A 55898-nucleotide genomic window follows, 5' to 3' on the forward strand; every position below is an offset into this window, starting at 1 on the left:
GACCTCGATCGCCTCCGACATCAAGGGCACCTTTGGCCCTGACGCCTGGCAGGGCGTGGCGTGAGAGATGAGGACGGCGGAATCGTTTTACGGCTTGCCGATCCACCGGACTGCGCACGGTGCGGAGGACCGGGGCTGCTTCTGGCCCGGTTCGCGCATACCTGGAATGATGGCCGCCCGCGCACCGGGGGGCCCGCTCCGCACCTGCAGTCTGTGCCGGCTGGCACGTCCGCCGGCAAGGTGCTGGCTGACGCAGGCCATGCCGAAGAGGTGCACAGTATTCGGGAGGCAGTGCTGTGCCCGGTCTGTGATCGCGGGGAGCCGGCCTCGGACAGGCTCCTGGCGTTCTTCGTGCTCCGCGAGGCGCTGGCTACGTCCGAACTCGAGACCTTCCACGTCCTCGTCACTGCCTGGGTAGCGGTTGCGGGTGACCGCCAAGTCGACCAGCACCAGCTCGACGACGAATTCCAGCGCTGGTGTAACGGGGAACTCTAGACAGCGGTGTGCCGACGGGAACGCTCCCGTCGGCACACCATCATGCGGGCTGGTTACGCCTCGGCGTAGCTACAGTCCTGCAGGGCGCACGTACTGGCGGCCGTCGTCGCTGTCACCGGTCGGGGGGTTTCCACCCTGCCCGTCGTCCTCTTCGGGGTCCACCGCGAGAGTGATCAGGTCCTCAATCCGGAATCGCATCTGATTGCTTCCTTCCGTTGAGACAACCGGCCCCGGGCGGGCGCCCGGGGCCGTCTTGCGTCCCCGCAACCAGGCGGTAATTGCCGTCCACGTCATGGGAGGAGGGAGCCTCAGGTGTCCTAGGGCACGGCGTCGGATACACACCCGCCGCAGGCGCACACCGTTCCCGAGACAGGAAGGCCACGACCGGCGAGGGAACCGGGCGGCCGGAGCTCCACGAGCCGGAGGCTGGCGCCTGAACCCGCTCGGCCGCGGGCGGCTCAGGAGAGGGCAGTCGGTTTGCGAGGCGGCGGGACGGTCCGGAGCAGCTCCCACAGGGGGCGTGAGCCGGACGCCCACGCTGCGAGGGTGTGGCGGTCGACGACGTGGAGGTGCTGCTGCTTGGCGAAGGTCACGGCCGGTGCGGTGACCCGGCCGTTCGTCACGATGACCGCGATGTCGGCGCCGTGGACCTGGCGGGCGGTGCCGTTGAGAACCTGAAGTTCCGGTGTGCCGACCGCGGAGCCGGCGAGGCCGTTGCGGCGGTGTTTGCACTGGATCACCCAGCGCCGTCCGTAGGGGTCGGTGGCCTTCACATCCGCGCCCAGGTCGCCGCCGCCCCCGACGCGGACGGCGTCCGGGCAGCCGTCACGGTGCATCAGGTCCCGCACCGCGTCCTCGAACTGGGAGTGGTGCAGGGCGTCCAGCTGGGACAGCCCGTACCGCAGGCCCTGCGTGCGGACCGCTTCCCACCGTGCCTGCTGCTGCTTCTGGTAGAGCCAGCCGCCGCTGGCCAGCACCGCGAGCACGCCGATGACGATCAGGATCCACCAGTTGACCAGTAGCCAGTTGACGACGGCCACCACCAAGGCGATGGCCAGGGCCGCGGCCACGAGGAAACCGATCAGCCGGTCGTCCGCCTGCTGCCTCCGTTTGCCCGGCCTGCGGGTCCGTCGCCGTGCCGACGGCCGCCTGGTCGCCGCCGCCCGGCCTTTGCGTGCGCGGGGGCTCATCGGCCGGCCTGGGTGACGCCGCTCGCGAGCTGGCCGAGGAAGTCCATGATTCCCTGGCCCACCGGTGTTGGTGCGATGAGCACCCCCAGGGCCAGAACGATGACAACGGTGAAATTCTCGTCCAGCCGACTCCGAGAATGCGTACGCCGACGCAACCGAATGACGACGATGACCGCAAGCAGCACAGCCACATTGATCGTCAGCAACCGCCGGACCTCCCCCAGAACATGACGTTCTCTGTAGGGCGGCAGCGCCTGCCCCAACCCTCTTGTGTAGCCGGGCCTCAGTGATGTCGGAGGCAGGTTGCCGACGAATGGCACAAAGCAATCGGACCTGGCCGAATACCGCGCGGCCGGACTACCAGTCGGCGACGTGCATGGTGACGTACAGGTCTCCGGCGGAATCACGCCCGCTGAGCAATGGCTAACGCGCTGGTCCCGGTGAACAGGGCGAGTTCCCCGGTCATCGGGCCGCCTGCCGCGTACGGTGGGCCCGGCCGCCGTGCCCTGTCCGTCGTGGTGAGGACGGGCGCGGCAGTGGGGACACGGCACGGAAGGAAGAGCAGGATGACGGAGGCCACGGCGAGCGAGCTGGACGAGCAGGTACTGGGGCGCAGGTGGACAGTGCGTCTGGACGCTGCCGGTCGTGGCAGCGCGGCGGTGCGCGTCTCGTGCAGCCGTCCCTCCTGTGCCGAGCAGCGTCTGCCGTCCGCGGCCGCCGGCCGTGCGGCCGCGATCGCCCACCTCAAGGCCCACCTAGGCGCTGCCCCCGCTCCCAGGGCCGGGGCGTACTGCGCGTGCAGGGCCGACGGCTGCCACACGCATCTGCGTGACGCCGACCGGCATGCGCGTGCCGAACCCTGAACCCTGGCGGTGCGGCGGGCCGGTCGTCCTGGCCGTGGTCACCGACCGGGAAGGCCGCTGGTGGCAGGCCATGGAGTGCTGCTCGCGGTGCGCGGCCGCCACACCCGGAGCGAAGACCGTGGCCACCTCCCAAGCCCCCGATCCTCAGACCTCCGACCGCCCGACCACCCCCGCAGCCACAGCCGCGGGCGCGGGCGCGGGCGCGGGCGCGCCGCAGTTCTCCCACCGCCGCCCGACCACGGCAGGCCCGGTACCGGCTCCCCGCTCCGCGCCGGTGCGGCGCCGACCACGGCAGGTGAAGATCGCCCAACGGGTCATCCCGCACGATCTGCGGCCCGTCGCCCTGCGGGACGAGCTCGTCGAACTCGGTGACCTCTTCCGCGCCTACCAGCAGCGCAGCGAGCCCGACCTGTCACTCCTGGCCGATCTCCACACCCGCAAGGCGAGCGCCTTCACCGCGTGGGCCGACGCCACCGGCGACACCCGCCTGCGGCTGGACGCCCAGCGTGCCGAGCAGGCCGCCACCGCCGCCCGCCTCCAGCACCAGCAGCGCACCGGCCTGGGCACGAGCAGCAACGAACCAGACAGCAACGCCCCGGCCGTGGCCCGCCTGCTGACCACGCCGACGCAGTGGAAGCACGCACGGGCCGTCCTCGCTCACGCGGCCGACCACACCCCGCTGCCCGGCCCGAAAGCACGCCTGCTGATACTGATGCTGACCCTGCGCACCGCGCACACCGGCACGGGTAACCTCGTCGGCCAGGACCTCACCGGGCTGGGCCTGAGCGAGCCGGGGGACCTGGTCACGCAGCTGGCCGACTGCGGCTGGCTGCGCCTCCCCGGTACCCCTGGTGACCTGCTCGTTTCCCAGCCCGAGAACCCCACCCCCATCACCGTCCCCTCCCTGATTCCTGACGAGGACAAGCCGGGCCCGTTCACGTTCGGCAAGAAACTGCGGCCCAAGCTCAGCGGCTGGGCCCAGATAGTCGTCTCGGACAAGAAGCTCCGCAAGGCCAAGGCCCCCGCGGCCGCCCGGCTGCTCGCCCTGACACTGGCCACACAGACCAGCGCCTCGGGGCGGCTCGGCCCCGGCGGCCAGGGCATCGCCCTGGACTCGCTCGCCGCCTGGGTCCCGGTGGATCCCGGCGAGCTGCAGCACCTGGTGGACCAGCTGACCGCAGCGGACTGGCTCGCCGAAGCCGTCGTCACCGACACCCACCTCACCGGGCAGCTGACCGAACGCGTCCTCCCGCTCACCTGCCCCCTTCCCTAGTCCGATTTACTGATCGATCGGCCTGTCCCGGCTCGGCCGTCGGAGCCTCGGGTGTGTCCCGCCGGGATCCGTCAGGAGGTGGTTGCCGGGTGCGGGTCGCCGAGGTACGGGAACCGGTCCAGGGTGTCGGTGTGCGGCGTCAGACCGGTGGGCGGCGCCTCGTTCTTGGTGAGGAACGCGACGCGGATGTCGATGACGTCTTCCGCGAATGTCCGGCCATTCGGGTACGCGGCAGGCTTGGACGGGTCGAAGTGCAGCACGTCCGGCAGGAGGCCGTGCTCGTCGAGCGCGGTGATCGCCTCCTCACGCGAGTAGCCGCCGGTATGGCCCAACAGGTGGACGAACTGGTCCGTCCACCTGGCCCGGTCGTTGACCGGCTCGCTGGCGTTGTACTCCTCCTTCGTGTCGTCGGTGTTGAAGAAGCTGCTCATTGACGGGTGCCCGGCCCGGTCCGCGTGGACGAGTTCGCCGTCGCGTAGGACGCTGCACCGGCCCCAGATGTGCAGCTCGGGCTTGGGGGCCAGCTCCGCGGTCGGCAGTTCGATGGCCATGGAGAAGACGTTGGCCGTGCTGTTGGAGTCGACGCCGGTCCACGGGGACTTTCCGCCCAGATGCGGCGCGGTGAAATTCCGGTTGCCGCTGGTGTCGAACAGATTCTTGATTCCGTCGAAGTCGAAGAAAAAGGCATCACTGCGGCTACCGGCGGCCACCTTGTAGTCGCCGCTGCTGACCACGTTGGCCTGGGGGCCGAAGGAGACGGCGGCGTCCGACACGATCTTGGTGCCGACCGCCTTGGGCCTGCGGGACTCCGCACCGGTTGCCATGAAGACGCTGTAGGTCTGCGAGCCGTCGGATGCCGGCGGGCTGAAGACCCAGCTGAAGGCGCCGTCGGTCAGGTAATTGCCGTCGTTGTCAATGTTCAGGCGGTATACGGCGTCGGGGTGCATGGCATCTGCGTTGGGATTGGCGTTGAGGATGAGAACGGTCCTGCTCGGATCGCCGGGTGCCCCGAAGGCGTATAGGTCGCACAGATCGAGGCGCTGGTCGCCGAGTGGTGGCCCAAGGCTGAGGCCGGTGAAGTGGTTGGACATGTCAGGCCCTTCCATTGCTCGCCCGTCGGAAAACCGCTAGAACGCTCGAACCGGGGCGCGTGAAGTACACCCACACCTGGGCGGTGCATCCACGCTAGCCGCCACAGCAGTCCGACCATCGAGGGCGAAGGCACAGCCGTCAAACAACGCTCGGATGGGTCACCGACAGGCGGGAGGCGATCGTCTCGCGGTCCGAGAGCAAGCCTTCAGGGGGTCGCCGATCAGTTGATCAACTCACAAAAGACACACGCTCTAGCCAGACCAGACCGGTCAGGCCGACTCCCGGAACGCGGACGCGGCATCACCGGTCACCTGGCCGGCCCCCTCAGCACGCCCCCGGCGCAGCGCGGCCGCCTCGGTCGCCGCGGCTTGGCGGCGCTGGGCGCGGGCCTCCTCGATCGGGGCTAGCGCATCCTGAGGTACAGCCTCGGTCTCGGGGAAGGCACGGCGGCTGAGCTCACGCACCGCGGACATCTGCCGCTCCGCCGCCTGCTCGATGGTCGGGTCCACCCGGCGCGGCTGTGCGGCCTGCCGGTGGGCCGCGAGGGCGCGCTGGTAGCCGCCCGAGGCGTTCTCCCGGAACGGACAGGTGGAAGCGTGCCGGACCTCATCGACAGACAGTCGCCCCTGGTGCTCGGCGGTGGCCTGCTGGGCCAGGCGGGCGCGGATGTACTCCGCGGGCCGGGCCGGACGCCAGGTCAGCATCCACGAGTGGAGCTCGGCCGTGATGGTGTCGGCGTCCCAGCCACGCTCGGTGAAGGGCCGCAGCACGAACTCCAGCCTCCGCACCCGCGCGGTCTGCGTCCAGTTCACCCGTGCCCTGACCTGGTGATCTGGATCGACTGCTGGGTCTGGCGGGCGGTACGGCGGCTTCCACCGCTGTACCGGGCCTGCCGATGGGGCTGTTGCGCTCCTCGGCCGCCCCGAAAGGCGACCGCCACACGGACGGGTGGTTGAGGTGACCCAGCACGTGCTGGGGTTGCGATCCTCGGTCGCCTCGAAAGGCGACCGCCACCGCCACACCGTGGCCTCTTCGCCCTTGCCGTCGATGTTGCGATCCTCGGTCGCCTCGAAAGACGACCGCCACCACAGCTTGCCGTCATGCGCGAGCAGACCCGACACGAGTTGCGATCCTCGGCCGCCTCGAAAGGCGACCGTCACTCGACAAGGCGCTCGCTGGCGTCACGCGGTGGATTGAGTTGCGATCCTCGGTCGCCTCGAAAGGCGACCGCCACATCACCGTCATGGCCACGGCCGGGGCCAGGGTGAGGTTGCGATCCTCGGTCGCCTCGAAAGGCGACCGCCACCCCGTAGTCGGCCTCGTGGCCCTCCTTGGCCGACTGGTTGCGATCCTCGGTCGCCTCGAAAGGCGACCGCCACGCGACGTCGACCAGGGTGTCGCCGCGCTTGGAGTCGTTGCGATCCTCGGTCGCCTCGAAAGGCGACCGCCACTGCGCCTGCCCTGGACGTTCCGCGGCTCCGACCTGGAGTTGCGATCCTCGGTCGCCTCGAAAGGCGACCGCCACTGGTCCGCGGGCCGCTGCTCGCGGACGGAGCGTGGGGCGTTGCGATCCTCGGTCGCCTCGAAAGGCGACCGCCACTGGTCGTCGGCGGCCGTGCTGGTCTGGCGGCATGACGTTGCGATCCTCGGTCGCCTCGAAAGGCGACCGCCACCACGGCAGCCTCGACCGCGTGGTGCGGGTCTGCGACGTTGCGATCCTCGGTCGCCTCGAAAGGCGACCGCCACTGCCGATGAGCCCGCCTGCGCACGCCCCTGCCGCAGCGTTGCGATCCTCGGTCGCCTCGAAAGGCGACCGCCACCCCCGGCCCGGTCGATCAGCCGGGTGCACCAGCCGACGTTGCGATCCTCGGTCGCCTCGAAAGGCGACCGCCACTGCCGATGAGCCCGCCTGCGCACGCCCCTGCCGCAGCGTTGCGATCCTCGGTCGCCTCGAAAGGCGACCGCCACCCCCGGCCCGGTCGATCAGCCGGGTGCACCAGCCGACGTTGCGATCCTCGGTCGCCTCGAAAGGCGACCGCCACCCGGCGTCGTCGGGGCGGTCGGTGCGGGTGCCGACGCGGTTGCGATCCTCGGTCGCCTCGAAAGGCGACCGCCACTCTGGATGACCAGCGGAAACGGTCAATGTTGAGATCTGTTCTCCCCGAAACAGGACACCAATACGGGACCAATGCGGATATTGCCCTTGGGTGTGATCCGCGTGTCGTGTGCTCGCTTGGGGTTCCGAAGCTGCCTTCTCCTTACAGGATGAGGTCTGCTCGGTGGGGGTGGGGGGCAGCGATGCCAAGTGTGTGGACGTCTTCCGTTCCCGCGTGGGGCAGGCGATAGATACGGATGCTGTCGGTGTTGGCATCGATCAGGTCTTCGAGGTCGTACATGAGCGTCAGGAGCGTCTTGTCGTTGGTGACGATTTCGAACACGGATTTCTGCACACGTATGCCGTGGCCTTCACAGAGCTTGGCTACCCGGCGGAGTCTGCGGCGACCTTCGGGTGTGGTGGTGTCGACGTCGTAGGTGAGCAGTAGTTCCATCAGGCAGCGGTCCAGGGGAGGTACGCGGGAAGTTCGCCTCGGAGATGGCGCGCGAGGATGCGGGCCTGGACCACTGGCAGGAGGCCGGCGGGGACGTCCCGTTCTGCGAGGGAATGCTCCCAGGTCTGGGCCTTCCAGTCTTGCCAGGCGGTGATGACGATCTTGCGGCCGTCGTCGGTGAGGCGGACGGCTCCGCCGGGAGTGGTCTCGAAGTGGGCGGGCCGGAGTTGGCGGCGGTTGAGGAGGGTGAGGACGAAGCGGTCTGCGAGGACGGGACGGAATTCCTCCATAAGGTCGAGGGCGAGTGCTGGTTTGCCGGGTCGGATCCCGTGGAGGAAACCGATGTATGGGTCGAGGCCGACCTGTTCGGCGGCTCCGTGGACGAGTCCGCGCAGCAGTCCGTAGGTGTAGGAGAGCAGGGCGTTGACAGGGTCGGTGGGCGGTCGGCGGTTGCGGTGGGTGAAGGCGGGGATGCCTTCGGTGGGACGGATGGTGTCAGCGAGGGCGGCGAAGTGTGTGCGGGCGGCGTTTCCTTCGGTGCCCATGAGGCTGTCGAGGGATGTGCAGGTACTGGTGGCGGTGAGGCTTTCGGCGAGAGCGTCGGCTGCATCGCGTATGCGGGACTTTGCTGTGGGGGCGGCGTCCCGGGCGGCTCTGAGAAGAATCCAGCGGCTGTTGCGGATCTTGCCTGCGGTGATGGTGCGCGCGATGGAGAGGCGGCCTTCGGTGTCTTCGTGCGTCCGGTGTTGGGCGTGCCGGAGGAGGACGTTTCCGTGGACGGCGCCGTCGAGGCGAGCGAGGTAGCGCCCTCCCCTCGTCATCCAGGTTACGGATCTTCGGTCTTGCGCGCAGCGGCTGATCAGTTCGGTGGAGAGGTTGATGTGGCCGTAGAGGACGATGGCGTCGATGCGGCGCAGTGGGAGGATCTGGCGTCCGGGAGTGTCGGGAAGGTGGACGCGCAGGCTGTCCTGGTCCAGGCGGAGGTCGGCTCCCTGTGTTTGCACGTACAGGGTGTTGAGGAGTTCGGTGGTCACGCGTCGGTGTCCTGTGGGTCGGTGGGTGAGTAGAGGGTGGTGAGGGCTTGGCGGTAGCGGCGTGTCCCGGCGAGCAGTTTCGGCATGCAGTCGGTGGCCATGGAGCAGCGGCGGCATCGTTTGTCGGCTGCGGGGCCGGGCAGGTGGCTGTTTTCGAGGAGAGCCCGTACGGCGTGGGTGGTGTCGAGTACGCGGGCCCGCAGGGCGTCGTCGATGGTGATGAGGTGGCGTCGGCGGTCGGTTGCCGAGAAGATCGCGGCTTCGGGCACGGGTTGCTGAAACATTGCTTCGAGGCAGAGGGCCTGTGCGGCTGCTTGGATGTCGGCCGGTCCGCCGGGGATGTAGCGCCCCGATTTGTGTTCGACGGGGAGGATGCGGCCGTCGTTGTGCAGTTCCACGGTGTCGCAGATTCCGGTGAGGCCGTAGCCGTCGTGCCAGACGGGCAGGGCGTGCAGGGTGCGCACGGTTCGTCGCCCTTTGTTTCCGGGGGTGTCGACGCGCTGGTGGAGGTGGGTCCCGCGGATGGTGGCGGCGTCGTCGGTGAAGGCGTCTTCCAGGAGGATGAGGCCGCATTGGCGGGGGCAGTAGGCGTAGTGCTCCAGGGCGGAGAGGGAGACCTGGAGGAGGTCTCCCTCCCCGCCCTGTGCGGGAAGAGATGTCGTCATCAGACAGGGCGCGGGATGAGGGTGGTGAGGGTGACGCCGGGCGGGAGATTGGCGTCACGTACCTCGACGGTGCCGTAGTCGGAGAAGCTGCGTGCGCTGACGTCGTCGCGGGCCTTGACGGTGATCCGTTCGAACAGCTCGTGGGAGGGGGCGCGGCCGAAGGCGTCGTCGTGGGTGAAGACGTACAGGCCGCGCAGGGCGAGGTTGGCGCGGGCGGCGGCGCGGTCGTGTTCCAGCATGATTTCGAAGGCGCGCCAGAAGAGGGCGAGGTCGTCGGAGGTGACGCCGGTGCGGCGGGCAAGTGGGGCGCTGAAGTGGCCGGTGCCGCGGTAGAGGGCGTAGGGCACGACGTGTTTGGAGCCCATCTCGGTCTCCTTGCCCTTGTTTTTGGCGTCTTGGCCCTCTCCTCGTTCGTTCCATGCCTTGACGTCTTCTTCTTTGGTGGGGGTGACGCGGGTGATTCCGATGTCGAGGGGGGTGATGCGGTCGATGGAACGGGAGAACCCGATCTGGAGGGGGCCTTGGACGCGTCCGGCCTGCTTGTCGCGTTTGCCGGTCGTCATGACGGCGCCGAACATGCGTACGTCGAAGAAGTTGCGGCACATCCATTCCTGCGCGGACTTCTGGTCGCTCGCGGCGCCGGCGGTGTAGGCGCGCTCGTGCTGGCTGTTGAGTGCGGTGCCGGCTTCGACGTAGATCTCGTAGCCCTCGCGGGGTTCGTGGGAGTTGATGAGGGCGACGGTGTTGCGGATCTTCCGCTTGATCGCGACGTCGGTGATCAGGCCGTGGCCGCTGACCGGGTCGGTGCGGGGCAGGCCGCCGTTGTCGGGGTCGCCGTTGGCGTTGGAGTCGACGGCCTCGATGAGGAAGACGAAGTCGTGCTTGCGGGCGGGGTCCAGGTGGGCAGCGGTCATGACAGGAAGATCTCCTTGAACGGGTTCGTAATGGTGTGCGGGGTTGCCGGGTCAGGCGGAAGCGGTGTCCTGGGCGGGTGCGGCCTGAGCGGGAACAGCGGCGAGCCTGCGTTCCTTGGCGGCCTGCTTCCGTGCCAGGTCCTCGTGGCGCTGGTGGGAGTAGCCGATGATGAAGCGGCCCTGCTGGACGTCGGTGAGGTGGCCGGGAAGGTCGTCGCTCACCTTGCTGTAGATCTCGAAGAGGCGCTTCTCCAGCGCGTACCGGGCGGCGGGCTTGTCCCGGCGTAGTCGCTTGAAGTGGGCTCCGGAGTCGGCGAATAGCCGGCGCAGGGTGATGCTGGGTGCGGCGACCGCGGCACTGAAGTACTTGTCTCGCAGGGTGGTGTTGATGTCCGGGAGTGCCTCGTCCTGCACGGACTCAAGAACGGCGAAGAGCCGGCCGCAGAGGTAGGCGGGGTCGGTGCTGTCCTTGTCGAGCTGTGGCATCAGGTGCTCCTGGGGGTCGGGGGAACGGTTGAGGAGCAGGCGCAGCAGTGCCAGGCGCGGCGGATCGACGCGCTGGTCGGCGTGGACGCGTTGCAGGAGGAGTGGGAGAGCTCGGGCAGGCGGGCGGGTGCCGTGCAGGGCGCTGTGGAGCAGCTCGGCCTCCAGACCATGGGGGGCGCTGTCGGGTGCGTAGCGTTCGCCCTGCCAGCGGCCGCAGGAGAGGGCCAGCTGCCAGAGCGGGAAGTAGCGGGTCCGTCCCGTCCATCCGTCCCAGACTCCGTGGTCGGCGTACCAGGCGGCCAGGTTCGTCTTCGCCACGGGCAGGGGGACGTCGATCCAGTCGCGGACGACGAGGCGGGCGTTGTTCAGACCGAGGGACAGGCCGTAGAAGGCGTCGGTGTCCGCCCGTTCCGCAGTGGCGGGACCGGGGGTGGTGGTCATCGAGTCGATGAGGTGCTCGATGTCGGCGGCTTCCGGCTGGTCGTCGAAGAACATGGCGAGCGCGGAATCGGGTTCAGTCTGCTTCGTCCACCACAACAGCACTCCGTCGTCCCGGAAGCGGCGCCGGTGCCGGTCCGAGGCGACAAGGTGGTTCAGAACCGCCATGGCGCGGCCACCGCACCGGTGGCATACGGGAGTGTTCACCAGCTGGGTCAGGCCCTCGCGCCCCTGCGCCGCGGTGTTGATGCTGATGAGCTGGCCTTCGTTGCTGCCGCCCGCGGTCGGGATCACCCCCTTCTTCACGGGCTCCGGAATCGTCGCCAGCAACGCGCGGTACTCACCACACACCAGACACAGCCCCGCACGTTCCGCAGCACCGCCCTTACGGGCCCGCACTTCCTCGCCCCACAACCGCTGCGCCGACCCCAGCTGATGCAGCCAGCAGGTGCCGACCATGATCGCGACCGTGTCCTTCGCCTCGACCCCCTCCGGGAGGTCGAGTGCCACCGGTCCGGCGGTGAAGAACGTCCTGGCCGCACCCGCCGCTGTCTCACCGTCCGCAGACGACGCCCAGCGCAGGACAAGATCACGGTAGGCGTCATGCCGGCGCGACGCCTCGTCCCGGCCCTTCTCCGTGACACGGCCGTTCTTGTCTGCCTTCGGCGCCCCGAGCACGAACTCGGCCGTGTCCACCAGCAGGTAGGGCGGCACCTTCGTCCCCGACCGCTGTACATACGGCACCGGCATGATCAGCGCCTGGTCGCGCTGACGCCCCGACACCTTGCGGCTCAGTAACCTCGCGCTCAGACCGTCCGCGGCGATGTCCAGCACCCAGTGAATCTGCTTCTCGCGGTAGAACTCAGCGGGCAGTTCCCCGGCGATCCGGTCCCCGTACTCGGTCAATCGCTGTAACAGCACCGCTCAGCCCTCCGCTGCGTCGGCCCGCCACGCAGCCAGCGGCATCGCGACCGCGTCGTCCGGCAACGGTTCCTCCGGCACCTCCAGGACCCCGTCGACGACGGAAGCGCGGAACCACCGGTAGCGCTCCCCCTGCGGCCCGTACGCGATCGAGTGGAGCATCACGCCGAGTTCCTCGCTGAACTCCACCACCGGCTGCCGCGGATCGGGCTTGCCAAACGACGCGGTGAACTCCCGGCAGCCGAGGAACGGCTCCGAGAAGCAGGCACCCCGCTCCACCCTGCGGCGCAACTGCTCGCGGTACTTCTCCTCCGACGCGGGCGGATACTTCGCCGAACCGGCCAGAGCCCCGGGATCCACCACAATCTGCGCGTGGATCCGGTAGCGGACGTCCCTCAGGGCAAGCGTGCTGCGCTGGTCCCGGTCCGTCTCGACGTCATAGCGGTAGCGCCGGTCGGACTGGAGCTTCCGCACCTCCTGGGCACTGATCAACGACTTCACCTCGTTGCGGCGCACCCGCATCCAGCTCACCGGCCGCAGCACCTCGATCTTCCGCACCACGTAACGGAACTGGGGCTTCCAGAAGATCGCCTCCAGCACACCCCTGGCCGCGGATGGCGTCATCACCTGATAGCTGACCCGCTCGGCCTTCAGCTCCGGCCGTGTGAAGCACGCCGCCTCACCCCAGACCTCCACCACCAGATCAGGGAAAGCCCAACCCTCGTTACCGCGCCCTAACCTGCTGGATGCGGGCACCGTCGTTCTCATCCGTCGTATCCATTCCTGACAGTCCACCCCCCGCCGGACCTGTCCTTGGGCAGGTCCGGCGACGGCACACGGAACCAACGGGACATCAGGTCACTGCCTGTCCCCTATTGATGCCGCACTGTAGGCGGAGGCACTGACAATGCACCTCCGAAACAGAAAAACCACTGCTCACAAGGGCTTTGGCGTGCTACCCGCCGAGCCGGAACCTAAGGCCAACTCGGACACAGGGTGTGCCAGCCGGAAGATCAACACCACGATCCCCTCACCCCGGAGCAGGCCCAGCGGTGGGGCCTGCTCCTGGCTGTCGCCTCCGTGGCGGGGCTGATCGGCTTCTTGTCCGGCAGTCCGACAGTCGTGCTGCTGCCAGAGCAGCGGGACTGCTACACAAGATGCTGGCGCAACAACCTCCTGGGCTCCTGGGCTCCTGGAGGAACTGTGCGCCGCCCGCTACGGCCCGCCCCGCACACGACGCCAAGCACCGAGCGCAGCATCACCAACTCAAAATACGTAGCCGCCCCGGTCCTCAGGATCATCCGCGTCCAGCCCGCGAACCGGATCGTAGTACCCCCGCCACACCACAAGATCACCGATCACCGGCTCGGCCAGCCCCGCGCGCAGCGCAGCTGCGACCTCGTGCCTCGGCAAAGTTGCCATGTGCGGCTGCAGACGACGCAACGGTCCAGGCCCCGACGGGAAGCGGCCACGCAGCAGAGCGATGTCCGACTCAATGATGTCCCGCTCCTCATCCGATTCCTCCGGACGGATCACGACGACCGACTGGGCATACCTGTTGTCGATCATCTGGAACTCGTCCGCAACAGCGGGAAAGTCCCACCTCCGGCGCAGCTCCTGGATCCCCTCCCCCATCGACCGCCCATCGGTGCCCTGCAGCGCCCAGCGCTTCTCGTAATAGAGGCCCAGGACATCCAGATCATCCGGAGCCGACGTATCCGGCCCGAAGAACTCCGCGCTCGCGTCCATGGCCGCCTTGTACGACAAGTCTTTCGGGACACCGCCGTCAACCGGCCGGAACACCGCAACCCTGCCCCCCTCCAACAAACGACCGTCACGGTTACAGCGGCCCGCCGCCTGCTGCAGCGCCTCTGCCGGCGCCCACGCCCGGTACACCCGAGGGAAGTCCACGTCCACACCCGCCTCAATCAACGACGTGGACACCACGTGCACCGGACGCCCTGCCGCAAGCTCACCCCGCACATGCCTGATCACCTCACGCCGGTGCTCAGCGGTCATCCTCGTCGACAAGTGCCACACCGGAGCCGACACACGCACCCCGCCATCGCCCGCCCCCGTCAGAAGGCGGTGCAGCCGCGCCGAGTCCCGCGTCGTGTTCACGATCGTCAGAACCCGATCCCCTCCCTCAGACGCGATCTCCCCCGCGATCGACTCCCACGTCACCTCCGGCCCCAGACGCCACTCATACCGAACCCGCCGCAGCGCCTCGAACAGCCCTGTCACGTCCTTCACCAAGCCGCGACGCGGAAGCCCTTCCAACTGCGCCAGAGACCAGAACGACGGCTGCGTCGCGGACACCAGCACCACCGACGCCCCGAAGTGCTCCACCAGATCACGCAACACGCTCAAGATCGGAATCAGCAACCGGTCGGGGAGCGCCTGGACCTCGTCCAGCACGATGACCGACCCCGCCAATCGGTGCAGCTTCCGCATCACGGAAGGCTTCCGCGCGAACAAGGACTGGAACAGTTGCACCGTCGTCGTCACCACAACCGGCGCATCCCAGTTCTCAGCTGCCAGACGCGCCCAGGCCCCCGCCCCGTCCTCCTCGTCCAGCTCCACCGAACTGTGGTGCTCCAGCACAACAGGCCCGTCTTCGCTGCCCTCAGGGGGATCGAGCAGATCCCGGTACACGTCAGCGTTCTGCTGCGTGATGCTGATGTACGGAACAGCGAACACCACGCGCCCCAGGCCGTGCTCAGCCGCGTGCCGCAGCGCGAACCCACCCGCCGCGATCGTTTTCGCTCCGCCCGTCGGCACATGCAGCACATACATCCCCGGCACGCCCGCAGCCGCCGTCAACGCCTCCTCGTACACCCGCCCACGCAGCTCATCCACCGGGGACGCCGCACGCCGGGCGAGCAACCGCGCCCTCCGCCGTTCAAAACGCTTCAGCAACTCCCCCATGTCCGCGCGCACACCAACGCGCGGCTTCCCGCCGGCGAAGTGGGCTGCGGTATCGAGGTAGTCCGCGTCGACCACACAGCTGAACACCATGCGAGTGAAAACATCCAGGGCGAGCGCCCTCCTGTGCGGCGACTCAAGCCCAGCGAGCCAGGCGGGCGGCAGAATCCGGTCGTCCCGCAAGATCTCTGGTACCACCCGGGCCACGGCCCCTGCCGCCTCCCGGGCACGATCCGCGTCCTGCCCAGCCCCCCGGAGCTCGGCCAGCACATCCTTGATCTTGTCCTGGTCAGGCAGCCCTCCGTGATGCCCTTGCACCACAGCGGCAAGCTGGCGCCCCACCGTCCGCACGGCAAGCACAGTGCCCGCTTCCTTGTGAGGAATCCCTACCGGCTTGCCCATCGGCTCGGCATGAAAGATCAATCGGTCCTGCCAGGCGCAGCACCCCTTCCCAACGTCATGAACCAGCGCCAGGTACTCAGCCACCTCACCAGCACCGAAAGCCTCGGCGAAGGCTCGGGCCAAGGCCGCTGAGCCACGCAGATGGTCCTCCAGACGGTGCCGGCACCCCGACTGCGGACTACGGCTGTGGGCGAACAACTCACGCTCCGGCATTGATCCCCCGAGGTTCGAACCGCAGACCTTAATCAGAAACCGCCACCCTAAGATGAGCCACTGACACGACCATGGACACGTGAGACTGACGCAGGCGCGAGTACGGCCCCGCCACGAGCCGCTTTGGCACTTCGGAACCCCAAGCACACACACGACACGCCTATCACGCCGAAGAAAAATGCCCACTTTGTGCGTATATCAGCACTCCCTCCTGTCAGCATGAACCCGCCCTCTATAGTGAATCCACAGGTCATTCAGAGTGGCGGTCGCCTTCGGGGCGGCCGAGGATCGCAACACGCGCGTCCGGTACTCCTGACCAGCCAAAACGCAGGGTGGCGGTCGCCTTCGGGGCGGCCGAGGATCGCAACTTGGTCAGGTACTTGATCAGCGCCTCGTCGTCCGGGTGGCGGTCGCCTTCGGGGCGGCCGAGGATCGCAACGGACGCTTGCCGGGGATGTGCACGATCGCCTTGCCGCGTGGCGGTCGCCTTCGGGGCGGCCGAGGATCGCAACTTGCCATTGGCGAGGATGGAGATGCCCCACACAGGTGGCGGTCGCCTTCGGGGCGGCCGAGGATCGCAACCGTTCCAGCGCTGCCTGCAGTTCGGCGGCGGCATCAGGTGGCGGTCGCCTTCGGGGCGGCCGAGGATCGCAACTGCGTCTACAGGCGGGTCTGGCCGTCCGCGCCCCTCGCGTGGCGGTCGCCTTCGGGGCGGCCGAGGATCGCAACTCCGTCTGAGTTGCCGTCGATTCCGTTGGATTCCCAGTGGCGGTCGCCTTCGGGGCGGCCGAGGATCGCAACTGGTCGGTGTCGTGGGCACGCATGGCTGCTTCCCCCCGGTGGCGGTCGCCTTCGGGGCGGCCGAGGATCGCAACCAGACGATGATGCCGTCCGGCGCGGCCGACCTCGTCGTGGCGGTCGCCTTCGGGGCGGCCGAGGATCGCAACTCCACTCGGCTGACCATTTGCGTGGACACCCCCACGTGGCGGTCGCCTTCGGGGCGGCCGAGGATCGCAACAGTTCTGTGGCGGAGACGCCCTTGTAGGACGCCTGCGTGGCGGTCGCCTTCGGGGCGGCCGAGGATCGCAACGTCGGCAGCCGGCACCCAGGAGGCGTGCGCTTCGGGGGTGGCGGTCGCCTTCGGGGCGGCCGAGGATCGCAACTGCAGGGCCGCGTACGCGCCTGTCATCCGTGACGGCGTGGCGGTCGCCTTCGGGGCGGCCGAGGATCGCAACGACTCCACCAAGGAAGCCCTCTCCGCCGCGGATGAGTGGCGGTCGCCCTCGGGGCGGCCGAGGATCGCAACACTTCACCAGCGGTGAGTAGCCGATCGGCAGTCCGGCGTGGCGGTCGCCCTCGGGGCGGCCGAGGATCGCAACCACCGGGTGCACACCGGGCAGGCGTCGTTCATCGACGGGTGGCGGTCGCCCTTCGGGGCGGCCGAGGATCGCAACATCTCTAGCAGGGCGTGGCCTACCGTGGAGCAGAGGGTGGCGGTCGCCCTTCGGGGCGGCCGAGGATCGCAACTATCCTGTACGTGGTGACCTCGGGCCTGTAGGAAGTGGCGGTCGCCCTTCGGGGCGGCCGAGGATCGCAACCTCCGCCAGGCGGCCATCCCCATTCAAGCGCTCCTGGTGGCGGTCGCCCTTCGGGGCGGCCGAGGATCGCAACTACGGGCCCTGGATTCAGGTGGCGGATCCTGCCGGCGTGGCGGTCGCCCTTCGGGGCGGCCGAGGATCGCAACCGAGCTGACCGCAGTGGCGCCCAAGTAGCGGTCGCTCTCCGGGGCGGCCGAGGATCGCAACATCGCGGAGATGACCGATGCAGCCTGGATACAGCGGTGGCGGTCGCCCTTCGGGCCGGCCGAGGATCGCAACCCCTTGTTCGTGGGAGGAACCCGCCGCCCGTCAGGTGGTGGGGGTCGTCCTTCGGGGCGGCCGAGGATCGCAGCGGTTTCCGGCTCGCACACGGGGCCGACTCGATCTCTGGTGGCGGTCACTCTTCGGGGGACCGAGGATCGCACCCAGGCATACCATCAGGTGCCAGCCCCAGGTGCCGGGGTGGTGGTCGCCCTCCGGGCGGCCGATCGCAACGGCCTGACGGTCGCGGAGCTGATCTCTGGCTACGCAGGTGGCGGTCGCCTTCAGGGCGGCCGAGGATCGCAACGAAATGATCCGCGCGAGCGTGACGGACCTCGACCCGGGTGGCGGCCGCCCTTCGGGACGGCCGAGGATCGCAACCTCGACTGGGACGTCCCATTCGTGGCGAGCAGCGTCCCGAGTGGCGACCGCGCGGCCGAGGGTCGCAACTCCTGGTCGTTACCACCGATCACCTGGAGCTGATGTGTGGCGGTCATCCTTCGGGATGGCCGAAGGTCGCAACTGGCACCACGGCGGACACAAGGTCGCGTACGCAGCGGGGGTGGCGGTCGCCCTTCGGGGCGACCGAGGATCGCAACGAGTACCGGCCCGGCCGTGTCGTCTGCGTGTGGCGGGTGGCGGTCGCCCTTGGGGGCGACCGAGGATCGCAACGTCGTCTCGCTCATCCGCCGGACGCTACCGGCCGCCGTGGCGGTCGCCCTTCGGCGCGGCCGAGGATCGCAACGCAAGGCGGCCGGTGTCCGCGTCGAACCCCACAGCCTGGACGTGACCAGCAAGCTCGGGCGCAGCCGCGGCAAGGATGGCCTCCCACTGGGCGAGGACGCTGCCGCCGGCGGCCGGGGCGGCCATGCCGCGCTCGGTCATCATCATGCCGATCGCCGTGCCGAGGGCGAGCGGGTCACGGCCGTCCCGCCGTATCACCGGCCCGGTCCGCCGCTTCGGCTTCTTGCAGACGGCGCCGTTCTTCTTCGCCGCCTCCCGGGCGGCGACCAGGGCCTGGCGGGCGAGGTCGACGCCGCTGAGCTGCGGGGTCCCGGTCATCACGCCACCTCTCCGGCGAGCTCCTGGACCCGGTGACGCAGGCACACTCTGCGGGTCGGCAGGGTCTCGCGGGTGCACGGCACGGCTCCGTCCTGGCCCGAGCAGATCGGCTGCTCGGCCGCTGCCGCCGCCATCGGGAGCGCGGGGGCGTCGCTGGCCGCCAGGGCGGCGCTCCCCTCGCGGCACGGCTTGCACAGGCCGTCGCCAAGGGCGGGGCCCGTCAGCATGATCCGCACGCCGCAGACACCGCAGACACCGCGCGTCGGGCCCTCCGGCACGCGCTGCACCGGGATGGGGGCGGGCCGGTCGATCGCGTCGTCCAGCTCGCAGTCGGCGCAGTGCCCCGAGGGGCCGGGGCGGGTGCCGTGCACGGGGCACAAGCCCTGGGCGATGCGCTGGGCTCGCTGCCGGGCGGCGAACTTGTCGGCGACGACTTCCTCGCACACCGCGCACCGCTGGCCGTTCGACCAGCGCACGCCGGACTCGCAGTCCAGGTGCCCGCAGCCCCAGCGCGGCAGCGCCACCCCGAGCAGCCACCCACCCGGGTCACGGATCTCCGAGGCCATCACCTTGGCGAACCGGGCGGTCAGCCGGTGGTGCAGCCGCTCCGCGTCCATCCCGCCTGCCAGCTGGCGGCCGACCTCCCGGGCGATCTTCCGCTCCACGAACGGGTTGTTCAGCTGCTCCAGCAGCCAGTGCACCGGCTCCAGCACCGCGTAGATCTCCGGCTTCATGGTCAGCTGCGGTCCGGTGTACGCCGACCGCGCCGACCCCCCGCCGCTGCTGCTGCGCTTTTCGGTCTTCGGCTTCGAGGAGGAGGACGTCTTTCCATCCGCGCGAAGCGCGAGACCACTGCCAGCGGCCGTGCGCGTCGGCTCGCCGCCGACCGGGTTTTCCACAGGCCCAGCGCCCTTACCTACCGGTACCTCGCCTACGGCGGGTGAGGAAAGCGCGCCCTCGTCATCAGGTGAGTCAGTCCTAGGTGATTCCTTATACGCGAGGGATCCCTCATCAACCGGGGAACCCGATCCCTCACCAACTTGGGAACTGGACGCCCCCTCAGAACCACTGTCCACAGCAATCTCCGGGGACCCACCGGCCACCGGGCAGGCACCAGCCGGGCGGGCCTCCGGGGCGATGTCGTGCGCGATGTACAGATTCCGGCCCTGCGCCCCAACACGCCGCTGCACGGTCACCCACCGGACCGCCTCCACCTCGTCCACGACCGCCGACGCCGCCGTCACCGTCAGCGCCTGGCCGGCCTTCTTGCCCGAGTAGTGCCGCAGACCGGACGCCAGCTCCGCCTCGGTCAGCGCGATCCCCCGCGCCTGCGCATAGGCGATGAGCGCGTACGCCCGCAGCTGCCGGGGCGTGAGGTCCTCCGCGGCCGCCACCGGCACCCACACGAACGCCTCCGCCGGGTTCATCGGCCGCACCGTCCGCACCGCGGACTCGCCCGTCCCGCCCGAATGCGTCCGGCGCCGCGAGCGCAGCTCAACCACACCATCCGGTCCCGGACGACGCAGCCGCGTCATCCCGCGCTCCACCGACGCCACCGACAGCCCCAGGTACGAGGCGATCGTCGCCGCCTTCGCCTGGCATCCCTCCGGTCGCGAGGCCAGCGCCTTCACCTTCACGTACGCCGTCAGCGCCACATCCGCGTAGAACGGCGACCACACCAAACGCATCGGCACCCGCACCCGCTGCGTCCGCACCCGCACCCGCACCGGCGCCGACTGCTGCCGACCGGAACGCGGCAACCCGGCCACAGCCCCGTCGACGGACTTGTCGACGACCTCCGACAACTGGTGCTCCACCACGGCGGCCGACGCCGCCACGGCACTCACCGGCCCACCCGAATCAGGACGTGATCCATATCCATCCCGGCACCCTGGACCAGGTCACCTGTAGACAGAGACCGGCCAGCCCCGAACACCCGTGGCGCTCCCGCCCACAGGAAGCGGCGGGCACGAATGTTGACGGCTCCCGAGGGCCGGACAGGAAGCCGTTCTACCGGAAAATCGATTTCCGGCGTAACGCGGCAAAGCGTCTGATAGTGGGCGACGCATCCCGTGTGACGGGACACTTCGAACGCTCGAATCAGGCTGAATCGGACAAGGTCAAGCTGACAAGGGACACCGACTTGGTGCACCATGGCGAAGAACCTCCTGCTGTTCCGGAACTGCGGACGCGGGTGGGGCCCCCTCCGTGAGGAGCGGGCGACAGGGCGAAGGCCAGAGGCGGATCTCCTTTCCGTTGACGGTTTTGGCGCTGGTGTCTCGGAAGCCCCTGGCAGGGCCGCCGAGACGAACCGCGAAGCCCCCTGGCAGGGGCCCGCGGGTGTTGCATGGCCCTGATGAGGGGCCGAATTGGAAATGAGCGGCTTGATAAGCCGCGGCTCAGGACCGGCTGGAACCGGGATCTGAGCGGACCGCTCTGGTGGCTAATCCAGGCGGTAGACGGGCCGCGCGAGGCCAGAGGATTGCGAGTCCTCATTTGGCGCGCGCGGCCGATGGCCTTAGGTCATCCCGACTCCCCTCGACTCTCGAAGGCGGCGTCGGCTATCCGAAATCTGGCGAAGCCTGGTCGGATCAGCCGTCATCGGATACCTGCGCAGCGTCGGGGTACTTCTCGGCGAGCCGCTGGAGTAGTTGGGCGTATGCGTCCCGCCAGGGCCTCCGCGGGTCGGTTTGCCCGGACTCCCAGCGCAGGATCGTTAGCGGCTTCACCTGGAGGGCATCGGCCAGCTGGCGCTGCGTCAGTCCGTCGGCGAGGCGCAGTTGCCGCCGTACGGCAGGGATGGGGAGGTCCGGCGCGCGGTCGACCAGGGCGTCAACTGCCTCGCTCAGATCCGACTTCGACATTGAGAGACCTCCCCCATCCAAGGCTGATGCCCTGAAAGATACCCCACCGTGGCGATCTTCGACACCGTCGATGCGCGTGTTCTTATGGACGACATCGCAGGCGTCCAACTGGCGAGTACCTCCCCCGGATGTTGATCTTTCTGATTCTGGCGTGGAAACGTGCAGGTGGGGCCTGTAGTGCCCTTGAACCTGAACAGATTTCGAGGACCAGCGCGAGAGGGTTCCGCTAGGGAAGCGGCGCCGTCCCGCGTGGCGGGCAGCAATCGAGTTCGCCTTCCCGCCTGGCGGGAAGGCGGTCCCGACTGGTCGTCAAGAACCCTCGAGTCAGAGCCCTGAGGCTACGGCCGCCACTCGTCCTCCAGCACGGAGTACAGCACGCTGTCCCGCCATCCACCGTTGGTGTGCACGTGGTCGCGGAGGACGCCCTCCTTCTGGAAGCCGAGTTTTTCGACAAGGGCGATCGAGGCCAGGTTCGACGGGCCGATGGCTGCGCTGACGCGGTGCAGCCCGAGCTCGGCGAACGCGTACGAAATCAGGCAGCGGGCCGCATCCGTGGCGTACCCGCGACCCCACTCCTGCGCGGCGATCGCGTAGCCGAGCTTGCCGGCCTTGACGCCTGCGAACGCGATCCGGGCGAAGCCGACGACGCGGTCCTCCCTCTTGGGCGTCACGGCCAGGTAGTACTCGGTGCGGGGTTCCTCCTGGGCGCGGGCGACCGCGCCGTCGACCATGGCGACGGCTTCGGCCCGGGAGCGGCTGTCGAAGCTCAGCCAGCTAGTGACCTTGTCGTCGCCGATGATGCTCAGGACGTCGTCTACGTCCGTCGGAGCGAACTCCCGGAGCGCGACCTGTTCGCCGGCGATACGGATCGGGTACGTCAACGGAGGGCTCCTAGCGGGGCAGCGACTTGAGCTGGGTACGGGTGAACGCCTCGATCTGCTCCTGCAGGCTCGACGCGTCCTCGGCAAGCGGGGAGTCGCGCAGAGCGCGGTGCACGCGCTGGGTCGCGTTCACGATCCCGTTGATGCGCTGCTCGGGAGCGAGGTCGAGGACCGGCGCCACGGCCTCGGTGGCGCCCTCCAGTTCGCCCATCTGAATGCGCGTGATGGCGAGCGCGCTGTGCGCGCCCGCCTGGTCGCCGAAGGCCCACTCGGGAGAGCTGCTGTCCTCGTAGGCCGCGACGGCGCGGGTCGCGTAGTCGTTCGCGATGCTGCTCTGTGAGGGTAGCCAGGACAGGGCCTCGGCCGCGTAGTAGATCTGCCGGGTTCGGCCGAAGAGGCACAGGCCGCCGAGCTCGTCGACCTCGTCCTCCTGGACGAGGTCCCAGGCGCGCTCAGCGCGTTCGATGGCCGCTCGGGTCGCATTCGCGTTGCCGAGCGCCGCGTGGGCCCGGGCCTCGTTCATGGGCAGCCAGACGCTCGAGGTGTTGACCGCGGCGAACTCGGCGCCGGACTGGGCGTAGCGGACCGACTCCCTGGTCCGGCCGGCCCAGTACGAGACCAGCGACTGGATTCCGCGGATCCAGGACCGCAGCCCGTTGTGATCAGCCTGGTCCGCGCACACGAACGCGGTTCGAGCCTGAGTGAGCGCCGCATGCGGGTCCGCGAGGTCGTGACTGGCCTTCGCGAGCAGGCCGCCCGCTACCCCGGCGAGGAAGTACAGCTCCCGGGCCTGCGAGGGGCGGCGCTGCTGTTCCAGCAGCGTGTAGATGGTGTCCTGGGTCGTGATGAGGTCCGGCAGCAGCTCCGAAAGCGGTCGCTGTGGATAGTCCGTTGCCAGATTCTGGACGTCCGCGTGGACCTGTTCCATCACGTCGGTCGTGAGGTTGGTCTGACCTGCCGTGAAGGCGAAGCTCCGGGCTCGTTGTGCAGCCATCTCGATCAGCTCCCTGTCCGCAGTGGGCCTCCCTGTCGCCAGGATCAGCCCGGTGGGTTCGTCAACCGCCGGTATGGCGCCCGCCCAAGGGGCGAGGAGCTCTTCCAGCGGCATGCCGAACATGCTTTGCAGGACACGGCGCATGACTGGGGTGGTGCTGGCCCGCTCTCCGCTGGCCAGCCGGCGCAGGTGCCGGGTGCTGAGGGTGACGTTCTCCCCCAGCCTCGTAGCGAGCTGCCCGAAGTCCCCGACGATCTCGTCGTACGTGCGCGGCTGCTGCCGCAGCAGGTACTCCAGTCTCGTCCGCGGATCTCCTTGACTGGCGCTGCCGGCCACCGGTCCTCCCCAGAGTCACGAAATCGTGCTCTGCGTTCTCAGTGTCAGTCGCGAGCGACACCAAGTCAGCAGAGCAAGGGCTCTGGTCCGGTAGCGGTCCGCTTCATGTCCGGAACCGGTCCTGGACCGGTCCGCCGCCGGACCTCGTGTGGTCATGCTCCCTCATCCCACCCTGGTGATCACCTAGTTCGCACGTCCGATCGAAGGAAGGTGGGCCCGTGATTCAGTCGAAGATGCCGCAACTCGGTCATTCAAGCGGCAGATCGTCGTATGTCAGCTCAACGCGGTCGGCGGGTGCAGTGGAGTGCGGCCAGCACGCTCTCCGGGTGACCGTCGTACACGATGTGCGGCTCATCATCGGCCGGCGGGCAGAAGCGGCCGGCGTGCCTGAGCAAGTCCTCCTCGCTGAACTCGATGCTGTTCGCATCGACCAGCGATTGCTCGTTGCGCTTCTGGATCCGGTCCCAGCGCACCTCATGCGGCACAGGCAAGTAGATGAGAACGGGCTCGCCGCCGGCCTCCATCACAGTCGCTGCCCATTGAACCCGCTCTTCCGGAGTCCAGAAGCCATGGTCGACCACAGTGTCGTGCCCGGCCGTCAGGAGTTCCTGAAGCTCAAGGGCGATGTCCTTGAGTACAGGCGCCTCCCGGACCCTGAACTGCCCGCGGGGAAAGTCCCTGCCGTAGTGGCCGTAACGGCGGAACATCTCCTCATCAGGGCACAGGCGCCGGAACCCGGCCTCCTCCAGGGCGTGGGCGAGGGTTGTCTTGCCAGAGCCCTGGAGACCGGACATGAGGATCGCGCGAGGCGCGGGGCCCAGTCGGCCGGACAAAGCGGCGGCGATACGCGTGATCTCGAATCGTCCTTCCAGCGTGAGGGTGTCGGTGTGCTTGGCTCGAAGGAGCTGGCTGAGGCGGGCTTCGAGGCAAGAGACGAGCGTGTCGTCCAGTACGGCGGCGTCGTATGTGGTCACCGCTGCACCTCTGTCGTCGTGCGACGGGTGCGGCCCGGGGCGCCCAAGTCCACGCCGTACTCAAGCAGTTCGTCGTCGCCATCCAGGAAGCGTGCGGTCAGCACAAGGATCGCCGCGACGGTGTCGGCCTCCAGCTCCAGGAGTTTGAGGTCGTGGTCGGTTGCGATGCGAGCCGTCTCCTCATCCACGCGCTTTACGACGTGCCGCCCCGTAGCGCGAGCGATCAAGTCGAGCGACAACCCGCCCTCGAGTCGCTCGCTCCACGCCAACTCGGGTACGGCCTGGGCGAATTCGGCCGGGATCCACGAGGTTGAGTGGGAGACGATGCCATGGCCGTCCCGGTAGACACGGCTGCGGCGAATCACGTCGTCACCAGGCGAAATGCCCAGCACGTGAGCGACGTCTTCGGGAGCCTCGACTATGCCGGCGGTGTGGCCGGACGACTTCTCACCGACACCCCACGACGACTGCGTCTTGCTGCTGCGGTCGTGGCGCTCCGCCCCGGAGGACAGCGAGATGGGGTGTGCCATCACCTCGGTACCGACGCCCGGGATGCCCTGCACGAGCTTCTCTTCGCGCAGCAGACGCATGGCCCGGTCGGCGGTAGCTGTGCTGACCCTCCACTTGGTCGCCAGCATCTTGATGCTGGGCAGGAGATCGCCCGGCGAGAGCTCCCCAGAACTGATCATGTCGCGGTAGTGGCCCGCGATGCGCGCGTACGGCGGCCGATTGTCGGCTCGGGGCCCTGCCATGTGCCTTCGCCTCCTTCGAATTACCTCTGGGTGCCTCACTATACCGCTTGACACCTGAGGTTACCTGATGCAACCTGATGCAAGTGGGGCCCGTCGGTGATCCTCCGGGAGCACCGAGTGAGCACCACTGCAAGACCGTCGGAGTCGGAACCTCGGCTCCTGCACCGCACGACCGCACCACCGCAGGAGCCCTTGCCCCGAAGAGGGGGAGGGCCGGGGTGATAGCGCCACCAAATCCCCCGGATCGGTTCCCTGACCGAGCGCTCCCGTGCACATCGCATCGCACCGCTGATGCGTTGTCCGTCCTCCAGGACTGCCGGCCTCCGCCGTGCGCCTGGCGGTCGGAGAGCCCACCGCGACGCACCTCTTCTCCCCCGATACGAGGAGCCCCTGATGACCACTCCCCTTGCACAGCCCGAGGCCCGCAAGCGCCGCCGCAAGACCCGCACACGGAACGTCAGCACCCTCCCGCCGATCGTCGCCTCCGACCTCAAGGTCACCCACATCGACCTGACCCCGGGCGCGGAACACCTGGTCTGCCCCGACTGCGAGACCTGGTGCCCGATCACTGGGATGCGCAGCACGCCGAAGCTGGTCCCCCACCACACCAAGCGCTACCGCAGCGCCGATCCGCGCCGCTGCCCCAGCACCAACCGCCGGGTCACCATCTCCACCAGTGCCGTCGGCGTTTGGCGCGCCGACATGGTCGAGGCGGCCCCGACCACCAGGTCCCGCCGCGCGACCAAGGTGCTCCCCAAGCCCAAGTCCACGACCGTCCCGGCGCCCGTGCACAAGCTCGCCGCCGCCCGCGAGCAGCAGGTCGCCCCCGTCGGGGCCCGGCTGCTCCCGCTGCTGGACCGGGCCCGCCGCACGGTCGCCGCGCACCGCGCCACGTGCACGACGTGCGGGGCCGGCGGCCGGTGCGGCACGGCCCGCGAACTTGAGCTCTGGCTCCGCGAGTTCGAGGCCACCGCCGTACTCTCCCGCGAGCAGCAGGCACTCCGCGACCGCCGCGCCGCCGAGCAGCAGCGCGCCACGCAGCAGGACCAGACCCGCACGCATCGGCAGTTGTCGCGGAAGGTTCTCCCGCGCGTGCACCGGGCCGACGTGCAGCGTGTCCACGACGCCCTGAAGGCGCAGCTCAAGCAACTGAGCCCGAAGTTGAACCCGTGGGAGCGCGCCGATCTGGAGAGTGCGATCACGCTGCTCGAGCACCAGCTGAAGCAGGCCAAGAAGCAGGGCAACCGGTAGCCCGGCCGCCCGCTCAAACAGCCCAACGATCCGAACCCCCAAGCCTCCTGGCCTGGGGGTTCATCACTCTTCCCGCTTCCCATACTCGTCGATGGAGGACCCACCGTGACGCTCAACCTGCTCTCCCCCACCGCCGCCCGCCGCGCCCGTCGGCCGGTGCTCCAGGCCGCCCTCGACACCAGCGTCCGCTGCGACCAGGACCGATACCGGGACCTGTTCGACCGCAACCCCAGTGCACCGCCCGCGACTTGGGCGGCGCGGCAGGCGGCCGCCCGGCAGGTCTGCGCCAGGTGCCCGGTCCGGGCGGCGTGCGAGGAGCTCGCGCTGCGGGACGGCACCGGCGACCGATCGAGCGACGGCCTGGTCCGCGGCGGCCGCACCGGACGGGAACTCGCCATCATCCGTGAGATCCGCCAGCCCGGCCGCCTCGCCGCTGCAGCTGCGGCCGACTGGCAGCACCTCCTGGCGCTCACCGCCGCGGCCCGAACCGACCACACCGCCGACACGACCTGGTCCACGGCGGCCTGACCCCGTCCTGTGCTGCACGTCGTCCCCAGCCCCGGTCAAGGGCTGGTGTCGGCGTGGGGCTACAGGACAACCCCACTGTGCGCCGCCCCGGAACGGGGCAGGCCCCCGACACGGCGCTAGAGACGCCACATGTGCCGGGGGCCAGCACGGATCCCACAAGGCTCAAGGAGCTGATCCGCATGACCATTATGGCAACTCCCCCGCGTGCCGGGTGGTACGAGGACCAGGAACAGAAGGACAACGACCTCGGCCCCATGCCCGACGAGACCGAGTTCCACCAGCTCGTCGGGTGCCTCGTCGTCGACGGCGACGACCGGGCCCGGACGGCCGGCCGCCGCGCCCGCCGGACCTTCGCCGACATGGTCCCCGGCGCGTACGACCGCCAGCCGGTCCTCCGCATGACCACCGCCGACATCGTCTTCAAGGCGAGCGAGCAGGCGAGGGGGTACGCCGCATGAGCGCCCTCGAAGACCAGCGGGCGGCGGCGGCCGCGGCGGCCGAGGCTGCCGCCAAGGCCGAGGAGGACCGCCGACAGGCCGAGGAAGCCCTTCGGCGGCACGCCCAGTCGGTGATCGGGATCGGTAAGTGAGGGGCGCCCCACGGCCCTTCCGTTCGCCCTTGCCGCTGCCTGGATCGACGGGCTGACGGCATGAGCATGGCCGATACGGCCCCAGCCGCTGTCGCCTGGCTCACCGCGAAGCCCGCCACCGCCTCCGGCCCGCACTGACGGTGGCGCGGGACGGACCACGACTTCGTGGCCCGCCCCGCGCTTCTTCTCCAGGCCGGCTGCCCGCCCTACGGGCAGCCGGCCTTTCGCACCGCCCCGGTCCGGGCACAAGCCCGACCCGATCCGAAGGAGACAAATTGAACGCCAACATCCCCGCAGCCACCGCGACCGCGGCGGTTACGTACAAGTGCGACGACTTCGTGCTCTACCGCGACCCCGAGCGGTTCTGGGCGGGCGCGCCGACCCACACGTTCGTCTGCCGGGTCGATGGGACCATCCCCTTCACCAGCGGCGAGATCCGCTACACCCTCGCCCGCCTGAACGGCGGCGGCCTGATCAAGCTGGCCCGCGCCCGGTACATGCGGCTGCTGCCGCCGGCCGACGCGATGCGCGACATCGACGCCGCCCCGCTCAACACCGACACGGTCGCGGACGACATGACCCCGGCCGCCGTCGCCTGGCTCACCGCGCAGACCGCCACCGCCTCCCGGCGCCCGGAGCTGCCGCGCGGCTGATCGGGCCGCCCTTTTCTCGCTGTACCGGCTCGCCCCGCTTTTCCTCATGCCAGGGCGGGGCGGGCCGGTGCCCCCACTACTTCAAGGAGTCTCCCCGCCGTGGCGACCGCCCGCTCGAAGTCCCCGGCCCGGCGCAAGCCGCAGGCCAAAACCCGTAAGACCACCACCAAGACCAGGCCGAAGACCAGCGCCGTTCCCGTACCGGCCGCAGCGCCCCACGACATGGTTGTCGCGCTGAAGGTTGTGCATCCGGCCGCTGATCCGGTGGTTGCCGATGCCCGGGACCGGGCCGCCGATGTGGCCGACCTCCTGCGGGAGAACGCACAGAACGAGGCACGCCGGCTCCTGGAGGCGGCCGAGGCCCATGCGGCCAGCCTGACCGACCAGGCGCACCGGCAGTCGCGGGAGGTGCGGGCCGTGGCTGAGGCCCGCGCCCGCCAGGTCCTCGCCGAAGTGGTCGAGGAGTCCGGGCGCAGGCTGACCGTAGCTGCTGCGGACGCGGACCGGACCCGCCGCGACGCGGCCGAAGAGGCGCAGCTGATCCGTCAGGAAGCCCGGCTGGACGCGAAGAAGGCGAGTGCTGCTGCCCGTGCGGTCGCGGCTCGGCACCGGGCCGAGGCGGACCGGATCGGCAGCGCGATCGAGTGGCGCGCCCAGGAACGGGCGCAGCAGGTCCGTGGTGATGCCGGGCGTGAGGCCGAGGCGCTTTTGGAGCGCGTGGCTGAGGAGGCGGCCGGTATCAGGGCCGGTGCCGAAGCGGTGCTGCAGCAGGCACGGGCTGATGCGGAGCGGGAGTTGGCCGCGGCCCGTGCTGAGGCTGGCACGGTGCAGACGCAGGCCGCCGATGCCGCTGCCCATCTCTTTGAGGAGGCTGGGCAGGAGGCAGAGCGGTTGCGTGCGGCTGGTGCCGGGGACGCGGAGCGCGTACGGGCCGAAGCAGCGGCCGGTGTTGAGCAGCAGCTGCGCGAGGCGCGGGCGGAAGCCGCCCGGCTGCGTGAGGACGCCGGCCGGGACCGTGAGGCTGCGGTCGCGGACGCGGCTCGTGCACGCAAGCTCGCCCAGGAAGACATTGCCCGGGTGCGGGCGATGGCGGCCGAGGACGCTGAGCGGCTCACCCGTACCGCCCGTGAGGAAGCCGACCGGCTCCTGGCGAAGGCGAAAGAGAAGCGGGACACGGACCTCAAGGACGCCGAGATGGCGCTTGCTCAGGCCCGGATCAGGGAAGGAGACGCGGCCGTCACGCTGAAGGCCGCCGATGACGCCCTGGCAGAAGCAGCTGTCCGGATGCGGCGCGCGACCTCACGCACCGAACAGGCCCTGGAACGCAAACGGCTCAAGCACGAGGCCCGTACAGCACGGCGGGACGAGAAAGCCGGCCGGAAGGCGAAGGCCCGTGAGCTGCGGGCCGCGCGCCGTGCCGGGCAGCCGGCCGTGACCGACCGGGTCAAGAAGTTCGTCAAGGTGAACGCGGAACGGTTGATGGTGATCGGCCCGATCACCGCGCCGATGGCGGTCGCGTGGACCGGGCAGGCCGGGTTCGCTCACGACATCCTCGGTTGGGTGGCCCCGTTCACGATCCTGTTCGCCGCCGCGTGGGAGCTGTCGACGGCGTTCGTCGGGTGGATGTACCACCAGGCCCGCCGGGGCGGCGACGCCGGAACCCTCTACCGGGTCTCCACCTGGATCTTCGCCCTCGGAGCCGCGGTCATGAACTTCTGGCACGCCTCGGGCGAACCGGTGCCCGGCAGCCGGGTGTGGGACGCGACGGCCCAGGCATGGACGGAGCAGATCACCTACTGGCACTTCACGCCGAAGGCCGTCGCGTTCGCCGCCATGAGCATTGTCGGGATGGTGCTGTGGGAGCTGTACGCGTCGCTGATCCACCGCCGCAAGCTCCGTGAGGACGGCAAGGTTGCCAAGGCCCGCCCCTCGATCGGCATGGTCCGCTGGGTCCGCTACCCGGTCCACAGCTTCACCGCGTGGTCCCTCGCGATCACCGACGCGCGCCTGACCACGCTGGACCGGGCCTGGATCGCGGCCGGTGCGCAACTCGCGGACCGCCGGGCGGTCCGGACCGGACGGGCCCTGCACCGTGTCGTCGTCCCCCGCATCGGGACCGACGATCACGGTCCGGCCGCCATCCCCACGGTCCTTACTCTCACCCGCATGGACCGGCCCGGACCGGTCGACGGCCTCGGCCCGGTCCGCCCGGTCCAGCACGACCGGTACCCGGTCCGGTCCGGTCCGGACGACCGGCACGCGGTCCACGGACCGGTCCGGTCCACGGACCGCCCGGACCGGTCCGGCGGACCGGCCCTTGCGCTGGAGTCCGGTCCGGCGGGCCGGGCGGGCGCCGACCTGCACACCGGCCCCGGTCCGGACCGGACCGCCAAGAGCGTGCCCGCTGCGCACACCGCACCGGCCACGCATGGTGTGACGGTCCGGACCGGAACCACGGACCGGACCGGACCGGTCAGCGGTCCGGCAGAGGGCGCCGACAACGCTCCGGACCGGGCGGCGGATGACGGTCCGGACCGGACCGTCATCACGCTCACGGACCTGGAACGGACCGCCCTGGACCGGCTCCGGTCCGAGGACCGGCCGCTGAACCGGTCCAACATCGCCGCTGCGGTCCGGACCGAGGGCGGGTCCATCGCCACGGACCGCGCCGGTCAGATCGCCGTCGCGCTCAAGCAGCACGCGGTCCGCTGACCGGCGGTCCGGACCGCATCACGTCCTGACCCCGCATGGTCGCCACCAGCCCCGCCCACCGGCATCCGGTGCGGGGGCCTGGTGGTGCGCCACGGCCGTCAGGCCGAACAGCCGCTCCCGGCCCGCTTTCCACGGCCCGGCCAGGAGCGGCTTTTTCATGCACCCCCAACCAGCAGTCAGGAGTGTCATCACCATGGCGTTTTTCGGTCTGATCGGCAACGACAAGGACCTCGCACAGCAGTACAGCGGACAGGAATCCGCGAGCGAGAAGGCGGCCCGCAAGCGCCGCGAGAACCACCACCGCAACGCCAAGGCGGCGGACCGGCAGGGCCAGGCATGGGAGGCGTCCGAGCGCTCCCGCCAGGACCGCGGCGGCTGGTGGCGCACCCGCTGACCCGCCCGCACCGCACCGCCTGACCCACCCGTACATCACCCCGAGGGGCCGGACCGACAACCCGGTCCGGCCCCTCCACCCAACCCCTTTCTGGAGCCCGCCCGTGCTGCTCGCCTGCCTGCGCATCCGCCGCCCCCGCCGCTTGCGTCACCTGCGGCGCCTCGCCGCCCCGGTAACCACTGTCACCCGTCTCCCCGGCCGCCTCGGGCCCGCCGCGAAGCCCGCCACCGCGCTGTCCCTGCCCTGCGGCTTCCAGCCCGCCCCCGCCCCGGCCCCCACCGCCCCGGCGGTGACCGTTCCGGACCTGGACGAACTGACGGTGCGTGCCTGGCTGCAGGACCGGGTGGCATCGGGCCGGGTGGCGTCGTGACGGACACGACCGCCAGGCCCGCCGACGCGTGGCCGGGGGCCGTCGACGGGGGCTGCTGCGCGGCCTGCCCGATCCGCCAGGGCTGCGCGCTCGCGGCCGAGACGTACGTCGTGTGCCCGATCACCGGCACCACCCCGCCCCCCGCTCCCCCGGGCCGTATCCCCGCCCAGCACACCGCCGAGGACCTCGCCGAGGACTTCGCCGAGAAGACCACCGTCACCGCGGTTGACGGGGCCGGTGTCGAGCAGGCCGGACGTACGGGCCCGGACTGGGCTGACGTCGCCGGGCGCACCGCGGAGGGCGTGGCCGCCGCCGCGCTGGGGGTCGGCTGGATCGACATCGCGACTGGCCTGATCGAGCGGTTCAACCGCGAGGACGCCGACGGGAATCCGGTCGACTGGGGGCGTCTCCAGCTCAAGCGCAACGGCCTCGCGATCCTGGCGGTCACCGTGCCCCCGCTGGGCGAGCACACGGCCGCCCAGTGGGTCGCCCACTTCCTCAGCACCAACACCCTGACCGACGCGGCGTTCCTGCCCGCCGGTATCGCCTTCGGGCTTATCGTCCCGGTCTTCGCAGGTCAGATCGTCCCCGGGGTCTTTGGCGAGATCTGCAAGGGCCTGTCGAAGGTGCTCGTCCTCACCGGCAAGGCCGTCTGGACTGCCGTCTGGAAATTCGTGACGTCCGGCCTGGGCTGGATCGTCACCCGCCCTCTCATCTGGGCCGTTCCCTGCGGCTTGATCATCCTCACCGGCCGCTACTTCCTCCGCCAATTCACTGGAGCCTGACCATGAATCTGTTCGACACCCAGGTCGCCAACGGGACCTTCGGCACCATCGCTTTCGGCGCGATCGCCATCGTTCTGATCGTCGCCGGCTTCAAGTTCAAGGTCCTCAAGAACAAGAAGACCGTGATCCTCATGGCCCTCGCGGTCCTGGCCGTCACCGTCAACTCCGCCGGCCTGCTCGGCGGCGGCGCCGGAGCGATGCGGGCGGGCATGAACATCGCGGGCGAACAGGCCATCGAGGGCCTCGCCGGAGCCAAGACCCCGGCCAACCCGCCCACCACCCACGTCACCCCCGTCACCGCGTTCGGCGCGCTTCTGGGTATCTGCATCCTGGTCTGGTTCGGCGTGAAGACCTACGCCGCCAAGTGGAAGCCGAAGGACTGGAAGGAAATGGCCGGCGGCACGCTGATCGGCATCTCCGCCGGAAGCGGCGTCGGCTTCCTCGGTATCGCCCTGAATAGCGCTGTTCTGATCAGCAACAACGTCGGTTTCTGGGTCTTCGGCGGATAGGGCGCCGGGCCGTGACGGTCCCCCACACCCCCACCCACCGGGCGGGCGTGCGGCGGGCCACCCCAGCCCGAACCCACCCCCCAGCAAACGCCAGACCGGCCCCACCAGACCCCCGGTCCCCTTCGCGCTGTTCCGAACGACCCCCGCATGGAGGAGAAATGAGCACCACCCACCCCACCCACGGCCAGATGGAGCCGTACGAAGGCGAATACGTCTGGGCCGAAATCGTCGACGACGAAGACCCCGGCCCTCGTCAGCATCACGACCAGGAGCAGGCCCAGACGCGCGGGAACGCCGCTCACCGCGCTGCGAGCACCGGGCGCAGCATCGCCTGCTACGCCGCTGTCGCGGCCCGGTACGTGGCCGGGCAGACCGGTCCTGGCCTGCGTCACGGGTGGGCCGCCACTGTCCACTGGACGACCCTGGGCTCCATGTCGGACGAGGAGATCCGCCGGCGCCTGGTCAAGGTGCATCTCGACGTCTACACCGAGCAGCGCGAGGACACGACCGCCGACATAAAGCGGCTGAACAAGAGGGCCCAGAAGCTGGCCCGTGAGGCTGTCGACTTCGGCCTCACCCCCGAAGAGGCGGCCCGGCTGAAGAACACGCACGCCGAGCTCAAGCTGAAGGCCCGCGCGGGTACCGCGCTGGGGCGGATTCCGTTCCAGACCGAGTTGCTGCAGCCCACACGGGATCAGGTTCGCCGCTACCGCACCGTCCGCGGCCTGGGCCGCTTCGCCGGCGTCATCGTTCCCACGAGCGCCGCGGCCCTCGCCCTGGTCCTCGCCGCACCCGCCGCCGGCCTTCTCGCGCTGCCGGTCCTGGCCGGGGCTGCCTGGTGGCTCGGCCACCACCCTCTCGCCCTCACCGAACGGGCTCTGCCCGCAGACCTCGTCGGACCGCCCGAACTCGAACCCGTTGCCAGCAGCGCCCAGAACAGCTCCGACGCAACCACCGAACCCGGACCTGAGACCGAGGACCTGACGTCGTTCCCGGTCCGCGACGTCACGACCGTGGAACAGGCCGAAGAAGCGCTGCGCCGCGCGATCCTTCACGAAGGCGGCGACATCGAGGCCGTCACCGACGGTACGAAGGAGCCGTGGGGCTGGTCCGCACGCGTCTCCTTCAAGACCGGAAGCCCTGACGACCTCAACGAGTCCCAGACCTACCGGAACCTGATCACCCTGCTGAAGCTCCGCCGCAACGGCTTGTTGATCGAGTCGGATCCGGAGCACGGTGACAGTTGCACGGTCCGGATGATCCTGACCGATCCGTTCACTCCTGAGCTGGTCGGGCCGGTCCCCTACCGGGCGCCGCTGTCCGCATCGATCACCGACATGTTCGACTTCGGTGTCGCCATGGACGCCACCCCACTCACGTTCTCGCTGGCCGGACTGATGCTGCTCATGGTCGCCGACTCCGGCGGCGGCAAGAGCGGCGTCATGCTCGCCGCCGCCGAGGCCGTCACCTCCACCCGCGACGCCGTCGTCCTTAACCTCGACCCCGTCGGCACCGGGGTCGGCGACCTCGGCCCCGCCATCACCCTGACCGCGTGCATGGACGACGACCTCATCATCGCCATCTTGGAATTCCTCCTCGCCTGGTGCTCCGCCCGCGCCCGGCAACGCGCCGCCTACGGCTGGGGCAACAAATGGAAGGTCAGCCCCGAACACCCCGCGATCTGCGCGTTCGTCGACGAATGGCCCCAGCTCTCCCCCACCGCCAAGGCCCTGCTGATCAAGCTGCTGCTCCTGGGCCGCAAGGAAGCGATCTGGGTCTACGGCGGCAGCCAGTTCGGCACGAAGGACTACCTCGGAGAGGCCATCGGCCCCAAGCTCGCCGCCAAGCTCGTGGGCGCCTGCCGGCGGGTCGACGTCACAGAGCTCCTCGGGGCCGGAGCCGTCGCCGAGGGGTACCGGGCAGACCTGCTTCGCGCGGCCACCCACACCGCCCGCAATGACGCCGGCCAGATCTACGGCGTCGGCCTGCCCGGCATGCCCAACCGCCCGATCCGCTACCAGGTCCGCGAAATCGACGCCGACCAGGCCGCCCGGCTCGGCGCCGAACGCGCCGCCGCCGGCCTGCCCGACCTCACCCACACCCTCACCGAAGCCGGACTCCTCGACGCCTGGAACGAACTCCGCGATGCCTGCAACGCACCCGCCGGAACGGGCACCGAGACCCGGCCCGAGGCACCCGGAATCCTCCGAACCCTGCGCGAAGTATTCGTTCGCGAGGGCGAATCGGAGCATCTGACCATAGGCCAGATCCACGACCACCTCCGCAAGGACGACCCCGGGCGGTGGGGGCAGTGGGACGACCGCGAGGACCGCATCCGTCTCGGAATGGTCGCCCGGACCCTGCAGAAGGAACTCGCCGACGCAGACGTCGAGCTGGAATCCACCCGGCTGTCCGACGTGAAGGGCAAGCCCACCGTCTACCTCCTGGAGGACATCGAGGCGGCCCTCACCGCATTCGACTGAGCCCGCCCAAGACGTTGTCCCGACCTTGTCCGCCGGTTGTCCGCTGGTTGTCTGCGGACAAGGTCGGGACAACCACCGGACAACCTCCAAGACAACTTCTGACCTGCGAAGACAGGTCAGACAACCAAATCTGCACCACCCCCCTCCCCAGGCCCTGCACCCCCTCCCAGCCCCTTTCAAGGGAGGGGGTGCAGGGCCTGCGTCAGCAGAAGGAAACATGTTGCGCCGCTACCTCTACCGCTGCCCCGTCTGCCGCACCACCAGCCCCGTCCGCTTCAGCCCGCCGGAGATCGGCGCGGAGGGCGAGCACCACCGCCAGGCGCTCCACGGTGGCCACTATCCCGATGGGGAGAAGACCGGCGAGGTCGACCGGCGCGGACGCTGGTACACCGACCTCGGCATACTCGCTGCCCTCCAGACACGTCTCGCCGACACGTTCGCGGACCTTCGCGATCCGAAAGGCACCGGCGGCCGGATCTGGGCCGGCGCCCTTGCCTGGCTCACCCTCGCCACCGCGTCGCTTGGCGCACTGTGGGCCACCACCGCAGCCCTCCACCCCTGACCCCGCACAACGCGAAAGGGCGGCCAGGTGCTCACACGCACCCGGCCGCCCCGACATCCCCACTACGAGGTCGGCGGCCTCACGAGATCTCGACCTCAAGCTCCTTGATCTTCCCGGTGGTCGATACCTCGGCGGTGACGCACTCGTCGTCCCCCACCCCCGCGTCCCCGGCGACCTTCACGAATTCCCTCAGCTCCTCAAACGTCAGGTTCTTCGACTCACCCGTAACTCTCAGCGTGCGCGGCATACCGACCATGCTCCCCGACCGACCGACCGACCCCACCGCACCGCTACGCAGAAACCGAGCCCTGCCCGCCCTCGAACGAACGGAACCGACACCATGTCCGACCCGCTCTGGATCGGCACCTACCACGGACGCCACGACGGCACCCAGGCCACCGTCACCGCCACCCGCGACGACACCAGCCCCGAGCCCTACGCCTGGACGTGCACCTGCGGAACCGCCCAGACCTTCCCCACCACCTACGGCTTGGACCGCAGCGCCTGGCGGCATACCCACCCCACATTGCTGGACTGGCTGAGGCACCGGACTGCCCACTACCGCCGCTGATCCGGTCGCTCCGCCTGGCCACCGGCACCGCCGCCCGCACCCGGGCGGCCGGCTGCCGGTGACCGGGCAGGCCGACCAGCCTGAGCTCCACCCGCGCCCGCCGCCCCGCCACCAGGGGCGGCGGGCGCTTCCACGTCCACACGCCACCGACGGCATGGAGGGTTCATCGTGCTCATCTCCCGGCCCCGCCGCAGGATCGGCCGCCCCCGCCCCACCACCCCCGGCCCCCGCTACCCAGCGCCCCAGCGTCGACTCCCCGGTGCCAGGTGATGGCCGACCAGGACCAGGACCTGGTCGACGTCGACCCGAACGACCCCGGCGACGGCTCCTTACCGGTCTTCCGGTGGAAGCAGGCCGGGCGCGAGCACCTCGCGACCCGCCGCCAGCTGCGGGAGATGGGACTGCGCCCCGGCGGCCAAGAACCCGTCGCACGGATCGAATGCCGCGGCGGCAAGCGCTTCGCGTGGCTGTACCGGATCGACCTGGCGAAGCCGAAGTTCCCGATGACGCTCGCGAAGGAAGCCGCGCTCGACAAGGCGATGGCGGCCCGCCAGACGTGTCCCGGCCCCTGTGGCCGGCGCTATTTCCACTGCCTCCCGCTGAAGACCTTGGGGTCCTGCGTGGAGTGCTTCGACGGCACGCCCGCCGACCCCGCCTCCTACATCGCTTCCCCGGCCAAGCACCTGCTTGCCGCCTGATCCGAGAGGACACCAGCCCATGAGCACCGCCACCCTCGCCGCCTTCACCGAGCCGGACCGCCCCAAGAACCTGCTGATCAGGTTCATCACGGTCGGCGGCGGCTACGTGGACGTCACCGGCCCCGGCAAGCACTCGGAGAGGAACCGCTGGGACTGCCGCGGCTGCGGAGACTCCTCCGACCGTCCCGAGGAGGACTACCTGTTCCGCATCCGGCCGGACGCCAACAACCACGCCGCCGCCTGCCGCGCCATCCCGCTGCGGTGACCGCCCGCCACCTGCGCGCCGCCCTGCTGCTCGCCGCCGCCGTTCCGCTCGCCGCGGCGACGGCCGCCGCCGCGCTCAGGGCCAGTCACCTCGCGCTGTACGCCGACCGGCACCGCATCGAGATCACCGCCCGGCCCCGGCCGAACTGCCCGCACTGCCACGGCGAAGGCGGCTGGTGGACCGGCGGCGCCTTCCCCGAGATGGAGGCGTGCGGCTGCTAGTCCGACCGCCGCGAGCTGCGCATCCGGCTTCTGCCCGTCCCGGCCTGGGACGAGTCGCCGTTCTGAACACCACCGCCCCGGCCGGACTCCGGACGCTGTTGGTAAATCCGCCCCGTTGGATCTCATCCAGCGGGGCGGAGTGCTGCGAAGGGTGAGACGCGGGTACGGGCGAGGGGTCTGCCGGTGAGCCAGGCGTCGAGGCGGGCGAGGTTGATGGCGGCACCGGCGAAGTGGTGTTGCAAGCGGGTTTTGGCGAGTCCCCGGTAGCGGGATCTGCGCAGGCCAAAGGCCCCGACGCCTTGGGAGATGGTGCCCTCGACCCCAGCACGGTGCCCGTAGCGCTGCCGCCATTGGTCGGTGTCCTGTTCGATCCGGGCCTGCTGGAGGATCTCGTGCTCGGCTCGGGGGCGGAAGGTGAGTGCGCGGCCGCGGGGTGAATCGGTGCACGAGGTCCTCAGCTCGCAAGGACCGCACGCCTTGACTGGGAACGTGACCCGGGTCACGGGGGTGCCCCGGTGGCTGGTGGTATTCCGCCAGAAAGTGCTCTGCTTGTCTCCGGGGCAGGTGACGGTGCGATGGTCCGAGTCGATGGCGAAGCGCGTGTTGTCGAAGAACTCTCCCGCCGCCTGCTTCCGGTTCGTCATCTTTCCGACCGGGCCGACCAGGTTGACGCTGTGATCGCGGCGGGCGTGGTGGATCTGCTCGGCGTCGACATATCCCGCGTCCACCAGGTGCTCGTCCGGCAGGAGCTCACGCCGGGCCAGGGCGTTGTGGATGTCTTCCAGGACAGCGATGTCGGTGACAGGTGCCGGAGTGGTGTGGACGTGGGTGATCAGGTGCGGGGCGTCGGGTTCGCAGGTCTCGCTGAGATGGACCTTGTAGCCGGACCAGCCAAGATCGCGCTTCGCCCCGGTCCTGGCCTCGGGTTCGTGCGGGGTGCGTAAGCGGATCAGACCGGGCGGGGTGTTCTTCGGCTCCCGCCAGCGCATGGCATCGTCGGCCTGGCAAAACTGCTGCACCCAGGTCTGGCGCAGGAATTCCACCGCGGGCAGATGCCGCAGGCCGGGCGGTGCCGACGCCGACCAGACGGCCTGAAGCAGCACCATGCCGTCGGCTCCGCACTGGTCGCCGTGCTCGACGCGAGCGGCCCACCGGGACGGGAAGCGGGTGTCCTCCGGCCGGGCGGAGTAGCGGTCGAACCACTCCGGTGGTGCCACCCCCGCGAGTCAGTTGCCGGCCGCTTCGGCGACCTGGTTCAGCGCCGTGCGCAGTGTCTCGACCACGAACTCCAGCCGGTTCAGGTCCCTCGTCGCGGCCAGTACGTGGGTGGCATCCGTGCGCTGCCGCTTGCCCGGCTTGACCAGCCCGGCTTCCCCGGCGGCGGTCAGCACCGCGTCGAACACGCCCCTGCCCGCATCATCCCCGGCCAGCCGGGCGCGGAACTCGCTCAGCACGGAGAAGTCGAACCCGGTATCGGTCAGTTCCAGCGACAGGGCGTATTTCCAGTCCAGACGCGAGCGCACCGCGTGCGCGGCCTGCCGGTCGGTCAGCCCCTCCACGAACTGCAACACCGACACCAGCGCCAGCCTCGCCGGCGACACCGCCGGCCGCCCCCGCACCGGGAACAGCCCCTCGAACTGGGCATCGGCGAAGACTGGCCCGAGCACATCCCGCACCCGCATCGCCAGACACCCCTTCGGGAACACCGCACGCGCCACCCGCGCGGTCTCCTCAGGAATCTCCTCCAGCTCCACCCCACGCAAAGACACGTAACCCACCCCAAAAAACGCGACGACGGCCTGCACCACCCCAACGGGGTCGTACAGGCCGTCGTTACGCGGCCCCCGAATTTACCAACAGCGTCCGGACTCCGGCCGGGGGCGAAAGCGCATCACGGGGCACCCGCAGCATCGGCAAGAGGCCGGCCGCCCCGCACACCCCACCCCAACACCGAGATGAGGAGCACACCCAGCATGACTGATCGCATCCGCGCCATCGAGGGCCTCGCCCTGGCCGCCGCCCTGATCGCCGTCTTCGATGGAGTCCACAGTTTCGGGGACCAGTTCGTGCAGAACTCGCACGACGCTTCGACCAAGGGCATGCACGGCTCCCACCTGGTCTACGTCAACGACGGCTCCCCGGTTGAGGAGAACCCGTGGCGGCACGGCAAGGAAGGCCGCACCTGCACGGCCAGCGCGTACGGCCGCCGCTCGGTGAGCCGACACGTCGCCTCCTATTCGGCCGTGCAGCTCGCCTCGACGCTCGCCGTCACCCGCACCGTGGGGTACCGCGTCCCCGCGGGCGCGCTCCTCACCGGCGCCGCCATCAACGCGATCACCCACGGAATCCTGGACAGGCGCGACCCGCTGCTCTGGCTTGCCGAGAAGGCCGGCAAGGGCGGCTACATCAAGCACGCCACCGTCGTCCGCAAGGCCGGCGGGGAGGGCACCGAGTACCCCGAGCCTGTCCAGGACGTCTCCGGGCCCGGCACGGCGCTGATGGAGCTGGACCTTCTCTGCACCAACTCGGAAGGCGCTGAACGCTCGCGCGAGAGGTTAGTCCTGCGCGAGCCGGAGCCGTCCGATGGAGCGCTCATCTGCAAGCCACTCATCGGCTTCATGGTGGGCGATGAGTGCCGCCAGGCCGGCTCGGATCTCGGGCAGCAGCTGACCGAAGGCGGCACGGAATGCCTGAAGGTCCTCATCGCTGGCCAGCACGGTCAGGAGCTGAAGGACGTGGCCGCTGTTGTCTCGGGGGATCTCCAAGAGGTTGATAACTGCCATGGCGGCGCCTCTGACAAGGTCTCGACCGGGGAAGCGTTGCAGAGCGCTGTAGACAGCCTCGTGGGCGCCGTGGTCGTCCTCGGCGTGGAGCGAGGTGATCAGGGCTTTGACCGCTGCGGGTCCTTCGGTGCCGTCGACCATGTCCGCCAGCTCGATGTAGCGGTCGAAGCGGGCCTGGGCCTCGGGCCCGTACTCGGAGGCGTCACCATCCTGGACGAAGCCGCCGGTGAGCAGCAGTTCTCGCTGCCATGCGTCGAAGTCACCGAACGGCATGAGTGCTCTCCTTTGTGGCTGACCGCTGGACTGACGGCGGCGGGTTCGTCGCAGGACACTACCGAGCGCTCGCTTCGCGGCCTTCTGGCGGGTGCCCGATGACGAGCATCGAGCAAGTCGCGACTTTGGCGACGTTCGGCGCGGTGTGGGCGGTCCTCGCGGTCGGTCACAACCTCGCGGACCACGTGATCGGGCAGACCGACCACCAGGCCGGGAGCAAGGCGGCGCCGTCGGCGGACGAGGTCGCCGACGGCGCGAGCCCGCGGCGGGGCTGGGGCGCGTGTCTGGGACACGTTGCCCAGTACCACCTGGTGCTGGCCGTGATGCTGGGCCTGGTCTGGACCGTCCTCCCGCTTCAGATGTCCGTCACCGGACTGGCGGCGGGGCTGGCCGTCTCGATCGTGACGCACGCGTTCTTCGATCGTCGGTGGCCGGTGCGTTGGCTTCTGGAGCACGTCGGGTCGAAGGGCTTCGCGGAGCTGAAGGCGGCCGGGATGAACGGCATGTACTTGACCGATCAGGCCCTGCACCAGACCGCCCTGCTGGTGTCCGCGCTGCTGATCACTCTGGTGTGAGGCGGCTGTGAGGGACAGAGGGGATGCCCAGGTTCACCGGGGGCAGCTGCTGCGACCGGTGGACCTGGGCCCGCTTGGAGCGCAGGAAGGTCAAGGTCAGCTCGATGCCTTCGACCTCGCCCTTCCAGCCCTGTGCGATCGCGTGCTGGCGGCGGGCGACCAGGTCGTCCTCCAGCTCATCCAGCCTGGGCAGCATCGTCGGGTTGACCGAGAGCATCGGACATCGGATGCAGGCGTGCTCATGCGCGCAAGGCGTGCCGTAGGGGCGCCCGCAGGAGCCCAGCTCGACCTTCCGCTTGTCGAAGTGCTCCTGGAACTCCGACCACTCCTCGGATGTGGGGTCCCGGTACTCCTCCTCCGGCCGCAGCTGGCGGCGCTGGTCGAGAAACTGCTGGTAGTGGCGCACGATGTCGTCGTCGAAGACCGCGACGTAGCCACGAGTGGTCTGGATATTGAGGTGGCCGAGCAAGGCGGCACCGATGTGGATGGGCAGCCCGGAGTTGACCAGGTCGGTGGCGAAGATCCTGCGGAAATCGTGCGCGGAGAACGTCGTCCCGACGAACTCGGGGTGGGTCTTGGCCAGCTCGGTGCAGCACTTGCGCAGGCGGCGCCAGATCGTGCTGGTACTCATCGCCTGTCGCTCCAGGCCGGTCTGGGTCTGGAACAGGTAGGGCAGGGGCGGGCACCACACCTTCTCGTGGACGTCGTACCGGCTCGCGATCGGCACCGTGCCGTAGGTGCCGCGGTGCCGGCGGATGACCTGAGCGATGACGTGGAACAGTTCGGCGGACATCGGGATCACCCGCTCGCGGTCCGTCTTCGAGGGAGAGACGACCAGGAGCGCGACGACCTCACCGTTGGGACGCTGGTAGTTGCGGACGCTCAAGTGGGTCAGCTCGGTCAGCTCCTCGATCCGCAGGCCGGCGTGTCGGAGCACTTCGACGACGGCCCAGTCCCAGAATGCCGCGGTCTCGTCCCGGGTGACGGCGACCAGCTCGCCCGTCTCCCGGTTGACCGCCCGGACGGGGAAGGACTTCTCCGTCTTGGCCCGCTTGAGGTCGTACTCGCTGGCGGTGCGCTGCCACTGTGCGCCGGCGGCGGTGAACCGCTCACCAGGCTCGACGGCCTGGGCGGCGGTGAGGATCTCGCGCAGCCGCATCCACCGGTTGGTGACGTGGTCGACCAGCAGAGGCAGCAGGGGCTGGCGGACGCGGGTCCGCTCGGCCATCCGGGCGTTGATCTCGCGGCGGCGGACGTTGAACCAGCGCAGTTCGGCATCCCGGACGGGGCAGGGCACCGACCACGCCGCCCAGCGCTCGGGCTCGGCGACCGCCCAGCTCTGCAAGTCCAGGTAGAAGGTGCGGACCTTGAGCAGCACGCCGTCCATGTCGAGCCGGGGCCGCCCGCCCGGCAGGACGGAGATGGTCTCCTTCCACTGCTGGTAGGTCTCCTCGCTCAGCCGCAGGTCGGCCTGGCCGGGATTGACCTTCTCCACGTTGCTCCAGAACGTGCCCGGCAGGACCCGGGCCAGCTGCCGCAGCGAGGAGTGGTCCAGATCGGCGGCGCGGCGGCGAAGGTAGTCCACCAGCAGGTCGCGCACGTTGGTGTTGCGCAGCTGCTGCCGGTCGACGAGCTCCTCGACGCTCTTCTGCCCACCGACGAGGGCGGCCCGCAGCACGTGCGGAGCCGACGGCGGGAAGTGCCTCGACTCGTAGAGGATGTGCCAGGCCGCGATCGCCGCGTAGTTGAACTCCTGGCCGCGTCTGGTGGCCCCGCGGGTGAGCTGCTTGCGCCGCGACTCCAGCGAGTAGTGCAGCAGCACCTCCGGCGTCAGGTCGGCCAGGGAGATCCCGAATACCGTCAGGGCGCAGGCGACATCGAACAGTGCCGTGCGCCGGGCGGCCGGGGTCGCGTCGGAGGCTTCGACCGCGGCGTGGAACTTGTCCAGCAGGGAGTCCTTGGCCACCAGGCGGAAGTCGAGGGCGTAGTTCGGGTACGTGTGCCCGCGGAAGGAGTCCAGGCTCGGACGGATCACCCGCAGGCAGAACAACTGCCGAGTGCCCGAGATGAACAGCTTCCGCAGCTTCTTGTCCTCGCCGCCCAGGTCACCGGGATTCGTGCCGTACTCGTCCAGCCCGGCCGCCACCCATCGCTGCTGCCAGGTCGTGCCGGGGAACCGCGCCAGGTGTTCGAGGATCGTCACCGTGCTGAGGCGGCGCAACCGGCGCCGCTCAAGGCCCCCGTCGTCCCAGGCTGTCACGGCTGCGTCGGCCACCTTGGCCAGCGAGGCCCGGGAGAGGTCACCGGCCGGACGGGGCGGGTTCTCCGGCTCGGACGGCGGCGCGGGCTGGATGACCTTGGTGTTCACCCGGTCCGCCGGCGCCTCCCGCAGGGGATTGCGCTGAATGCGTCCGGTCGTCGGGCCCATCGCCCGTGCGTTGTAGCCAGCAGTACTACCGGGCACCGAACACCGCCTCGACGTCGGCCGGATCGTAGGTCTGCGACCAGCGAATCTCCTGCCGGGGGCGCTGGTAGTGCTCGGCGAGCTTGTCCATCAGATCCTCCAGGCCGACCGCGGTGTAGCGGGCGGTGGTGCTGAGATGCGCGTGCCGCAGGATCGTCTGCACCTCCACCAGCGTCAACGAGGGATCGCGCGCCATCCGCGTGGCCGCCGTGTGCCGGGTGTCGTGCAGCGTGTAGTTCGTGCCGAGTACGGCGTTCGCCCGTTGGATCACGCGGCGCATCGCCCAGTAGGTCAGCGGCCGGGGATCACCACGACGGGTCCGCCAGAGCGGCCCGCCCGGCTCGGGCAGCCCGGCCTGGTCCAGGTAGGCCGCCGTGTAGGCGAAAGCCTGCGGGGACGCGGGCACCGGATCCCGCTGCCCCGTGCCCTTGGTGATCACCCACAAGCGTCCGGCCGACCAGTCCACGTCCTCCAGGCGCACCCCGAGCAGTTCGCTGGCGCGGGCCCCGGAGCTGACGTAGGAGGCCAGCAGGGCACGGTCCCGATCGCACTTCATCTGCGCGAACAGCTCGTCCCACAGCCGATCCGGAATCGCCCGGGGCTGGCGCTCCCGCACCTTCGGCCGCAGGCGGGCACGCCTGGTGGTCGACGGCGCCTCCAGTGGGGAGCGGTGAGCCAGCCGGGCCCGGCGATCCCTGCTCTCGGGCACCGGATTGACCACCGGCCCCCGGCCGTAATGCCGGTGGAAGGCGTAGAAGCCGTGCACCACGGTCAACGCGTGCGCGATTGTGCGTGGCGCGTATCCATCCAGCAGCGTGGTCTTGCCCGTCTTCGGATTGACCACGCCTGCGGGCATCGAGTCCAGTCGCGAGCGACGCCGCTGCGGATTCGGCGCCGTACGCAGCCAGCCGACCATCGCGGTCGCCTCCGCCTCGGTCGCCTGTTCCCAGCCGACATCCACCGCCCACAGCACCCGGAACCAGCGCAGCAGGTCATACCCGTAGCTGCGGCCCGTCAGCGCGCTCGCGTCGCCGAGCGCCAGATCCCGCAGGTACCGGCTCACAGGCTCGATCTCCCGACCGGCCGCGTCGACCACGAACCACGGGAGCGAAGGTCTCGCCCCCTTCACCACCGCGCCGACCGACGGCAACCGACCGCAGCCATCCATCAGATCCCGATGTACGGAGGACATTCCATGAAACGAGGACATGCCGAAATCCTCGGCACCCACCAGCCGGAACACCAGCGGATCACCAACTTGGTGCAGTCAACAGACCAGGCGGCCCACCGTGTGATCGGCGTCGTCGCCGCTCTGGTCACCACCTGGATCACCCTGCGCAAGGGCGGCCGCCGATGAGCTTCCGCGAGCACAGCGTCAAGGATGGCTGGAGCGACTGGCACCTCGCCCGTCTGGCAGTGAGGATGGCCCGCTACGGCGGCACCCTGAAGGCCGAGGCGGAGCCGCGGATGAGGCAGGAGTTCACCGCCGACGAGGTCCAACGTGCCGACGCCTACCTCGCCGCGAGCGTCCCGGACACCAGCCGCCTGACCGCGATCGACAACCGCCTCGAACCCGCTACGGACGACGACACCAGGTGGCTGACCGAGCAACTCAAGATCGCTTGGGAACGGCTGGACGAGCTGCGGAACCGGATCGACGACGCCGGCAGCCTCATGAAAAGCGGCCACGTCGCCAGCGCCATCGGATACGTCAGCAACACCCGCGAGAACGGCGTCTGAGACCCCTCCCCTCCACCAGGGCGTGAACACCGAACATCACGGCCCCGGCCACCAGGCCGGGGCCGCCCGCTTGCACCGGAAGGACTCATGAACATCCTGAACCTCACCGCCGGCACCTTGTGCACGCTGATCGGACCGCCGGGCTGCGGCAAGTCCACCTTCGCCGCCCAGTGGCCCGACAGCTGGCGCGTGTGCCTGGACACCTACCGCAACCTCGCCACCGACTCCGAGGCCGACCAGTCCGCCACACCGGTCGCCGTCGAGATCCAGAACCTGCTCCTGGACGCCCGCCTCGCCCGCGGACGCACCACGATCGCCGACGCGACCAACCTGCAGACTCACGTCAGGGCCGGGTTGGTGGCCCGCGCCCGCTACTGGCAGCGCACCCCCGAGGCGGTCCTGTTCGACGTGACGCTCAGCGTCGTGGAGGCACAGAACGCCAGCCGAGAACGGGTCGTGCCTCTGCACGTCGTGCGTGAGCTGCACCAGCTGCTGCCCACCGCCGACCAGCTGCACGACGAAGGGTTCCCCACGGTCCACCTGGCCTCCGACCTCATCGCCACAACCGGCGGCGCCTGATGACCGCTCCTGGGACCGGCACTCGCGACAACCCCGTCGTAACCGCCCCCGACACCCTGCCGCGTGGGTGCTTCTGGTTCACCGACCCCGACGGAACGTTGTGCCTCGCACCGGGCTGCATGTCCCGGATCCAGGACCCCGACGCGGAATGCCTGTGCGACACCCTCACCGCCCGCTACGGCCGTCTCGTTCAGAAGCTGCGGGACCTGAAGGAGCGCCAGCGGCACGCGGACACCTGGTGGCAGGCACTGCGCGCCGCCGTCGACATCCACCCCGACGGGCAGGCCATCCTCGCCGACACCCGTCGCCGCACCGGCCGCTGACCACTCGGCCCGCCGGTGCCCCGCTCACCGACTGACCCACCCCGCATACACAACAAGCGCCTGGGACCGCCGTTGCATCGGCGGTCCCAGGCTTTCCACTCCCGTGCCAGAGACGAGAAGGAAGCCACCAGTATGACCACGCTCGCGTTACCGAGGAAGACACTCCAGCTCACCGCCATGGCCGTGCCACTGGCCGGATGGACCCTGCACACCACCGTCCTGCGCCGCCGCCTCACCCAGGCCCAGCGCGACCCGCTCACCACCACTTGGCGCCGCGAAGCGTTCACCACCCGAGCGCAGCGCCTCCTGGAGCGCCACCCCGACCAGGTGGTCCTGGTTCTTGCTAGTGACGCTGACCATTTCAAGCAGCTCAATGACCGCCACGGGCACGCGGCCGGGGATACCGCGCTCGCTGCGATCGGCGCCCGCCTGAGCGAGTGGGCTGGACACCGCGGTGTCGCCGGACGTCTCGGGGGCGACGAGTTCGCCGTCCTGACACGTATCGAGCCCCGTCACCAAGACTTGCGCTTGGACCACCTGGCCCGCCTCATGACCCGCCCCGTCCCGTACGACGATGGACTGCTGCCGCTCGCCGTCTCCCTGGGTGCCGCCACCCCGGACGCCGTCGGGAGTAGAGATCTACCGACCTTGATGCGTGCTGCGGATGCGGCGATGTACGAGGGCAATCACACCGGCGACATCGTCCGGGCCCGTCCCGATCACGTCCGCGTTCCGAGCGTCAACGGCCGCCGCGCCGGCCGCCCCGGTACCGCGGTGCGGGGGCGAGCCGCATGAACCCGGCCGAGCTCCCCGAAGTCGACTGGATCCGCGGCATCACCATCAGGCAGCCGTGGACGACGGCCATCCTGAGCGGCGCCAAGACGATCGAGAACAGGCCCCGGCCCTGGAAGCCGGGCTGGGTGCTGCTGCACGCGGGCAAGCAGATCGATCGTCCCGCGCTGCGCGTCCCGCTGGTCGCCCGCACGATCCGCGGCCTGCAACTGCCAACGGGTGCAGTGATCGGCGTTGCCCGGATCACCAGCTGCCACCAAGACCCCGACAGATCCGAACCGTGCAGCCCCTGGGCACAGGTCGGCGAGCACCACCTGGTGCTCGCCGACGTCCAGGCCCTCGCCCTGCCCATTCTCACTGGCGGGCAGCTCGGTCCCTGGAAGCCGTCGCCGGACCTGGTCGCCCGAGTGCTGCAGCAGCTGCCCCACCTGCGGCCATGACCACCGCGGGCGCCACCCCGTACCCGCGAGGCCCGAGCCATCCGTTGCGCCGGTCCAACTCCTGGACTGGCGCAACGGACGCATTTCGCCTGGCCCGCGCCCTACGTGCTGTGCCGCAAGACCACGCCTGACACCACAGCAATGCCCCGAGGAGATCCGTTCCGTCACCAACCATGTGGCCAGCCAGACACCCCGGGGCGCACCCACCCTTCCACGCCCAATGCGCCCCTCACCACGCACTCCCCCTACACGTCCACCACCACGAAGCAGCCCCCCTGCCAGCGGCCGCTTCGTCTGTTCGGCCCGGGGCGGCCGCCGGCCACGAGCCCGGCCGCCCCGGATGCCACCACCCCGCTACCCGCCGTCGCAGCCCGCAACGTCGACGCCTTCCACGAACCCACGGCACGGCCCACCACTGCCACTCTTCGCTCACCCAGGAGACCCTGTGACGACCATCACCGCTGATCTTTTCCCCACCTCGCCGCTGGCGCTTCGTACCGCCGACCCTGCCAAACAAGCCCGGGTCAGGCTGTTCGCGGCTGAACAGGCCACGGCCGCCGCCACCGTCCGGGACATCCTCCTGAAGACGCTCGCCGCCACGCGGAACCTGGCAGAGCGCCAGGCCGTCATGCGCACGGCCCACCAGGAGGTGACGACATGGCGGTACACGCTGGCGGCCCGCGCCACAGGCCGGCTCGGCACCGGGATCGCCTACAGCGCCGAGCGGTTCCGGACCCCCATCACGGCCAGCACCACCAACTACGACCGGCTCGGCCCGGTAGGCCGGCTGCGTGACGGGGCGACGTGGGACGGCCCGTCACACACCTACCGAGGCGGCACGGCAACACCCGCCTACGACGCGATGGCCACCTACGGAAAGGAGGCCGCCGCGAGGTTCGCCTCAGAGAACATCGAGGGAGACGTGCTCCAGAACTGGGTCGAACTCCCCGACGGGCGCCGGGTGGCCGGCAACCGCATCATCCGCGGCAAGGCTGCCCACACCATTGGCGCGGAACTCGCAGCACGAGTCGCCGCCCGCGGCCTGGACGTCTCACGCATGGAGACCGGCGGCGATCCCATCTACGCAGCGACCCCGGACCCCGCCAACAGCGACACCCTTTTCGCCGCCGCGCTGCGACTCCTCGCCGACCCCGACCTCACCCCTGCCGACTTCGTGACCGCCCGGTACCTGCTGTTCCAGGCACCGCGCACCAAAAAGGGCTCCGACGCCGTCAACCGGACTTTCACCGTCGCAGCCGGAGCCGCACTCCTCGGTCACCACGCGCCCGCCCTGCCCGCAGACATCGACCTGTGCTGCTACGTGCTCGGCCAGCACACTGCCACCCGCTTCACCCACGACCAGGAGCCCACCCGATGAAGCGACTGACCACCCGCACCCGGACCACGGCTGCGGGTGCGAGTGGGACGACACCTGGCGCATGGTCTGGGCACCAGCCACCGAACCCGGCGCCGTTCCCGTCACCGCGATGCGGCACCCCGCAGCCCCGGTGACCGCCGCCGGCCTTCCCAACCCCGACCACGGAGAGCCCGCGACCTGGGCATCCTGACCACAAAGCGGCCCGCCGCCCTGGTAGTCCCAGGGCGGCGGGCCGCTTTTTTGCGTTGGCAGGGCTACACCATCGCTGACTCCCGATCAGGAGCGTTGCTGTGATCGTCACCGAGTCGATCCAGCAGCAGTTCCGCGACCGCTGCAAGGTCAGCCGGAGAGAGCCGCGCGACCAGAGCGTCCACCACATCCGTGGGAGACGCCGAAGAGATCACGAGCGGAACCGATCCGGCAGGCACTCCCCCTTCACTATTAACGGCGTTAACGGTCGGGGCAGCCGAGGTCTCGTCGGCCGTCTCCGCCGCAGAGGTATTAACGGCGTTAACGGTTTCGTCGCCGTCCCGCTGCGACAGCACCCTTCGAGGAGAGCGCTGGCGGGGGGTATTAACGGCGTTAACGGTTTCCGCTGCCGCTGCCGCCTGCTGCTCCTTCGGCAGCCGACCAATACGGCGGGCGGGTTCCACCTTCAGCTCACCCGTTTCCACCTTGTCTTGCAGCTCTGGCGTGAGCTCCAGAAGCGCAAGGCGCTGCGAAACCCACGCGGGGGTCTTCCCGAGGCGCTTTGCTACCTTGCCCTGCGATCCGTGTACTTCCACCAGCTCCTGGATCGTCCTCGCCTGATCGAGTGGCGGCACGTCCACACGATGGATGTTCGCGATCAGCGCTGCCTCCAGCATGTCGGCAGCAGTCGCGGCGAGATCGTCGTTCACGTCGATCCGCAGCTCCGCCAAGCCGGCCACACCAGCAGCAGCGAGACGCCGATTGCCATCGATGACGACGTACTCGGCCTCCCCGATCTTCGCTTCGAGACCAGGATGCGTCGCCAGGAACGCTGCGCGCCGCACGACGGCAACCGGCTGGAGCTGCCCCCGCGAGCTGAGCGACTCGGCAGTCTCTTCCAACTCGGTGAGCTCTTCGCGTGGGTTGAACGGATTGTGCGCGAGCTGTGCGAGAGCGACAGCGGCCGGCGGCCGCTTCCCTTCACCGTTGATGATCTGCTGGCGGGTCCGGACCCGGCGAGGAGCAGGCTTTCCCGCGTCCTGGCCGTCATCGTCAATGCTGAAGCCGCGGGTGACCCGCTGCCGCTTGTTGTCGCTCATACCGCCAGTTCCTTCGCCAGATCACGCATCGCCTGGGCGTGCTCGCTGTTCGGGGCGTACTCCAGCAGCGGGATCTCCCCGTCTGCCGCCTCACGCCCTTCCTTCAAGTCGCCGATCACGGCCAGCACCGCAGGGGAGGTGCTGAGCTCCCACTGGTCCTTGTTCTCCTTGACCAGCTTTCCCCGGCGGCTGTCGTAGGCGTTAACGACCAGCCCGAGGTAGTCGACCTGGATCCGCCCCTTGCGACACAGGTCGTCCTTCTGCGACTTGAGCAGCCGGAAGGCGCGGTGCGAAGCCTTGTTCGCCCACACCGGAGTGATGACCCCGGACCGGTCGGCGAGCTCACCGTCACGACGGCGCACGTAGTAGAGAGCCGTGTCCATGTTCAGACCGAGGCTGGGCGGCCCGTCGATGATGATGACGTCGTAGTCGGCCTCCAGCGGCTCCAACGCCCGCTCCAACGCGGCCTCGCTGAAAGAGACCTTGGACAGGGCGACGTCGCGGAGGAACGCGTCGTCGGAGGCTGGCAGGAGATGGAGGCGCTCACCGAAGCGCTCCTGATCCAGCGCAACCAGAAGATCCCCGATGTGACCCTTGGCCGTGCCGTCCATGTGCATGAGGAGCGTCTCGACATCGTCCTCATACATGACGTCCTCGAAGCCCAGCTCGGCAGTGAGGTGCCCCTGCGGGTCGTAGTCGACGATCAGAACCCGGTGGCCGGACTCGGCCAGGGCCTGAGCCATGCCGCTGGAGATGAACGTCTTGCCCACGCCCCCCTTCTGATTCGCCACTATCACCCGCACAACCGGCTGTGCAGTCAACGGCGAAGTAGGGGAGGGGTGGTTGTCCAGCCACAGCGTCAGTGCCTGGGCGAGTCCCTTTACGTAGGTGACACCGCGCTCCGTGCACGCCGCCTTGAACTTGTCCGGCTCGCCGACGGGGAGGAAGGTGCCCCAGGTCTTCGCGCCGTCGGTCTTGACCTCCGGCATGCCATCAGCCGCGTACCAGGCATTGATGGCATGCTCGGTCGCGTCCTGGATGTCCATTCCGTGCTCAAAGGCACGGATCTTCAGGTGTCTGCGCAGCTGGGGAGTGAGGGCTGTAATTAGCTTCTCTCGCTCCCCTCGCGGGCTGGGGATGCTCATGTGGCCAAACATTACTAGGTTGGCAGTTGATGGGGCCGTATCGGCTCCATCTCACTCCGGCTGCGGCTGAGACCTTTACTCGCTTTGATCTACCCCGCACTGAGCGATCTGCCTGCCGACAAAGTGCCAAGTGGGTTCTCGTTGGCCCTCATTGACGGTCCTGCCCATCAACCCCGCCAGCAGATCAAGTGCTTCCTGGTTGACGTAGCGATCAGGGTCGGAGCACTGCAGGTGACGGCGCAGGAGGTCCGCATCCAGCCCTTGCTCTTGGAGATACCCAGCAAGCGTGCCGACCAGCAGGAAGTTGTAGGCAAGGGCATCAGTGAGGGCATAGAGCACCAGACGGTGCCAATCCCCCGGCCGTTCGACGTGCTGGCGTGACGCGCGGACAGCGTCATCCAGATGCCGTTGCCCCCAGCGAACGAAGTCCTGGACGAGGGCGATCAGCTCAGCTGGTACAACCGTTGCGCCTGCCTCGCTGCTTGACACCCTTGCCGCACTTCGGGCCCGCGCCATGGGTGGGAGAGTGTTACGGATGTCCTGCAGCGCTGCCCGCCGGTTCACCCCGGTGAGGTCTTCCTGCCGACGAGCCGCGTTCTTACGTGCGTGCGATGCCATCATTGGTCCTTGGGCGCTATCCCATGACTCTGCGCGGACTTGTGGCGAGCCACGAACTCTCTGCTGCGATGACGCGGCGCGTCTAGGGCTTACCAATTCCCCGGTCATGGGCCAGAAGAACTCAGCCGGGCACCGTCGCAGCAGTGTCAGGCGGCGCCAGCGACCTCAACGAGCTGACGCCGTAGCGGTTACGGGAACCAAGCGGCCCACGGCCACGCTGACGGGCCGTCCCCCGCTCGACGCACGTTCATTTGGTGCCGATGCGGCGCCAGCAGTCGGGGCGTACGAGCTGGTCGTTCAGGCCGTCGGTGCAGACGAGGTCACCGCCAAGCGGCCGCGGGAGACCGTGACGCTGTTCCCCGGAAACCTGCTGGTCCTCTGTTGTCCGGGGGCGCTTCAAATGAAGCCCCCGGTTCGAAGGCTTCCTTTCCAACAGCCCCGGTCAGGGACCGGTGAGGATGTCGTGCCCACCGATGCGGCGCCAGACGATGTGCTGGGCCCCTTATCCGCTCCTTCCCGTACGACCAGGTTGCCCGGCCGTTCCCGTCTCAGGTGAGTTCGTAGACGCCGGGCACGCACCGGACGCCCTTCACGCGGAGGCCGGCACGGAAGCGCCCGCCGGTGCGCAGGTCGTCGACGAAGGCCGTCACTGTCTGGCGGAAGCGGTGGCGCTGGTCGGGGGTGAGGCGGTCCAGGTCGGTGGTGAAGCGGGGCGTGGTCTCGTAGGTCGGCATGACGGAGTCCTCCAGGAAGCACGAAGCCCCCGGGGCTGCCGGGGGCGATGGGTGTCTCTCTTGGGGTGAAGGGAGCCGGTGACGTGGTGCAGGGCGGTGCGTCTTTGGTCGTCGTCCGGGGGAGCGGTACGTAGGTGTGCGCTTCTTGACGGCGGAGTCGTCTGCTGGCGGTTTTCGGGGTGTGTGAGGCGCGTGGGGCTGGTCGTCGCGCAGCATTTGCCTGGCCCCAGGCGGTGTTCGCCTGGCGGGCATGACGTCGCCGCAGATGCCCGCCCGGCGGGATCGGCAGTGAAGTTCCGGTGAACCCTCCCGCCTCACGGGATCGGCCTTTTGCCCAGGTCAGAGCCGGTGTTCGCTGTCGGGATGTTGAGTGTTGCGAAGGTTCAGAGGCGAAATGCGTGGCGGTACTACGTGCGCGGGGTTGCCTTCGGGGATGGCCGGCGTCCGGTCGGTCAGTCCCTGAAGGGCGCCCTGGAGAAGGCCGGGCTTCCGCCCGGGGTGTGGATGGGGCGCGGCCTGGCCGCGCTCGGGCTCACCGCGGGGCAGACGGTGACCGAGCGGCAGATGGAGTTGGTCTTCGGGGAGCTCCGGCATCCGGACGCTGACCGGATTGAGCGTGAGCTCCTGGATGACGGTGCCGATCCGGAGGCGGCCCGGCTGGCGACGGTCCTGGGGCAGCCGGTCGAAGAGATCGAGCGACGCAAGGCGACCCCCTTGTTCGCGCTGGACTTCACCTTCCGGGCGCAGGCGTCCCTGATCGTGTTGTGGGCGCTGGGAGACGACCACACCCGGCGGGTCATCGAGCGGGCGCACGAGCGGGCCATCGCCACCGCGCTGCGCTGGTTCGAGGATGAGGTCGCAGAGACCCGTTGGTCGTCGGGCCGTCAGCGCGCGAAGGCACCGGCCCTGGTGATCGCGAAGTGGCGGCACTGGGACAACCGCGACGGCTTTCCTCTACTCCACGACCACTGTCTGGTCCTCAACCGGGCGCAGCGCCCGGACGGTTCCTGGTACGCGCTGGACACGGTCCGTCTCTACCAGCACGTGGTGGCGGCCGGAACGCTCTACACCCTCACGATGACGACCGAGGTGTGCGAGGAGCTCGGGCTGGCGACCGTGCCCCGGGAGGTGACGCCGGGCCTGTGCCCCGTCATGGAGATAGCCGGCGTCGACCAGGAGCTCATCGACTGGTCGGCCACCCGTCGCGAGCAGATGGCGCCGGTGCTGGAGCGCATCACCGATGAGTACGTCAAGGAGCACAAGCGGCTGCCCGGGGAGCGCGGCCGCAATGGCCTGGGCTGGTGGGCGGCGCAGGACACCCGCCGGGCGAAGAAGATGCCTAAGCCCTTGGAGCAGCTGCGCGCGTGGTGGCGTGCGTCCGCGATCCTGCGGTTCGGCAAGGCGATGGTCGACGGGCTGCTGGAGCGGTGCCGTGCGGCCGGGAAGGCGATCCGGGCCCGGGTCGGCCCGAGGGTGGACACTGCGCTCGCCGCTGTCGACGTCGCCGCCATCGTCTTCACCGTCCGCAATTCCTTCGCTCGCCGTCACGTCCTGGCCGAAGCGCGCCGGCACCTGCTGGAGACGCTGCGCGGCCGTGAGTTCACACGCGGCCTGGACGACTACATCGCCGACGCGGCCCTGTCCCGGCACTCCCGTCAGCTCACCGTGCCGCAGAAGGGCCGCCGGGCCCCGGCGCCGGACCAGCTCACCTACACCGCCGACTTCGCCTGGCCTCACCGGTGGTGGATCGCCGGCACCGGCGGCAAGCCGCCGCGGGAGTCGAGCCGGTACGAGCGCGCCCGGGTCGCCAGCCTCGCCCTGCAGAACGCGATCCGCGACGCCCGGATCCTTTCCTCCGTGCGGGACGAAGCGCCGGGCGTGACGGCATCGGCCGCCGCGGGCGCTGGCGACCAGAACCACGACCAGGCGGCGCCGCACACGGTCGACCACCCGGACCGGGACGCCGCCCTCACTCCGGCGCAGCGGGCCGCCGCCGTCCAGGCCCATCAGCGGGCCGCGATGCCCGAGGAGTACCTGGAGGGCCGTACGACCGATCCCGCGACGTGGCTGCACACACCGAAGAACCTCGCCCGGCTGGCCGCCTTCACCCAGGCCGCTGAAGCCCGGGGCCGCATCGTCGCGGACGGACCGCAGCCGAAGCAGCCGGCCAAGGACGCGGCCGACCCCGCCCGCCAGCAGCAGCACCACACCACGCAGCCCGATCAGGGCAGGGGAGCGGGCTGGGACCACTGACGGCTGCCAACCGGCCAGCGCGTGGCCGATCTGCGACTTCATCCACGAGCCCCGCCGACCCCGGCTGAGAATCGGGACGTTGGCACCCGGCACGGGAGGACCCTTGACCGACCTGCACGAACCCCTCGAACCCCTCGACAGCTACCCCGACGAACTACCCCCGCCCCGCCAGCGCGGCGACGTGAACCTGGTGAGCCTGCTCAGCATGGCCGACGGCCTCGCCGAGAGCATGGAGAACCTTCTCGTCCGGGCCAGGTGCTCCGATCCCGCAATCGCGCTCATGCCCCGGGAGATGGTCCAGAAGAACTTGGAGAAGTACACCGCGGAGGTACTGGAGAAGGCCGTCTACCTCCAGCGCCATGCCCACGCCGCGCTGCTCGGACGGTGCGTGCTCGGTGCGGACTCCAAGGAGGACTGTTCCACCGAGGGCGCCAACCTCCAGCTCAACGTCTGGGATGAGCACACCCGCCGGGACATCGTGGAAGACGGCACCACCGGCTGCGTCGCCCACACCATCGAAGCCGCCCGCCGGACCGTGGCCGACCCCGCCAGCCGCAAGATCCTGCTCGCCTTCGTCCGCGACGCCGAAGGGCTTGCCGTCTGCCGCGCCCTCGGACTCGGACCGGACGATGCCGAGCAGTTCTTGTACGGCGGCCTCACCCTGCGCCCCGAACACCGCGTCTCCTGACCCCGCCGCCCCGTAGTACAGCCCGCATTGGAGTGCCACGTTGACCTTCGA

At 69.5% G+C, this 55898-nt stretch carries 57 protein-coding genes, 2 pseudogenes and 2 CRISPR repeat arrays (1 of these 61 running past the window's edge); of the genes and pseudogenes, 32 read left to right on the forward strand and 27 right to left on the reverse strand.

Annotated features, from left to right (window positions below; translation table 11 throughout):
- Positions 1-240: 240 nt before the first annotated feature.
- Positions 241-495 (forward strand): DUF6300 family protein, encoded by a 255-nt coding sequence (locus ACZ7IB_RS36795; RefSeq protein ID WP_470918711.1) that lies wholly within the window; start codon positions 241-243, stop codon positions 493-495.
- 69 nt (positions 496-564) lie between these two features.
- Here the strand turns inward: ACZ7IB_RS36795 and ACZ7IB_RS36800 are convergent, their stop codons facing one another.
- The 3 genes from ACZ7IB_RS36800 to ACZ7IB_RS36810 all read right to left on the reverse strand — a co-directional run bounded on the left by ACZ7IB_RS36800 (position 565) and on the right by ACZ7IB_RS36810 (position 1891).
- Positions 565-693: a hypothetical protein gene (locus ACZ7IB_RS36800; protein WP_331735862.1), complete on the reverse strand. Its 129-nt coding sequence runs from the start codon at positions 691-693 to the stop codon at positions 565-567.
- A gap of 260 nt (positions 694-953) precedes the next feature.
- Positions 954-1685 carry a restriction endonuclease gene (locus ACZ7IB_RS36805; RefSeq protein WP_470918713.1) on the reverse strand — a complete coding sequence of 244 codons (732 nt, stop codon included), beginning with the start codon at positions 1683-1685 and terminating at the stop codon, positions 954-956.
- On the reverse strand, positions 1682-1891 hold the full coding sequence (locus tag ACZ7IB_RS36810; protein ID WP_470918822.1) for a hypothetical protein: 210 nt from the start codon (positions 1889-1891) through the stop codon (positions 1682-1684). Before ACZ7IB_RS36810 ends, ACZ7IB_RS36805 begins: the two co-directional genes overlap by 4 nt.
- A 360-nt stretch (positions 1892-2251) precedes the next feature.
- On the opposite strand from ACZ7IB_RS36810, the gene ACZ7IB_RS36815 reads away from it, so the two are divergent.
- The gene (locus ACZ7IB_RS36815) at positions 2252-2548 is read left to right on the forward strand and encodes a hypothetical protein (RefSeq protein ID WP_470918714.1); all 297 of its coding nucleotides are present in this window, start codon (positions 2252-2254) and stop codon (positions 2546-2548) included.
- Complete coding sequence (locus ACZ7IB_RS36820) at positions 2529-3821, forward strand: hypothetical protein (RefSeq protein ID WP_470918716.1); 1293 nt, start codon at positions 2529-2531, stop codon at positions 3819-3821. The genes ACZ7IB_RS36815 and ACZ7IB_RS36820 overlap by 20 nt, the downstream gene beginning before the upstream one ends.
- 71 nt (positions 3822-3892) lie before the next feature.
- Here ACZ7IB_RS36820 and ACZ7IB_RS36825 read toward each other — a convergent pair whose 3' ends face one another.
- The 16 genes from ACZ7IB_RS36825 to ACZ7IB_RS36900 all read right to left on the reverse strand — a co-directional run bounded on the left by ACZ7IB_RS36825 (position 3893) and on the right by ACZ7IB_RS36900 (position 25182).
- Positions 3893-4912, reverse strand: coding sequence for a DUF4331 family protein (locus ACZ7IB_RS36825; RefSeq protein WP_470918717.1), 1020 nt, complete (start codon positions 4910-4912; stop codon positions 3893-3895).
- 270 nt (positions 4913-5182) lie between these two features.
- Positions 5183-5725 (reverse strand): hypothetical protein, encoded by a 543-nt coding sequence (locus tag ACZ7IB_RS36830; RefSeq protein WP_470918718.1) that lies wholly within the window; start codon positions 5723-5725, stop codon positions 5183-5185.
- Between the two features lie 90 nt (positions 5726-5815).
- Positions 5816-7030: a CRISPR direct-repeat array (repeat unit 38 nt; unit sequence CGTTGCGATCCTCGGTCGCCTCGAAAGGCGACCGCCAC).
- A gap of 141 nt (positions 7031-7171) precedes the next feature.
- Positions 7172-7462 carry a CRISPR-associated endonuclease Cas2 gene (cas2, locus tag ACZ7IB_RS36835; protein ID WP_331735902.1) on the reverse strand — a complete coding sequence of 97 codons (291 nt, stop codon included), beginning with the start codon at positions 7460-7462 and terminating at the stop codon, positions 7172-7174.
- On the reverse strand, positions 7462-8496 hold the full coding sequence (gene cas1c, locus ACZ7IB_RS36840; protein WP_470918719.1) for a type I-C CRISPR-associated endonuclease Cas1c: 1035 nt from the start codon (positions 8494-8496) through the stop codon (positions 7462-7464). Before cas1c ends, cas2 begins: the two co-directional genes overlap by 1 nt.
- Entirely contained in the window at positions 8493-9161 is a 669-nt protein-coding gene (cas4, locus tag ACZ7IB_RS36845) for a CRISPR-associated protein Cas4 (RefSeq protein ID WP_470918720.1), read from the reverse strand. Before cas4 ends, cas1c begins: the two co-directional genes overlap by 4 nt.
- On the reverse strand, positions 9161-10075 hold the full coding sequence (gene cas7c / locus ACZ7IB_RS36850) for a type I-C CRISPR-associated protein Cas7/Csd2 (RefSeq protein WP_470918722.1): 915 nt from the start codon (positions 10073-10075) through the stop codon (positions 9161-9163). Before cas7c ends, cas4 begins: the two co-directional genes overlap by 1 nt.
- 51 nt (positions 10076-10126) lie before the next feature.
- Complete coding sequence (gene cas8c, locus ACZ7IB_RS36855) at positions 10127-11920, reverse strand: type I-C CRISPR-associated protein Cas8c/Csd1 (RefSeq protein ID WP_470918724.1); 1794 nt, start codon at positions 11918-11920, stop codon at positions 10127-10129.
- A gap of 3 nt (positions 11921-11923) precedes the next feature.
- Entirely contained in the window at positions 11924-12619 is a 696-nt protein-coding gene (gene cas5c / locus ACZ7IB_RS36860) for a type I-C CRISPR-associated protein Cas5c (RefSeq protein ID WP_470918726.1), read from the reverse strand.
- A gap of 567 nt (positions 12620-13186) precedes the next feature.
- Positions 13187-15460, reverse strand: coding sequence for a CRISPR-associated endonuclease Cas3'' (locus ACZ7IB_RS36865; protein WP_470918727.1), 2274 nt, complete (start codon positions 15458-15460; stop codon positions 13187-13189).
- A 259-nt stretch (positions 15461-15719) separates the two neighbouring features.
- Positions 15720-16839: a CRISPR direct-repeat array (repeat unit 36 nt; unit sequence GTGGCGGTCGCCTTCGGGGCGGCCGAGGATCGCAAC).
- Positions 16840-18015: 1176 nt separating this feature from the next.
- Positions 18016-18381 (reverse strand): DciA family protein, encoded by a 366-nt coding sequence (locus ACZ7IB_RS36870; RefSeq protein ID WP_470918729.1) that lies wholly within the window; start codon positions 18379-18381, stop codon positions 18016-18018.
- Positions 18381-20228, reverse strand: a complete 1848-nt coding sequence (locus ACZ7IB_RS36875; protein WP_470918730.1) for a hypothetical protein — start codon at positions 20226-20228, stop codon at positions 18381-18383. Before ACZ7IB_RS36875 ends, ACZ7IB_RS36870 begins: the two co-directional genes overlap by 1 nt.
- A gap of 744 nt (positions 20229-20972) precedes the next feature.
- Positions 20973-21245, reverse strand: coding sequence for a helix-turn-helix domain-containing protein (locus ACZ7IB_RS36880; protein ID WP_470918731.1), 273 nt, complete (start codon positions 21243-21245; stop codon positions 20973-20975).
- 338 nt (positions 21246-21583) lie between these two features.
- Complete coding sequence (locus ACZ7IB_RS36885; protein ID WP_470918732.1) at positions 21584-22126, reverse strand: GNAT family N-acetyltransferase; 543 nt, start codon at positions 22124-22126, stop codon at positions 21584-21586.
- Between the two features lie 10 nt (positions 22127-22136).
- A complete protein-coding gene (locus ACZ7IB_RS36890; RefSeq protein ID WP_470918733.1) occupies positions 22137-23456 on the reverse strand; it encodes a hypothetical protein in 1320 nt (439 codons plus the stop codon).
- Between the two features lie 278 nt (positions 23457-23734).
- The gene (locus ACZ7IB_RS36895) at positions 23735-24430 is read right to left on the reverse strand and encodes a P-loop nucleotide/nucleoside kinase family protein (RefSeq protein WP_470918734.1); all 696 of its coding nucleotides are present in this window, start codon (positions 24428-24430) and stop codon (positions 23735-23737) included.
- Positions 24427-25182 carry a GntR family transcriptional regulator gene (locus ACZ7IB_RS36900; protein ID WP_470918735.1) on the reverse strand — a complete coding sequence of 252 codons (756 nt, stop codon included), beginning with the start codon at positions 25180-25182 and terminating at the stop codon, positions 24427-24429. Before ACZ7IB_RS36900 ends, ACZ7IB_RS36895 begins: the two co-directional genes overlap by 4 nt.
- 393 nt (positions 25183-25575) lie before the next feature.
- Here ACZ7IB_RS36900 and ACZ7IB_RS36905 point away from each other — a divergent pair, with 393 nt between their 5' ends.
- The 12 genes from ACZ7IB_RS36905 (at position 25576) to ACZ7IB_RS36960 (ending at position 36018) form a co-directional block, all read left to right on the forward strand.
- Positions 25576-26433, forward strand: coding sequence for a hypothetical protein (locus tag ACZ7IB_RS36905; protein ID WP_365477862.1), 858 nt, complete (start codon positions 25576-25578; stop codon positions 26431-26433).
- A gap of 105 nt (positions 26434-26538) precedes the next feature.
- The gene (locus ACZ7IB_RS36910) at positions 26539-26961 is read left to right on the forward strand and encodes a WhiB family transcriptional regulator (RefSeq protein ID WP_470918737.1); all 423 of its coding nucleotides are present in this window, start codon (positions 26539-26541) and stop codon (positions 26959-26961) included.
- A 179-nt stretch (positions 26962-27140) separates the two neighbouring features.
- Complete coding sequence (locus ACZ7IB_RS36915; RefSeq protein WP_470918739.1) at positions 27141-27419, forward strand: hypothetical protein; 279 nt, start codon at positions 27141-27143, stop codon at positions 27417-27419.
- Positions 27416-27550, forward strand: a complete 135-nt coding sequence (locus ACZ7IB_RS36920) for a hypothetical protein (RefSeq protein WP_470918741.1) — start codon at positions 27416-27418, stop codon at positions 27548-27550. The genes ACZ7IB_RS36915 and ACZ7IB_RS36920 overlap by 4 nt, the downstream gene beginning before the upstream one ends.
- Positions 27551-27825: 275 nt before the next feature.
- Positions 27826-28203, forward strand: coding sequence for a hypothetical protein (locus ACZ7IB_RS36925; protein WP_470918743.1), 378 nt, complete (start codon positions 27826-27828; stop codon positions 28201-28203).
- Between the two features lie 99 nt (positions 28204-28302).
- Positions 28303-30915, forward strand: coding sequence for a hypothetical protein (locus ACZ7IB_RS36930; protein ID WP_470918745.1), 2613 nt, complete (start codon positions 28303-28305; stop codon positions 30913-30915).
- 193 nt (positions 30916-31108) lie between these two features.
- Positions 31109-31309: a hypothetical protein gene (locus ACZ7IB_RS36935; RefSeq protein ID WP_470918747.1), complete on the forward strand. Its 201-nt coding sequence runs from the start codon at positions 31109-31111 to the stop codon at positions 31307-31309.
- A 103-nt stretch (positions 31310-31412) separates the two neighbouring features.
- Positions 31413-31679 carry a hypothetical protein gene (locus ACZ7IB_RS36940; RefSeq protein ID WP_470918749.1) on the forward strand — a complete coding sequence of 89 codons (267 nt, stop codon included), beginning with the start codon at positions 31413-31415 and terminating at the stop codon, positions 31677-31679.
- Positions 31676-32464, forward strand: coding sequence for a hypothetical protein (locus ACZ7IB_RS36945; RefSeq protein ID WP_470918751.1), 789 nt, complete (start codon positions 31676-31678; stop codon positions 32462-32464). The genes ACZ7IB_RS36940 and ACZ7IB_RS36945 overlap by 4 nt, the downstream gene beginning before the upstream one ends.
- A gap of 2 nt (positions 32465-32466) precedes the next feature.
- Entirely contained in the window at positions 32467-32973 is a 507-nt protein-coding gene (locus ACZ7IB_RS36950) for a hypothetical protein (protein WP_470918753.1), read from the forward strand.
- 158 nt (positions 32974-33131) lie between these two features.
- Entirely contained in the window at positions 33132-35456 is a 2325-nt protein-coding gene (locus tag ACZ7IB_RS36955; protein ID WP_470918755.1) for a hypothetical protein, read from the forward strand.
- A 217-nt stretch (positions 35457-35673) separates the two neighbouring features.
- Complete coding sequence (locus tag ACZ7IB_RS36960; protein ID WP_470918757.1) at positions 35674-36018, forward strand: hypothetical protein; 345 nt, start codon at positions 35674-35676, stop codon at positions 36016-36018.
- Positions 36019-36097: 79 nt separating this feature from the next.
- Here the strand turns inward: ACZ7IB_RS36960 and ACZ7IB_RS36965 are convergent, their stop codons facing one another.
- Positions 36098-36265, reverse strand: a complete 168-nt coding sequence (locus ACZ7IB_RS36965; protein ID WP_466088518.1) for a hypothetical protein — start codon at positions 36263-36265, stop codon at positions 36098-36100.
- Between the two features lie 93 nt (positions 36266-36358).
- Between ACZ7IB_RS36965 and ACZ7IB_RS36970 the strand changes: the two genes are divergently transcribed.
- The 4 genes and pseudogenes from ACZ7IB_RS36970 (at position 36359) to ACZ7IB_RS36985 (ending at position 37839) form a co-directional block, all read left to right on the forward strand.
- On the forward strand, positions 36359-36589 hold the full coding sequence (locus ACZ7IB_RS36970) for a hypothetical protein (protein ID WP_470918759.1): 231 nt from the start codon (positions 36359-36361) through the stop codon (positions 36587-36589).
- 269 nt (positions 36590-36858) lie between these two features.
- Entirely contained in the window at positions 36859-37287 is a 429-nt protein-coding gene (locus ACZ7IB_RS36975) for an RRQRL motif-containing zinc-binding protein (RefSeq protein ID WP_470918761.1), read from the forward strand.
- 19 nt (positions 37288-37306) lie between these two features.
- Positions 37307-37552 (forward strand): hypothetical protein, encoded by a 246-nt coding sequence (locus tag ACZ7IB_RS36980; RefSeq protein WP_470918763.1) that lies wholly within the window; start codon positions 37307-37309, stop codon positions 37550-37552.
- Positions 37549-37839, forward strand: a pseudogene (locus tag ACZ7IB_RS36985) (hypothetical protein). The gene ACZ7IB_RS36980 and the pseudogene ACZ7IB_RS36985 overlap by 4 nt, the downstream one beginning before the upstream one ends.
- Before the next feature lie 56 nt (positions 37840-37895).
- Here the strand turns inward: ACZ7IB_RS36985 and ACZ7IB_RS36990 are convergent.
- Positions 37896-39542 (reverse strand): annotated as a pseudogene (locus ACZ7IB_RS36990) (IS1182 family transposase).
- Positions 39543-39746: 204 nt separating this feature from the next.
- On the opposite strand from ACZ7IB_RS36990, the gene ACZ7IB_RS36995 reads away from it, so the two are divergent.
- Positions 39747-40931, forward strand: a complete 1185-nt coding sequence (locus ACZ7IB_RS36995; protein ID WP_470918765.1) for a hypothetical protein — start codon at positions 39747-39749, stop codon at positions 40929-40931.
- Complete coding sequence (locus ACZ7IB_RS37000; protein ID WP_470918767.1) at positions 40928-41404, forward strand: DUF3307 domain-containing protein; 477 nt, start codon at positions 40928-40930, stop codon at positions 41402-41404. The genes ACZ7IB_RS36995 and ACZ7IB_RS37000 overlap by 4 nt, the downstream gene beginning before the upstream one ends.
- On the opposite strand, the gene ACZ7IB_RS37005 is transcribed toward ACZ7IB_RS37000, so the two are convergent.
- Both ACZ7IB_RS37005 and ACZ7IB_RS37010 read right to left on the reverse strand, forming a co-directional pair.
- Positions 41391-43868 carry a tyrosine-type recombinase/integrase gene (locus tag ACZ7IB_RS37005; protein WP_470918769.1) on the reverse strand — a complete coding sequence of 826 codons (2478 nt, stop codon included), beginning with the start codon at positions 43866-43868 and terminating at the stop codon, positions 41391-41393. The genes ACZ7IB_RS37000 and ACZ7IB_RS37005 overlap by 14 nt on opposite strands.
- On the reverse strand, positions 43858-44931 hold the full coding sequence (locus ACZ7IB_RS37010) for a tyrosine-type recombinase/integrase (RefSeq protein ID WP_470918771.1): 1074 nt from the start codon (positions 44929-44931) through the stop codon (positions 43858-43860). Before ACZ7IB_RS37010 ends, ACZ7IB_RS37005 begins: the two co-directional genes overlap by 11 nt.
- Before the next feature lie 132 nt (positions 44932-45063).
- Between ACZ7IB_RS37010 and ACZ7IB_RS37015 the strand changes: the two genes are divergently transcribed.
- The 8 genes from ACZ7IB_RS37015 to ACZ7IB_RS37050 all read left to right on the forward strand — a co-directional run bounded on the left by ACZ7IB_RS37015 (position 45064) and on the right by ACZ7IB_RS37050 (position 49310).
- Entirely contained in the window at positions 45064-45225 is a 162-nt protein-coding gene (locus tag ACZ7IB_RS37015) for a hypothetical protein (protein WP_470918772.1), read from the forward strand.
- Positions 45222-45608 (forward strand): hypothetical protein, encoded by a 387-nt coding sequence (locus tag ACZ7IB_RS37020; RefSeq protein ID WP_470918773.1) that lies wholly within the window; start codon positions 45222-45224, stop codon positions 45606-45608. The genes ACZ7IB_RS37015 and ACZ7IB_RS37020 overlap by 4 nt, the downstream gene beginning before the upstream one ends.
- An 87-nt stretch (positions 45609-45695) precedes the next feature.
- On the forward strand, positions 45696-46187 hold the full coding sequence (locus ACZ7IB_RS37025; RefSeq protein ID WP_470918775.1) for an AAA family ATPase: 492 nt from the start codon (positions 45696-45698) through the stop codon (positions 46185-46187).
- Positions 46187-46510, forward strand: coding sequence for a hypothetical protein (locus ACZ7IB_RS37030; RefSeq protein ID WP_470918777.1), 324 nt, complete (start codon positions 46187-46189; stop codon positions 46508-46510). Before ACZ7IB_RS37025 ends, ACZ7IB_RS37030 begins: the two co-directional genes overlap by 1 nt.
- A gap of 132 nt (positions 46511-46642) precedes the next feature.
- A complete protein-coding gene (locus tag ACZ7IB_RS37035) occupies positions 46643-47305 on the forward strand; it encodes a GGDEF domain-containing protein (protein ID WP_470918779.1) in 663 nt (220 codons plus the stop codon).
- Positions 47302-47742: an ASCH domain-containing protein gene (locus ACZ7IB_RS37040; RefSeq protein WP_470918780.1), complete on the forward strand. Its 441-nt coding sequence runs from the start codon at positions 47302-47304 to the stop codon at positions 47740-47742. Before ACZ7IB_RS37035 ends, ACZ7IB_RS37040 begins: the two co-directional genes overlap by 4 nt.
- Positions 47743-48187: 445 nt before the next feature.
- Entirely contained in the window at positions 48188-49120 is a 933-nt protein-coding gene (locus ACZ7IB_RS37045) for a hypothetical protein (protein WP_470918782.1), read from the forward strand.
- 61 nt (positions 49121-49181) lie between these two features.
- Positions 49182-49310: a hypothetical protein gene (locus tag ACZ7IB_RS37050; protein WP_470918784.1), complete on the forward strand. Its 129-nt coding sequence runs from the start codon at positions 49182-49184 to the stop codon at positions 49308-49310.
- A gap of 64 nt (positions 49311-49374) precedes the next feature.
- On the opposite strand, the gene ACZ7IB_RS37055 is transcribed toward ACZ7IB_RS37050, so the two are convergent.
- From ACZ7IB_RS37055 to ACZ7IB_RS37070, 4 genes are all read right to left on the reverse strand, one after another.
- On the reverse strand, positions 49375-50409 hold the full coding sequence (locus ACZ7IB_RS37055) for a ParB/RepB/Spo0J family partition protein (RefSeq protein WP_470918785.1): 1035 nt from the start codon (positions 50407-50409) through the stop codon (positions 49375-49377).
- The gene (locus ACZ7IB_RS37060) at positions 50406-51554 is read right to left on the reverse strand and encodes a ParA family protein (RefSeq protein ID WP_470918787.1); all 1149 of its coding nucleotides are present in this window, start codon (positions 51552-51554) and stop codon (positions 50406-50408) included. Before ACZ7IB_RS37060 ends, ACZ7IB_RS37055 begins: the two co-directional genes overlap by 4 nt.
- 75 nt (positions 51555-51629) lie before the next feature.
- Positions 51630-52043 carry a hypothetical protein gene (locus ACZ7IB_RS37065; RefSeq protein ID WP_470918788.1) on the reverse strand — a complete coding sequence of 138 codons (414 nt, stop codon included), beginning with the start codon at positions 52041-52043 and terminating at the stop codon, positions 51630-51632.
- A 677-nt stretch (positions 52044-52720) separates the two neighbouring features.
- Positions 52721-52906, reverse strand: coding sequence for a hypothetical protein (locus ACZ7IB_RS37070; protein WP_470918790.1), 186 nt, complete (start codon positions 52904-52906; stop codon positions 52721-52723).
- Between the two features lie 363 nt (positions 52907-53269).
- Between ACZ7IB_RS37070 and mobF the strand changes: the two genes are divergently transcribed.
- The 3 genes from mobF to ACZ7IB_RS37085 all read left to right on the forward strand — a co-directional run.
- On the forward strand, positions 53270-55159 hold the full coding sequence (gene mobF / locus ACZ7IB_RS37075) for a MobF family relaxase (protein WP_470918792.1): 1890 nt from the start codon (positions 53270-53272) through the stop codon (positions 55157-55159).
- 103 nt (positions 55160-55262) lie between these two features.
- On the forward strand, positions 55263-55847 hold the full coding sequence (locus ACZ7IB_RS37080) for a hypothetical protein (protein WP_470918793.1): 585 nt from the start codon (positions 55263-55265) through the stop codon (positions 55845-55847).
- A 40-nt stretch (positions 55848-55887) separates the two neighbouring features.
- Positions 55888-55898, forward strand: the start of a protein-coding gene (locus ACZ7IB_RS37085; protein WP_470918795.1) for a hypothetical protein. 721 nt of this gene lie beyond the right edge of the window; only the first 11 of its 732 coding nucleotides appear in the window; it begins with the start codon at positions 55888-55890; its stop codon lies beyond the right edge, outside the window.

The organism is Streptomyces sp. NPDC037301 (genome assembly GCF_055602785.1).

Excerpts from the sequence above, each read along its gene's own strand:
- ACZ7IB_RS36935 (WP_470918747.1), top strand. The coding sequence starts at position 31,109 with ATGGCGTTTTTCGGTCTGATCGGCAACGACAAGGACCTCGCACAGCAG.
- ACZ7IB_RS36995 (WP_470918765.1), top strand. The coding sequence starts at position 39,747 with ATGACTGATCGCATCCGCGCCATCGAGGGCCTCGCCCTGGCCGCCGCC.
- ACZ7IB_RS36825 (WP_470918717.1), bottom strand. The coding sequence starts at position 4,912 with ATGTCCAACCACTTCACCGGCCTCAGCCTTGGGCCACCACTCGGCGAC.
- ACZ7IB_RS37030 (WP_470918777.1), top strand. The coding sequence starts at position 46,187 with ATGACCGCTCCTGGGACCGGCACTCGCGACAACCCCGTCGTAACCGCC.
- ACZ7IB_RS36970 (WP_470918759.1), top strand. The coding sequence starts at position 36,359 with ATGTCCGACCCGCTCTGGATCGGCACCTACCACGGACGCCACGACGGC.
- ACZ7IB_RS36975 (WP_470918761.1), top strand. The coding sequence starts at position 36,859 with ATGGCCGACCAGGACCAGGACCTGGTCGACGTCGACCCGAACGACCCC.
- ACZ7IB_RS37000 (WP_470918767.1), top strand. The coding sequence starts at position 40,928 with ATGACGAGCATCGAGCAAGTCGCGACTTTGGCGACGTTCGGCGCGGTG.
- ACZ7IB_RS36980 (WP_470918763.1), top strand. The coding sequence starts at position 37,307 with ATGAGCACCGCCACCCTCGCCGCCTTCACCGAGCCGGACCGCCCCAAG.
- ACZ7IB_RS36880 (WP_470918731.1), bottom strand. The coding sequence starts at position 21,245 with ATGTCGAAGTCGGATCTGAGCGAGGCAGTTGACGCCCTGGTCGACCGC.
- ACZ7IB_RS36960 (WP_470918757.1), top strand. The coding sequence starts at position 35,674 with ATGTTGCGCCGCTACCTCTACCGCTGCCCCGTCTGCCGCACCACCAGC.
- ACZ7IB_RS36865 (WP_470918727.1), bottom strand. The coding sequence starts at position 15,460 with ATGCCGGAGCGTGAGTTGTTCGCCCACAGCCGTAGTCCGCAGTCGGGG.
- ACZ7IB_RS37060 (WP_470918787.1), bottom strand. The coding sequence starts at position 51,554 with ATGAGCATCCCCAGCCCGCGAGGGGAGCGAGAGAAGCTAATTACAGCC.
- ACZ7IB_RS37070 (WP_470918790.1), bottom strand. The coding sequence starts at position 52,906 with ATGCCGACCTACGAGACCACGCCCCGCTTCACCACCGACCTGGACCGC.
- cas2 (WP_331735902.1), bottom strand. The coding sequence starts at position 7,462 with ATGGAACTACTGCTCACCTACGACGTCGACACCACCACACCCGAAGGT.
- ACZ7IB_RS36920 (WP_470918741.1), top strand. The coding sequence starts at position 27,416 with ATGAGCGCCCTCGAAGACCAGCGGGCGGCGGCGGCCGCGGCGGCCGAG.
- ACZ7IB_RS36870 (WP_470918729.1), bottom strand. The coding sequence starts at position 18,381 with ATGACCGGGACCCCGCAGCTCAGCGGCGTCGACCTCGCCCGCCAGGCC.
- ACZ7IB_RS36915 (WP_470918739.1), top strand. The coding sequence starts at position 27,141 with ATGACCATTATGGCAACTCCCCCGCGTGCCGGGTGGTACGAGGACCAG.
- ACZ7IB_RS37015 (WP_470918772.1), top strand. The coding sequence starts at position 45,064 with ATGAAACGAGGACATGCCGAAATCCTCGGCACCCACCAGCCGGAACAC.
- mobF (WP_470918792.1), top strand. The coding sequence starts at position 53,270 with ATGTTGAGTGTTGCGAAGGTTCAGAGGCGAAATGCGTGGCGGTACTAC.
- ACZ7IB_RS36820 (WP_470918716.1), top strand. The coding sequence starts at position 2,529 with ATGCGCGTGCCGAACCCTGAACCCTGGCGGTGCGGCGGGCCGGTCGTC.
- ACZ7IB_RS36815 (WP_470918714.1), top strand. The coding sequence starts at position 2,252 with ATGACGGAGGCCACGGCGAGCGAGCTGGACGAGCAGGTACTGGGGCGC.
- ACZ7IB_RS37050 (WP_470918784.1), top strand. The coding sequence starts at position 49,182 with ATGGTCTGGGCACCAGCCACCGAACCCGGCGCCGTTCCCGTCACCGCG.
- cas7c (WP_470918722.1), bottom strand. The coding sequence starts at position 10,075 with ATGACCGCTGCCCACCTGGACCCCGCCCGCAAGCACGACTTCGTCTTC.
- ACZ7IB_RS36950 (WP_470918753.1), top strand. The coding sequence starts at position 32,467 with ATGAATCTGTTCGACACCCAGGTCGCCAACGGGACCTTCGGCACCATC.
- cas4 (WP_470918720.1), bottom strand. The coding sequence starts at position 9,161 with ATGACGACATCTCTTCCCGCACAGGGCGGGGAGGGAGACCTCCTCCAG.
- ACZ7IB_RS36800 (WP_331735862.1), bottom strand. The coding sequence starts at position 693 with ATGCGATTCCGGATTGAGGACCTGATCACTCTCGCGGTGGACCCCGAA.
- ACZ7IB_RS37020 (WP_470918773.1), top strand. The coding sequence starts at position 45,222 with ATGAGCTTCCGCGAGCACAGCGTCAAGGATGGCTGGAGCGACTGGCAC.
- ACZ7IB_RS36965 (WP_466088518.1), bottom strand. The coding sequence starts at position 36,265 with ATGCCGCGCACGCTGAGAGTTACGGGTGAGTCGAAGAACCTGACGTTT.
- ACZ7IB_RS37035 (WP_470918779.1), top strand. The coding sequence starts at position 46,643 with ATGACCACGCTCGCGTTACCGAGGAAGACACTCCAGCTCACCGCCATG.
- ACZ7IB_RS36905 (WP_365477862.1), top strand. The coding sequence starts at position 25,576 with ATGACCACTCCCCTTGCACAGCCCGAGGCCCGCAAGCGCCGCCGCAAG.
- ACZ7IB_RS37025 (WP_470918775.1), top strand. The coding sequence starts at position 45,696 with ATGAACATCCTGAACCTCACCGCCGGCACCTTGTGCACGCTGATCGGA.
- ACZ7IB_RS36805 (WP_470918713.1), bottom strand. The coding sequence starts at position 1,685 with ATGAGCCCCCGCGCACGCAAAGGCCGGGCGGCGGCGACCAGGCGGCCG.
- ACZ7IB_RS37055 (WP_470918785.1), bottom strand. The coding sequence starts at position 50,409 with ATGAGCGACAACAAGCGGCAGCGGGTCACCCGCGGCTTCAGCATTGAC.
- ACZ7IB_RS36900 (WP_470918735.1), bottom strand. The coding sequence starts at position 25,182 with ATGGCAGGGCCCCGAGCCGACAATCGGCCGCCGTACGCGCGCATCGCG.
- ACZ7IB_RS37040 (WP_470918780.1), top strand. The coding sequence starts at position 47,302 with ATGAACCCGGCCGAGCTCCCCGAAGTCGACTGGATCCGCGGCATCACC.
- ACZ7IB_RS36955 (WP_470918755.1), top strand. The coding sequence starts at position 33,132 with ATGAGCACCACCCACCCCACCCACGGCCAGATGGAGCCGTACGAAGGC.